Annotated in this window: 58 protein-coding genes and 2 pseudogenes; 13 read left to right on the forward strand and 47 right to left on the reverse strand. The window is 49.4% G+C overall.

The features are described 5' to 3' along the window. Nucleotides 1-195 precede the first annotated feature (195 nt). Nucleotides 196-1,251, reverse strand: a pseudogene (locus tag GLV97_RS17525) (penicillin acylase family protein); the annotation flags it as partial. 120 nt (nt 1,252-1,371) lie between these two features. On the opposite strand from GLV97_RS17525, the gene GLV97_RS17530 reads away from it, so the two are divergent. Beyond that, a complete protein-coding gene (locus GLV97_RS17530) occupies nt 1,372-2,379 on the forward strand; it encodes an aldo/keto reductase (RefSeq protein WP_160842018.1) in 1,008 nt (335 codons plus the stop codon). Nucleotides 2,380-2,915: 536 nt separating this feature from the next. Continuing rightward, on the forward strand, nt 2,916-3,392 hold the full coding sequence (locus tag GLV97_RS17535) for a DUF456 domain-containing protein (RefSeq protein ID WP_160890227.1): 477 nt from the start codon (nt 2,916-2,918) through the stop codon (nt 3,390-3,392). A 44-nt stretch (nt 3,393-3,436) separates the two neighbouring features. On the opposite strand, the gene GLV97_RS17540 is transcribed toward GLV97_RS17535, so the two are convergent. From GLV97_RS17540 to GLV97_RS17565, 6 genes are all read right to left on the reverse strand, one after another. Beyond that, on the reverse strand, nt 3,437-5,227 hold the full coding sequence (locus GLV97_RS17540) for an L-lactate permease (protein ID WP_160835355.1): 1,791 nt from the start codon (nt 5,225-5,227) through the stop codon (nt 3,437-3,439). Nucleotides 5,228-5,499: 272 nt separating this feature from the next. Beyond that, nucleotides 5,500-6,276: a fumarylacetoacetate hydrolase family protein gene (locus GLV97_RS17545; RefSeq protein ID WP_160890228.1), complete on the reverse strand. Its 777-nt coding sequence runs from the start codon at nt 6,274-6,276 to the stop codon at nt 5,500-5,502. Nucleotides 6,277-6,293: 17 nt separating this feature from the next. Beyond that, entirely contained in the window at nt 6,294-7,757 is a 1,464-nt protein-coding gene (locus GLV97_RS17550; RefSeq protein WP_160890229.1) for an FAD-linked oxidase C-terminal domain-containing protein, read from the reverse strand. 6 nt (nt 7,758-7,763) lie between these two features. Next, nucleotides 7,764-9,125, reverse strand: a complete 1,362-nt coding sequence (locus GLV97_RS17555; protein ID WP_423784979.1) for a (Fe-S)-binding protein — start codon at nt 9,123-9,125, stop codon at nt 7,764-7,766. Between the two features lie 4 nt (nt 9,126-9,129). After that, entirely contained in the window at nt 9,130-10,401 is a 1,272-nt protein-coding gene (locus GLV97_RS17560; RefSeq protein WP_160890230.1) for an FAD-binding oxidoreductase, read from the reverse strand. Nucleotides 10,402-10,476: 75 nt separating this feature from the next. Then, a complete protein-coding gene (locus tag GLV97_RS17565; RefSeq protein WP_160890231.1) occupies nt 10,477-12,651 on the reverse strand; it encodes a malate synthase G in 2,175 nt (724 codons plus the stop codon). A 200-nt stretch (nt 12,652-12,851) separates the two neighbouring features. Between GLV97_RS17565 and GLV97_RS17570 the strand changes: the two genes are divergently transcribed. Next, on the forward strand, nt 12,852-13,751 hold the full coding sequence (locus tag GLV97_RS17570; protein WP_160890232.1) for a LysR family transcriptional regulator: 900 nt from the start codon (nt 12,852-12,854) through the stop codon (nt 13,749-13,751). A 41-nt stretch (nt 13,752-13,792) separates the two neighbouring features. Here the strand turns inward: GLV97_RS17570 and GLV97_RS17575 are convergent. The 8 genes and pseudogenes from GLV97_RS17575 to trxA form a co-directional block, all read right to left on the reverse strand. Then, nucleotides 13,793-14,574 (reverse strand): annotated as a pseudogene (locus tag GLV97_RS17575) (SDR family oxidoreductase). Between the two features lie 116 nt (nt 14,575-14,690). Continuing rightward, complete coding sequence (locus tag GLV97_RS17580; RefSeq protein ID WP_160835348.1) at nt 14,691-15,158, reverse strand: DUF1641 domain-containing protein; 468 nt, start codon at nt 15,156-15,158, stop codon at nt 14,691-14,693. Continuing rightward, nucleotides 15,158-18,097 carry a formate dehydrogenase subunit alpha gene (gene fdhF / locus GLV97_RS17585; RefSeq protein WP_160835347.1) on the reverse strand — a complete coding sequence of 980 codons (2,940 nt, stop codon included), beginning with the start codon at nt 18,095-18,097 and terminating at the stop codon, nt 15,158-15,160. The genes GLV97_RS17580 and fdhF overlap by 1 nt, the downstream gene beginning before the upstream one ends. Further along, the gene (gene fdhD, locus GLV97_RS17590; protein ID WP_160890263.1) at nt 18,090-18,881 is read right to left on the reverse strand and encodes a formate dehydrogenase accessory sulfurtransferase FdhD; all 792 of its coding nucleotides are present in this window, start codon (nt 18,879-18,881) and stop codon (nt 18,090-18,092) included. Before fdhD ends, fdhF begins: the two co-directional genes overlap by 8 nt. A 130-nt stretch (nt 18,882-19,011) precedes the next feature. After that, on the reverse strand, nt 19,012-20,460 hold the full coding sequence (locus GLV97_RS17595; protein ID WP_160890233.1) for a HAMP domain-containing sensor histidine kinase: 1,449 nt from the start codon (nt 20,458-20,460) through the stop codon (nt 19,012-19,014). Continuing rightward, the gene (locus GLV97_RS17600) at nt 20,408-21,088 is read right to left on the reverse strand and encodes a response regulator transcription factor (protein WP_160842027.1); all 681 of its coding nucleotides are present in this window, start codon (nt 21,086-21,088) and stop codon (nt 20,408-20,410) included. Before GLV97_RS17600 ends, GLV97_RS17595 begins: the two co-directional genes overlap by 53 nt. A 110-nt stretch (nt 21,089-21,198) precedes the next feature. Continuing rightward, a complete protein-coding gene (locus GLV97_RS17605; protein ID WP_160890234.1) occupies nt 21,199-21,798 on the reverse strand; it encodes a hypothetical protein in 600 nt (199 codons plus the stop codon). Between the two features lie 292 nt (nt 21,799-22,090). Next, nucleotides 22,091-22,405: a thioredoxin gene (trxA, locus tag GLV97_RS17610; RefSeq protein ID WP_160835343.1), complete on the reverse strand. Its 315-nt coding sequence runs from the start codon at nt 22,403-22,405 to the stop codon at nt 22,091-22,093. 114 nt (nt 22,406-22,519) lie between these two features. On the opposite strand from trxA, the gene GLV97_RS20290 reads away from it, so the two are divergent. Further along, nucleotides 22,520-23,092, forward strand: a complete 573-nt coding sequence (locus GLV97_RS20290) for a CGNR zinc finger domain-containing protein (RefSeq protein WP_160890235.1) — start codon at nt 22,520-22,522, stop codon at nt 23,090-23,092. Between the two features lie 35 nt (nt 23,093-23,127). Here GLV97_RS20290 and GLV97_RS17620 read toward each other — a convergent pair whose 3' ends face one another. Continuing rightward, nucleotides 23,128-23,886: a DUF4397 domain-containing protein gene (locus GLV97_RS17620; protein WP_160890236.1), complete on the reverse strand. Its 759-nt coding sequence runs from the start codon at nt 23,884-23,886 to the stop codon at nt 23,128-23,130. A 136-nt stretch (nt 23,887-24,022) separates the two neighbouring features. Here GLV97_RS17620 and GLV97_RS17625 point away from each other — a divergent pair, with 136 nt between their 5' ends. Then, on the forward strand, nt 24,023-24,928 hold the full coding sequence (locus GLV97_RS17625) for an EamA family transporter (protein WP_160890237.1): 906 nt from the start codon (nt 24,023-24,025) through the stop codon (nt 24,926-24,928). Nucleotides 24,929-25,045: 117 nt separating this feature from the next. On the opposite strand, the gene GLV97_RS17630 is transcribed toward GLV97_RS17625, so the two are convergent. Together GLV97_RS17630 and GLV97_RS17635 are read right to left on the reverse strand one after the other, a co-directional pair. Then, complete coding sequence (locus GLV97_RS17630; protein ID WP_160835339.1) at nt 25,046-25,270, reverse strand: hypothetical protein; 225 nt, start codon at nt 25,268-25,270, stop codon at nt 25,046-25,048. After that, nucleotides 25,271-25,459: a hypothetical protein gene (locus GLV97_RS17635; protein ID WP_160890238.1), complete on the reverse strand. Its 189-nt coding sequence runs from the start codon at nt 25,457-25,459 to the stop codon at nt 25,271-25,273. A gap of 155 nt (nt 25,460-25,614) precedes the next feature. Here GLV97_RS17635 and GLV97_RS17640 point away from each other — a divergent pair, with 155 nt between their 5' ends. From GLV97_RS17640 to GLV97_RS17650, 3 genes are all read left to right on the forward strand, one after another. Continuing rightward, entirely contained in the window at nt 25,615-25,944 is a 330-nt protein-coding gene (locus GLV97_RS17640) for a hypothetical protein (RefSeq protein WP_160835338.1), read from the forward strand. Between the two features lie 49 nt (nt 25,945-25,993). Beyond that, nucleotides 25,994-26,173: a hypothetical protein gene (locus GLV97_RS17645; protein WP_160835337.1), complete on the forward strand. Its 180-nt coding sequence runs from the start codon at nt 25,994-25,996 to the stop codon at nt 26,171-26,173. A 67-nt stretch (nt 26,174-26,240) separates the two neighbouring features. After that, a complete protein-coding gene (locus GLV97_RS17650; protein ID WP_160835336.1) occupies nt 26,241-27,740 on the forward strand; it encodes a potassium/proton antiporter in 1,500 nt (499 codons plus the stop codon). 32 nt (nt 27,741-27,772) lie between these two features. Here GLV97_RS17650 and GLV97_RS17655 read toward each other — a convergent pair whose 3' ends face one another. The 10 genes from GLV97_RS17655 to GLV97_RS17700 form a co-directional block, all read right to left on the reverse strand. Next, nucleotides 27,773-28,102 carry a hypothetical protein gene (locus GLV97_RS17655; protein ID WP_160890239.1) on the reverse strand — a complete coding sequence of 110 codons (330 nt, stop codon included), beginning with the start codon at nt 28,100-28,102 and terminating at the stop codon, nt 27,773-27,775. Nucleotides 28,103-28,178: 76 nt separating this feature from the next. After that, nucleotides 28,179-29,177, reverse strand: a complete 999-nt coding sequence (locus GLV97_RS17660) for a potassium channel family protein (protein WP_160890240.1) — start codon at nt 29,175-29,177, stop codon at nt 28,179-28,181. 337 nt (nt 29,178-29,514) lie between these two features. Next, on the reverse strand, nt 29,515-30,444 hold the full coding sequence (rbsB, locus tag GLV97_RS17665) for a ribose ABC transporter substrate-binding protein RbsB (protein WP_160890241.1): 930 nt from the start codon (nt 30,442-30,444) through the stop codon (nt 29,515-29,517). Between the two features lie 11 nt (nt 30,445-30,455). Beyond that, the gene (rbsC, locus tag GLV97_RS17670) at nt 30,456-31,412 is read right to left on the reverse strand and encodes a ribose ABC transporter permease RbsC (protein WP_160835332.1); all 957 of its coding nucleotides are present in this window, start codon (nt 31,410-31,412) and stop codon (nt 30,456-30,458) included. Further along, complete coding sequence (locus tag GLV97_RS17675) at nt 31,396-32,895, reverse strand: sugar ABC transporter ATP-binding protein (RefSeq protein ID WP_160890242.1); 1,500 nt, start codon at nt 32,893-32,895, stop codon at nt 31,396-31,398. Before GLV97_RS17675 ends, rbsC begins: the two co-directional genes overlap by 17 nt. 14 nt (nt 32,896-32,909) lie before the next feature. Further along, complete coding sequence (gene rbsD / locus GLV97_RS17680) at nt 32,910-33,302, reverse strand: D-ribose pyranase (protein WP_160842041.1); 393 nt, start codon at nt 33,300-33,302, stop codon at nt 32,910-32,912. After that, nucleotides 33,299-34,189, reverse strand: coding sequence for a ribokinase (gene rbsK, locus GLV97_RS17685; protein ID WP_160890243.1), 891 nt, complete (start codon nt 34,187-34,189; stop codon nt 33,299-33,301). Before rbsK ends, rbsD begins: the two co-directional genes overlap by 4 nt. After that, the gene (locus tag GLV97_RS17690; RefSeq protein ID WP_160890244.1) at nt 34,186-35,172 is read right to left on the reverse strand and encodes a LacI family DNA-binding transcriptional regulator; all 987 of its coding nucleotides are present in this window, start codon (nt 35,170-35,172) and stop codon (nt 34,186-34,188) included. Before GLV97_RS17690 ends, rbsK begins: the two co-directional genes overlap by 4 nt. Nucleotides 35,173-35,423: 251 nt before the next feature. Further along, the gene (locus tag GLV97_RS17695; protein WP_160890245.1) at nt 35,424-35,576 is read right to left on the reverse strand and encodes a hypothetical protein; all 153 of its coding nucleotides are present in this window, start codon (nt 35,574-35,576) and stop codon (nt 35,424-35,426) included. Between the two features lie 73 nt (nt 35,577-35,649). After that, a complete protein-coding gene (locus GLV97_RS17700) occupies nt 35,650-36,627 on the reverse strand; it encodes a DMT family transporter (RefSeq protein ID WP_160890246.1) in 978 nt (325 codons plus the stop codon). Nucleotides 36,628-36,724: 97 nt separating this feature from the next. Between GLV97_RS17700 and GLV97_RS17705 the strand changes: the two genes are divergently transcribed. Beyond that, nucleotides 36,725-37,297: a helix-turn-helix domain-containing protein gene (locus tag GLV97_RS17705; RefSeq protein WP_160890247.1), complete on the forward strand. Its 573-nt coding sequence runs from the start codon at nt 36,725-36,727 to the stop codon at nt 37,295-37,297. A 203-nt stretch (nt 37,298-37,500) separates the two neighbouring features. On the opposite strand, the gene GLV97_RS17710 is transcribed toward GLV97_RS17705, so the two are convergent. From GLV97_RS17710 to GLV97_RS17725, 4 genes are all read right to left on the reverse strand, one after another. Beyond that, nucleotides 37,501-37,983: a monooxygenase family protein gene (locus GLV97_RS17710; protein ID WP_160835325.1), complete on the reverse strand. Its 483-nt coding sequence runs from the start codon at nt 37,981-37,983 to the stop codon at nt 37,501-37,503. A gap of 1 nt (nt 37,984) precedes the next feature. Then, entirely contained in the window at nt 37,985-38,539 is a 555-nt protein-coding gene (locus GLV97_RS17715; RefSeq protein WP_160890248.1) for a PadR family transcriptional regulator, read from the reverse strand. An 84-nt stretch (nt 38,540-38,623) separates the two neighbouring features. Continuing rightward, entirely contained in the window at nt 38,624-39,151 is a 528-nt protein-coding gene (locus tag GLV97_RS17720) for a DUF4269 domain-containing protein (protein ID WP_160835323.1), read from the reverse strand. 69 nt (nt 39,152-39,220) lie between these two features. Continuing rightward, nucleotides 39,221-39,712 (reverse strand): lactoylglutathione lyase family protein, encoded by a 492-nt coding sequence (locus GLV97_RS17725; RefSeq protein WP_160836448.1) that lies wholly within the window; start codon nt 39,710-39,712, stop codon nt 39,221-39,223. A gap of 121 nt (nt 39,713-39,833) precedes the next feature. On the opposite strand from GLV97_RS17725, the gene GLV97_RS17730 reads away from it, so the two are divergent. Then, the gene (locus tag GLV97_RS17730; protein WP_160890249.1) at nt 39,834-40,172 is read left to right on the forward strand and encodes a winged helix-turn-helix transcriptional regulator; all 339 of its coding nucleotides are present in this window, start codon (nt 39,834-39,836) and stop codon (nt 40,170-40,172) included. Between the two features lie 48 nt (nt 40,173-40,220). On the opposite strand, the gene GLV97_RS17735 is transcribed toward GLV97_RS17730, so the two are convergent. Next, nucleotides 40,221-40,868, reverse strand: a complete 648-nt coding sequence (locus tag GLV97_RS17735; protein WP_237418650.1) for a DsbA family protein — start codon at nt 40,866-40,868, stop codon at nt 40,221-40,223. Nucleotides 40,869-41,197: 329 nt separating this feature from the next. On the opposite strand from GLV97_RS17735, the gene brnQ reads away from it, so the two are divergent. After that, nucleotides 41,198-42,559 carry a branched-chain amino acid transport system II carrier protein gene (gene brnQ, locus GLV97_RS17740; RefSeq protein WP_160890250.1) on the forward strand — a complete coding sequence of 454 codons (1,362 nt, stop codon included), beginning with the start codon at nt 41,198-41,200 and terminating at the stop codon, nt 42,557-42,559. A 43-nt stretch (nt 42,560-42,602) separates the two neighbouring features. Here brnQ and GLV97_RS17745 read toward each other — a convergent pair whose 3' ends face one another. The 6 genes from GLV97_RS17745 to GLV97_RS17770 all read right to left on the reverse strand — a co-directional run bounded on the left by GLV97_RS17745 (nt 42,603) and on the right by GLV97_RS17770 (nt 48,386). After that, the gene (locus GLV97_RS17745) at nt 42,603-43,802 is read right to left on the reverse strand and encodes an alanyl-tRNA editing protein (RefSeq protein WP_160890251.1); all 1,200 of its coding nucleotides are present in this window, start codon (nt 43,800-43,802) and stop codon (nt 42,603-42,605) included. A 66-nt stretch (nt 43,803-43,868) separates the two neighbouring features. Continuing rightward, complete coding sequence (locus tag GLV97_RS17750; protein WP_160890252.1) at nt 43,869-44,414, reverse strand: GNAT family N-acetyltransferase; 546 nt, start codon at nt 44,412-44,414, stop codon at nt 43,869-43,871. A 217-nt stretch (nt 44,415-44,631) separates the two neighbouring features. Beyond that, a complete protein-coding gene (locus GLV97_RS17755; protein WP_160835318.1) occupies nt 44,632-45,225 on the reverse strand; it encodes a hypothetical protein in 594 nt (197 codons plus the stop codon). 322 nt (nt 45,226-45,547) lie between these two features. Then, entirely contained in the window at nt 45,548-45,766 is a 219-nt protein-coding gene (locus GLV97_RS17760; protein WP_160835317.1) for a hypothetical protein, read from the reverse strand. A gap of 113 nt (nt 45,767-45,879) precedes the next feature. Then, nucleotides 45,880-47,295 (reverse strand): YfcC family protein, encoded by a 1,416-nt coding sequence (locus GLV97_RS17765; RefSeq protein WP_237418651.1) that lies wholly within the window; start codon nt 47,293-47,295, stop codon nt 45,880-45,882. 278 nt (nt 47,296-47,573) lie between these two features. After that, a complete protein-coding gene (locus GLV97_RS17770) occupies nt 47,574-48,386 on the reverse strand; it encodes a hypothetical protein (protein ID WP_160890253.1) in 813 nt (270 codons plus the stop codon). Nucleotides 48,387-48,518: 132 nt separating this feature from the next. Here GLV97_RS17770 and GLV97_RS17775 point away from each other — a divergent pair, with 132 nt between their 5' ends. Further along, a complete protein-coding gene (locus GLV97_RS17775; protein WP_160890254.1) occupies nt 48,519-49,751 on the forward strand; it encodes a dicarboxylate/amino acid:cation symporter in 1,233 nt (410 codons plus the stop codon). Nucleotides 49,752-49,773: 22 nt separating this feature from the next. Here the strand turns inward: GLV97_RS17775 and GLV97_RS17780 are convergent, their stop codons facing one another. From GLV97_RS17780 to GLV97_RS17795, 4 genes are all read right to left on the reverse strand, one after another. Next, nucleotides 49,774-49,956, reverse strand: a complete 183-nt coding sequence (locus GLV97_RS17780) for a hypothetical protein (RefSeq protein WP_160835314.1) — start codon at nt 49,954-49,956, stop codon at nt 49,774-49,776. A 50-nt stretch (nt 49,957-50,006) separates the two neighbouring features. Continuing rightward, nucleotides 50,007-50,207, reverse strand: a complete 201-nt coding sequence (locus tag GLV97_RS17785; protein ID WP_160890255.1) for a hypothetical protein — start codon at nt 50,205-50,207, stop codon at nt 50,007-50,009. 136 nt (nt 50,208-50,343) lie between these two features. Continuing rightward, nucleotides 50,344-50,481 carry a hypothetical protein gene (locus GLV97_RS17790; RefSeq protein ID WP_160890256.1) on the reverse strand — a complete coding sequence of 46 codons (138 nt, stop codon included), beginning with the start codon at nt 50,479-50,481 and terminating at the stop codon, nt 50,344-50,346. 34 nt (nt 50,482-50,515) lie between these two features. Beyond that, on the reverse strand, nt 50,516-51,250 hold the full coding sequence (locus GLV97_RS17795; protein ID WP_160890257.1) for an alpha/beta fold hydrolase: 735 nt from the start codon (nt 51,248-51,250) through the stop codon (nt 50,516-50,518). Between the two features lie 273 nt (nt 51,251-51,523). Between GLV97_RS17795 and GLV97_RS17800 the strand changes: the two genes are divergently transcribed. Next, nucleotides 51,524-52,273, forward strand: a complete 750-nt coding sequence (locus GLV97_RS17800; protein WP_160890258.1) for an SDR family NAD(P)-dependent oxidoreductase — start codon at nt 51,524-51,526, stop codon at nt 52,271-52,273. A 75-nt stretch (nt 52,274-52,348) separates the two neighbouring features. On the opposite strand, the gene GLV97_RS17805 is transcribed toward GLV97_RS17800, so the two are convergent. The 4 genes from GLV97_RS17805 to GLV97_RS17820 all read right to left on the reverse strand — a co-directional run bounded on the left by GLV97_RS17805 (nt 52,349) and on the right by GLV97_RS17820 (nt 56,918). Then, nucleotides 52,349-52,633: a hypothetical protein gene (locus GLV97_RS17805; protein ID WP_160835309.1), complete on the reverse strand. Its 285-nt coding sequence runs from the start codon at nt 52,631-52,633 to the stop codon at nt 52,349-52,351. A gap of 415 nt (nt 52,634-53,048) precedes the next feature. Continuing rightward, the gene (locus tag GLV97_RS17810) at nt 53,049-54,245 is read right to left on the reverse strand and encodes a dicarboxylate/amino acid:cation symporter (RefSeq protein ID WP_160835308.1); all 1,197 of its coding nucleotides are present in this window, start codon (nt 54,243-54,245) and stop codon (nt 53,049-53,051) included. 321 nt (nt 54,246-54,566) lie between these two features. Beyond that, nucleotides 54,567-55,541 (reverse strand): Gfo/Idh/MocA family protein, encoded by a 975-nt coding sequence (locus GLV97_RS17815; RefSeq protein WP_160890259.1) that lies wholly within the window; start codon nt 55,539-55,541, stop codon nt 54,567-54,569. Nucleotides 55,542-55,883: 342 nt separating this feature from the next. Next, nucleotides 55,884-56,918, reverse strand: coding sequence for an NAD(P)/FAD-dependent oxidoreductase (locus GLV97_RS17820; RefSeq protein ID WP_160842056.1), 1,035 nt, complete (start codon nt 56,916-56,918; stop codon nt 55,884-55,886). Nucleotides 56,919-57,133 lie beyond the last annotated feature (215 nt).

Consider the following 57,133-nt stretch of genomic DNA (forward strand, 5'->3'; position numbering starts at 1 on the left):
TCTCGAAGGCATGCGCCTTCAAGGCGCCATGGCGATTTTCACAGCGAATGTGAAACGAATCGTGAAACTAATGAAGGAATAGAAAGGGTAAGCCTCATGAAAATAGAAGAAAAGCGGATTGCATGGACTATTTTATCCATACAATCCGCTTTTTTGAATTCTACCTTTCACAAATCCTCAGTTTTTCAGTGGCCTCGGATTATCCGGATTTCTTTTTTCCATATACAGCTGCTGCACATCCGGTCCGACGTTCGTTACGCCCCAGGCTATAGAGGGGTTATGACCAAGAATGATCCCTGGTATACCCGCGAAGATAACGCCGGAGACCTCATAATCCGGTGCCCTCAAATTCATCTGATACCAGATGGAGGGGGTGGCCATTCCAAGATGGGGATCATCGGCAAGCACCGGTGCACCTGAGGCTGTCCGGCTTCCGCTCACCACCCAGTTGTTGCTTCCATTGAGTTCATGGGGAATGACTGCATCAGCAAAGCTTTTTTCCATATCCAGTCCTTCAGCGTCCGCTAACACGGTCGGAGCCCCTTCCGGATAACCGGAGAACAATTCGTATGCCTCCTCCTCCGGGAAGTTTTCCAGTAAGTAATAATGAAACGCCTGCCGCTCCCAGTGACCCCCTAAGTCAAACGCCATATATTTTCCAATCGTTAATGAATCCAACGGTGTCCAAGGCGCCGGGTCAATGGCCATCATGGCGAATTCGGGCGGAAGCGGTTCTGATTCCATATAAGCGTTCACCCCGTCCGCGAAAGCTTCCAGAAGTTCGATCGTCTCCTCTGGATAAACAGCCAGCGATTTTTCTGCCGCCCTTCGGAGTCCGAGTGTCCGGAAATAGCGGTCCTGCTCCACCGTCGCTTCGCCGACGACTTCACTCAACCGCCCTGACGCCTGCCTCCGGGCAAGCTCCATCTGAAACAGCCGGTCCTGAGCCTGCACATACCCCTGGGCCATGAATAGATCATGCAGCGTATCCGCTTCAATATGAGGCACGCCATACTCGTCCCGAAGCACTTCCACCGAACTCGACAAACCTTTAAGAGAAACCTCCCCCTCTGTTTCAGGGAGGCTCCGTACAGTGTAAGCGTTTACAAAAATAAGTGCAGCCAGAAGCAGGGTGAAGACAATCCCCATGGTCCAGAATACAGGTTTTTTCCATCTTTTTTTAGGCTTTTGATTATCTGAATGAATCTTTCCCGCTGTTTCCAATCCCCCAGCCCCTTTCGTCGTTTCCATTAGTATAACCTACCACGGAAACGGTGGATAGGTTCCCTGGTAAAAGATACGGATGAGGGCGATTAACTTCCATAAAAATCGGGTACATCCCATTATGTGTTTGATTGTGGAGGTGAAATAATGGAAAAAGTAAGAATTAGTAATACATCAATGGAAGCCAGCCGCATCGGCCTCGGTACATGGGCGATCGGTGGCTGGATGTGGGGCGGAACGGACGAAAAGGAATCCATCAAAACGATTCATTCCGCTCTTGATCAAGGCATTAACTTAATTGATACAGCACCTGTATATGGATTTGGTAAATCAGAGGAAATTGTCGGAGAAGCTGTCCGCCAGTATGGACGACGTGAGGATCTTCTTTTAGCTACGAAGGTGGCCATGGACTGGAAAGACGAGGAAACAGTCTTCCGTAATGCCAGCAAGGAACGAATCCACCAGGAAGTCGAAGACTCTCTCCGCCGCCTGCAGACGGATTACATCGATATTTATCAGGTGCACTGGCCGGATCCGGTCACACCGATTCATGAGACCGCAGAAGCATTGTCCTACCTGTATAAACAAGGGAAAATCCGCGCCATCGGAGTCAGTAACTTCACGCCGGAGCAGATGGACATCTTCCGTGAGGCTGCACCGCTCCATACGCTGCAGCCGCCGTACAACTTGTTTGAACGGGAGATTGAATCCAAAACACTCCCATACGTACAGGATCACGAGATTACGACGATCTCCTACGGATCCCTGTGCCGCGGACTGCTGTCAGGGAAAATGTCCACCGATCGTGAATTTGAAGGCGACGACCTGAGGAACAACGATCCGAAATTCAATCAGCCCCGGTTCAAGCAGTATTTGAATGCTGTACAGGAACTGGAGCAGCTTGCAGAAAAACGCTTCGGAAAATCCGTTCTACAGCTCGCCGTACGCTGGGTGCTTGATCAGCCGGGCTCCGGTATTGCCCTTATGGGTGGACGCCGTCCGGACCAGCTGAACCCTGTAAACGGAATCAGTGATTTCCAGATTGATGAACAAACGATGCATGATATCGATGAGATTCTATTGAAGCATGTGAATGATCCAGTCGGTCCTGAATTCATGGCTCCCCCTGACCGTCAGGAACTCGGACTAAAATAAACCTTTAAAAACGGATGCTTTCACAGGTCTGTAAATTTCAGAAATAACCCATTCACATCGTTGGATCTGACCATATGTCCAGATGGTCACGTTCCGCTTATCGGTGGATGCGTGCCGCGGGCGTCACCACCGATAAGCTCCCCGTGACCTTACCAAATGACGAACGGGAAAAGAGGCGGCCTTCTATTATTTAGAAGGCCGTCTTTTGTTATAGCAAAATCTAAAAATTCATCTACGGAAAAAGTCTATCATACACACGACCTCGAGGTTTTTTTCAAAACCGTCCGTATACAGGCCTGTCCATTTGCAGAATATGAAGATGATAGAACCGCTGGAACGACTTTAGCGGGTTACCAAGACACCTTGGACGCCTGTACACACAAATTGATGTGACGGAATTTCCTTAGCTATGGTCCCTTAGGAGAGCTCCCTTTACTCTTTCAAACAAAACCTGAGCATTTAAGAAAGAAAAGTTTAGAAACCTTTTTTGTTGTGAATCGTAGTAGAAGCGTAGTGTAAATGAGGAGGATGGAAGAATGGACATTTTAATATGGGTATTGATCATCGCCAGCTTTGCGGCGAGCTTTGCCAGTGTAATTTTCCCGATTATACCAGGACCACTGGTGTTATGGATTGGATTCCTGATCTATTTCTTTTTTGTAGATGGGAACGAACTATCGATCTTTTTCTGGATCGGAGCAGTCGTCCTTACGATTCTACTGATCATATCAGATATCATAGCCAATAGTTATTTTGTAAAACGGTATGGAGGCAGCAAATGGGGTGAGCGGGCAGCGGCCGTCGGGGTCATCGTCGGCTCGTTCATTATCCCGCCTTTTGGAATCCTGGTCGTACCTTTTGTACTCGTCATCATCGTTGAACTTGTTCAAAAACGGGAAAGTCAGGATGCCTTTAAGGCGGCTGCAGGCTCCTTGTTCGGCTTCCTGAGCGGAACGGCGGCCAAAATTGTCATCACTCTGATCATGGTCATCTGGTTCTTCATTGATATTTAACAAAACACGCCCGAACGACGCGTCTCCGCGTCCCGGGCGTGTTTTCATTTGGCGGCACGAACATTTTTCTGATTTCGCAGCCCGCTCTCCGGAAGCCGTTTATGATTGGTGGCAATCACATAGACGGCAGCGGTCGTAATGATAGCAGCAAGCATGGAGCCGAGGTTGAATATTCCTTTTTCAGCCGTCCAGACGATGGAATATCCAAGCGCTCCTGCCGATGCTGCATAGTAAAGGAACGGGAAAATCGTTTTCCTGATAATGTCCCCTTCTTTCCCGACAAGGCCGACGACCGCACAGGCGGCAACCACGTTATGAACGCAGATCATATTCCCAGCCGCTCCCCCTACTGCCTGGAGAGCCACCATCCAGGAGGCATCCACACCAATCTGGGAACCGACATCATATTGGAAAAGCGAAAACATCATATTACTGATTGTATTACTTCCAGCAATAAACGCTCCCAGACCACCGACGAAGGAAGAAAACAGGGGCCAGAAATCACCGGCCAGACCGGCAACACCATTCGCCAGTTCAATCGGCATACTGCCAAATCCCGCAGCTCCTCCCCCTGAATTCAAGAAAACCTGCACCATCGGGACCGTAAATAACAGCGCGGCTGATGCCGGAATCATCGTTTTTCCAGAATGAGCCCAGGCTTCTTTATAGGCGCCTCCATTCATTTGATGGATGAAAAATGTAATCAAAGAGACGAGAACAAAAATCGTGCCGGGCAGGTACAGGGGTTGAAAACTCGATGAGATGCCGGTTCCGAATAAATTCGGGAACGCCACCGTCCATGACTGCACCCAATCCAGGACCGGCAGGGATTTCAAACGCGTCAATACAAGGAAGGCTCCGACGAGAACATACGGCATCCAGGCCCGGACCATGGAAATCCGTCCGCTTTGATGGGCGATATCCTTAATCTCAATACGGCCGGTCCACGATGGGTCCCATTTGGATGCATCAGGGAAATCCCAGTGTTTTTCGTCCTTTGGAATAAGAAACCCTTTTTTAGCAGCCGGAACGACGATGGCCAGTCCAACCAGACCGCCGATCATGGACGGGAATTCAGGTCCGAGAAGGTTCGCTACGATTGTATACGGAATGGTCATGGCAAAAGCCGCAAATAAAGCGAACTTCCAGACACGTATACCTTCACTGAAGGATTTGTTTTCTCCAAAGAACCGCGTCATTAAAGCGACAACAAATAGAGGAATCAATGTTCCGACAATGGCGTGGAGAATGGCAGCGCGCCCGCCAATCGTCGTGACCATAGCCAGGAAGTTGGATGAAATGGAAGCATCTGCCGACAAGCCCGTCTGAACCCCGACAAGAATCGGAGTTCCTACAGCACCGAAAGATACCGGGGTGCTCTGGATGACCATCCCCGCTGTGACAGCCGCCATCGCCGGAAACCCAAGACCTACCAGCAAAGGTACGGCAACAGCTGCCGGTGTCCCAAAGCCTGCCGATCCTTCAATAAACGCCCCGAACAGCCAGGCAATGATAATCACCTGGATCCGCCGGTCCGGGGAAATATCGATAAACCCCTGCCGGATCGTCTTCAGTCCTCCACTCTCCTGCAGGGTATTCAGCAGAAGAATAGCACCAAAAATGATGTAAAGCAGGGTCCCGGCAACGACGAGTCCATTGACAGAGGCTGCGGCTACGACAGCCCCTGGTACTTTCCACACAAATAAAGCAAGCAGCACAGCAACTATGTACGAGATCGGCATGGCCCGGCTGGCCGGCCATCGGAGACCAACGAGAAAAATTCCAACAGCAACAATCGGCAGCAGTGATAAGAGTGCTAACATTCCGGTGTTCATGGCTCACCCTCCATCTTATTTGTTCCCTGTTCCATTGTTGAATCTCCTTGATGTAAGCGTTTTCTTTTACATTATAAGGTCACCTGATGACAGTTTCAATGAAAATTAGAAAATTAAGTAAATATTACAAATAACGACAAAAGACATGCTGCCCCGAGCAAATAAAGGACGTGAAGAAGATCTCGAGAGATGGTAAGCCGCCTCTGAACCAACCCGTCCGATGATCATGACCTCTCCATCACCGGACGAGTAGAACCGATGAGTCTCAGACTCTACGACTCGATGGATACAGTGGACCGAACGGCTTTATTTCTCAGCACACCGATTTCGTCAATTTTACATTCAATGATATCCTGATCCTTTACAAAATGTGCGCCTAGTGGACTTCCTGTCAGGATGACATCCCCGGGCTGAAGCGTCATCACCTTGGATAAATAAGCGACCATCGGAGCAAGCGGAACGATCATCAAACGTGTCGGGCTGTTCTGTGTTTCCACTCCATTGATATCCGCTTTGACATACACTTCTTCCGGACGAAGGCTGGTTTCCACGACAGGACCAAGCGGCGTAAACGTATCAAAAGCTTTTCCCAGCGTCCAGTGGCCATCCTCGTGAAAAAACTGCGGGGCCGTCACATCATTTCCGATGGTATAGCCGAAAATGTGGTCATAGACGTCGGATTCTGCTATATTTTTTGCTTCCTTTCCAATGACGACAGCCAGTTCAGACTCAAATATTACTTCTCTGACCGGCTCGGGAATTTCTATGTCCTCTTCCGGACCAATGACAGAAGAGGATGGCTTCAAGAAGAACACAGGCAGATCTGGAAGGGTCTCCGGCAGCTCTTCTGCCTCCGCAGCATAGTTGGCTCCGATCCCGATCACCTTCTCTGGTTTTACCGGCGCGAGCAGACGGACTTGATCAAGCGGCCGCACCTCTCCCGTATACCGCCAGCGCCCATATTTATCTCCTTCAATAAAACTGACATCATCGCCATGGATGGTTGCTTCATAGATCTGGTTCTCATACGATACGCGGACAAATTTCAATTGGATCGACTCCTTTTTCAAGATTGGACAGCCACCGTGTCCCTGACGATTTTCTTCACGTCCATGCAGCGGCTCGGCTTTGGAAACAGCTTGCCCTGGTTTAATAGATCATAAGGATTGAATACATCACGAATATCGAGCTGCGCATCAATTTCTTCGTCTGTAAAAATGAAACGCATTTCTTCTTTTTTCTCAATCCCGACGCCATGCTCCCCGGTGATCGAACCTCCCACATCCGCGCAGGCTTTCAAGCAGGCGGTTCCTGCCTGAAGGGCTTTTTCGGTTTCTCCCGGGATTCGGGAATCAAACAGGATCAGCGGGTGCAGATTGCCGTCTCCAGCATGAAAAATGTTAGCGATCCGCAGACCTGACTCGCGGCTGATTTTCTCAATTTCCTTCAGCACCTCCGGAAGGCGGCTTCTGGGAATCACCCCGTCCTGGACGAGGTAGTCCGGGGAAATCGCCCCCATCGCTCCGAATCCGGTTTTGCGGTTGGCCCACCAGCGTGATCGTTCTTCCTCACTTTTTGCTACTTTCACTTCCCGTACATTCCAGCTTTGACAGACTTCCAGGATTTGATCGATCTGCTCTTCCAAACCGGCCATGATTCCGTCTACTTCGATCAAAAGGAAAGCTTCTATATCCGGGGGATGGCCGACAGGGAATGTCCCTGCCTCCACTCCTTCAATGGCCGTCTTGTCCATCATTTCAAGGGCGGCCGGTACGATGCCGGCAGCGATGATATCCGAAACCGCCCGGCTTCCATCTTCCACATCATCGAAATAAGCAAGGACCGTCTTTTTCCCCTGCGGACTCTTTAAGATCCGGACAGTAATCTTCGTGACAATGCCCAGGGTCCCTTCCGAACCGGTCAACAGCCCCATCACATCGTACCCGGGGATGTCGGGAGCCCCCTCGCGGCTGATTTCGATCACTTCCCCATGAGGCAGGACGACTTCCAGACCGAGAATATGGTTGGTCGTTACTCCGTATTTCAAACAATGGGCCCCGCCGGCGTTTTCCGCTACGTTCCCTCCGATGGTGCATACATACTGACTGGAAGGATCCGGCGCGTAATAGTACCCTTTATCTGAAATGGAATTGGTCAGCTTTAAATTGACGTACCCCGGCTGGACGACTGCCTGACGGTTTTCAAAGTCTACATGTAGCAGCTGCTTCATTTTTACGAGAGTGATAATGACTTCATTATTAAGAGGAATCGCTCCCCCGCTCAATCCCGTCCCGGCGCCGCGGGCGAGAAAGGGCAGATGATTCATATGGCAGTACCGCACGAGAGCCGCCACTTCTTCTGTATTTTTAGGAAATACAACCGCTTTTGGCAGAGCTTTATGGACTGTAAAACCGTCACAGTCGTAAGAAATTAAGTCTTCCGGCTTATAAAGGATTTCCTGCTCCCCGACAATTTTGATTAAGCTGCGGATATGAGGATCCACCTTGTTCTGCTTTTTTCTTTTCAACATCTGTCCTCATCCTTTCCTTCCGGCCGCCTGCTCATCCTTTTGATACGCCCAGTCCAGCAGCTGGATCGTATGGACGATTTCACTGCGCCGTCCGTATTTTTGAACACCCATCGCCATTTGCAGCATGCAGCCCGGATTTCCCATTGAAATCATCTCCACATCTTCTGGGACGTCGGTCATTTTCCGGTCGAGCACGGCACCCGCCATTTCCGGGTTGGTCAGGTTATAAATTCCGGCACTACCACAACAGGTGTCCGCATTTTTCATCTCTTTATACTCAACCCCTGGGATATCCTGGAGCATCTGCCTCGGTTCGTGGCGCACCCCCTGTCCGTGAGCCAGGTGGCAGGCATCATGATAGGTGATGCGTTTCTGGATTGGACTTTCCGGCTTCACATAACCTGTGTCATATAAGTACTTGGAAACGTCCTCCACTTTTGCCGCGAATTTTTCAGCCCGCTCGCGCCACTTCGGATCATCCTTAAACAGCTCCGGGTATTCTTTCAGGGCACAGCCGCACCCGGCAGCATTGACAATCACTTTGCCGGCATCCTCGAACGCTTCGATATTTTGTTTGGCAAGTTTCCGCCCCGTATCACGGTCGCCGGCGTGCACGTGGAGTGCCCCGCAGCACGTCTGCTGTTTCGGGAGGGTCACCTCATTGCCATTGTAAGTAAGGACATGGATGGTTGATTCATTGATATCCCCGAACATGACATCCATGATACATCCGGTCAGCATCGCCACTCTTGCCTTGGCTGCCCCTTTGGCGGGAATAACGTCTACGTTTTTATACGTTTTCTGAACAGAAGCTTTCATTTCCGGCATAATCGCTTCCATTCCTGCCAGGTGGTCCGGCATGACCTTCACCGCCCCGGATTTGCGCATCACCTTCTGCAGACCACTCTGCTGATACAGCTTTAACAACCCACTCACCGTCTGCATACGGTTCGGATGGGGAAACAGCCGTTTAAGGAAAAAGTTTCCTGCTGCTCCTTTCCAGCCACGAAGCGGCATGGCCTGACGCACCTGCCCCCGTGCTTCTTCAATCAGCCCCCCGACATCGACATCAGCCGGACAGGCGGTTGTACAGGCCCGGCAGTCCAAGCATTGAAAAACGGGGTCAGCGAAAGCCTCGTTCACATTCAATTTCCCTTCGGCCACAGACTTGATTAAGTGGACGCGCCCTCTCGGTGAATGCTGTTCCTGACCTGTTTCCAGATACGTCGGACAGGCTTCCAGACACATCCCGCAATGTACGCAGTCCGCCCACTTTGCTTCATCGGGGTGGTCTTTTGGAAAGTAATTGCTGAGCGTATTTTCTTCACAGGGAAGAGAGGCGCCTTTCTTCTTTACCAGTTCTTTCAGCAAGTTAAATCCCTCCTATGTAACGCTGGAGATTACACACACCATGAGGGTCGACCGCTTTTTTAATCCCTTCCATCAAGGAAAAGTGCCCGGGCTTTCTCCCCCATACATCCATCTTCTCCCTCACATGATAAGGTAGATGTTTGATGACGACGTATCCTCCTTTTTGTTCGGCTTCCGCTCTCAACCCTTTTATGACAGCGGTTACATTGCCTTCCTGACCTCGGAGGACACATTCGCTTACGCCATGCCCCAGACCTCCGTGGCCTTCGATATCAACAAGATGACTGGTTCCGAGATCACAGGCCGTTGTCATCATCGTGAACACATCCATATTCTTTGTCCCTGCCTTTACAACAGCACACAGATCTTTTTCTTCAGCATGGGCATTCGGCACGGTGACGGCAAATCGCTCCCAGAACTTCTCTGCATCTTCCTTATGAAGGATCTCCAGAACTGCATTCTCCGGTTTGTGATGGGTCATCCATCCCTCCTGCTCCTTCACGGAACGCTCCACATCCTCAAACCCGACAAGCAGGGTGCAGGCCCGGGTCCCTGTAAGCTTTTCTGACAGCTTCGGTGTTACCATTTCAAGTGTTACAGGTTCGATCATGGCATCCTGGATATCGACCGCCAATTTACGGAGCTTTTCTTCCTCTCCGTCAGGAAAAGATACAAGAACAAGGCTTTCATATTTTAGAGAAGGCCGCAGTTTCATCGTTATTTCACTGATCACACCCAGCGTCCCCATAGCACCGATAAACAATTTATTCATATCATAACCGGCCACATTTTTAACGACCTTCCCGCCTGTGCGGATAATCCGTCCATCAGGATAGACGACACGCAGTCCGATGACGTGATCACGGGCTGATCCGTAGGCTAACCGCTTTGGGCCACTTTCATTAGCAGAAATCACCCCGCCGATTGTTGCCTGCTCCGGCCAGTGCGGATCAAGCGACACCTGCTGCCCGTACTCCTGTAAAAAGCGCTGCAGTTCAGCTATGGTCGTCCCGGGCTTTACCGTTATCGTCATATCTCCTGCGTTATGTTCTACTATTCCTCGATACTTCTTCAGAGAGAGTGTCCAGTCATACCCCTCGTTTGCCCCACCATATCCCCGCTTCGTCCCTCCGGATTCAACAGCAACGTGCAGCCCTTCCCTACGAGCCTGCGTCAGCAGTTCACTGATTTCTTCCTCCGTTACGGGTTCATGAAGCCGCCTTCCTCTATTTCCATAAATATCCTTAAACTTTACATGTTCCTGAGTGTCCATCAGGATCCTCCCTTCTGGTTTCCCACCAGGCCCTGCCGGAAAGAGAACAGGAGCCGGAATTCCGGCTCCTTTCTCTTAATGGCTGGCATACTGTTTCTGTTTCGCTTCGCGGCGTCGTCTGTGAAGAATCGGTTCGGTATAGCCATTCGGCTGAGCTTTTCCTTTGAAGACGAGATCACAGGCCGCCTGGAAGGCTACGCTTTGTTCATAGTTATGGGACATCGCTTTGTAATCAGGATCGTCCGCATTCTGTTCGTCCACGACCTTCGCCATCCGCTTCAACGTTTCCATGACCTGCTCTTCCTGCACGATGCCATGATGAAGCCAGTTCGCCATATGCTGGCTGGAAATTCGGAGCGTTGCCCGGTCTTCCATCAATTCAACGTCGTCGATATTCGGGACTTTAGAACATCCGACGCCATGCTCGACCCATCGGACGACATAGCCGAGAATTCCCTGGGCATTGTTATCCAGTTCATGCTGGATGTCCTCTTCCCTCCAGTCTCCGTCCTTCGATACAGGAACCTTCAGAATGTCCTGCTGAAGAACGGCAGGGTCCCCGGAAATTTCTTTTTGGACATCAGCTGTATCCACTTCATGATAGTGAAGGGCATGAAGAGTTGCAGCCGTCGGGGAAGGCACCCAAGCGGTGTTCGCTCCCGCCTTCAACTGGCCGTCCTTTACAGCAATCATCTCTGCCATACGGTCCGGCATCGCCCACATTCCTTTTCCAATCTGGGCTCGTCCACGGAATCCAGCGTTGACGCCGACGAGGACGTTCGACTTTTCATACCCCTGCAGCCAGGCGGAATCTTTCATATCATTTTTACGGATGACAGGCCCTGCTTCCATGGACGTGTGGATTTCATCACCAGTCCTGTCAAGAAACCCGGTATTTATGAAAGCGATACGCTCCTTCACTTCTTTGATACACGCTTTCAAATTCAAGGTTGTGCGGCGTTCTTCATCCATCACACCGATTTTCAGTGTGTTCGTTTCATAACCGAGAAGCTGCTCGGTCCGTTCGAATAACTCGTTGGCAAACGCCACTTCCTTGGAGCCATGCATCTTCGGTTTTACAATATACACAGACCCCTTCGCAGAATTTTGATACGGGCCATTTTTTAACAAGTCATGCTTCGCCAGCAGTCCGGTGACAACAGTATCCAGAATTCCTTCCGGCACTTCCTCCCCGTTCTGGTCAAGGACCGCATCTGTTGTCATGAGATGCCCGACATTTCGCGCGAACATAAGAGAGCGCCCGGATAAGATCAGGGAACTTCCGTCCGGCGTCGTATACGTCCGGTCCGGGTTCAACTCCCTCTTGATCTCACGGTCCCCTTTTTGGAAAGTGACGGAAAGGTCGCCTTTCAGCAAACCGAGATAATTTTGATAGACTTCCACCTTATCGTCCGCATCAACAGCTGTGACGGAGTCCTCAAAATCCATAATCGTTGTCACAGCCGATTCGACAAGCACATCCTTCACACCAGCCGGGTCGGTCTGTCCGATTGGGTCATTGCGATTGATTTGAATTTCAACATGCAGGCCATTGTTGACCAGCAGCACACCCGCCGGTGCATCAGGTCCTCCAGTGAATCCAGCCAGCTGCTCGGTATGTTTAAGCTCTGTCGATCCTTCCGGCATTTTCACTTTCAAACGGCCATCAAAAATGCTGTAGCCTTCTACGTCTTCATGGGACCCTTCAGCAAGAGGGAACGTACGGTCAAGAAACGATTTAGCATAAGCGATGACTTTCTCTCCACGGACAGGGTTGTAATCCCCTTTGGGTTCTGCCCCGTTTTCCTCGCTGATCACATCTGTCCCATAAAGGGCATCATACAAACTCCCCCAGCGGGCGTTGGCGGCATTAATGGCATAACGGGCGTTGTTAACAGGAACGACCAGCTGCGGGCCTGCCTGACGGGAGATTTCCTCATCAATATTTTCTGTGGAAATGGAATAGTCCCTGACTTCCGGCTCGATGTACCCCAGCTCCTTTAAGAACGAGGTATAGGCATCTTTGTTGGACAGATCATGGCTGTGGTGCCAGTCATCGATTTTTTCCTGCATTTCATCACGCATTTGCAGCAGCTGTTTATTCTTTGGAGCGAGGTGGTGAAGAATGGCTTCAAGACCCGCCCAGAAGTCATCACTGGAGATGCCGCTGTCCGGCACCGCCTGTTTATTAATAAATTCATACAGCACAGGAGCGACCTGCAGATTCCCCACTTTGACATAATCCTGCATTGTTTATTCCTCCTTCATAAAATGAAAAGATCCCCGACAGAAAACGCTTCCAATAATTGTCGGAAATTTCTATCTATTGGTTGCTTTCTATCTTATAATAGAAGCAAGCATATCTAAAATACATATTTGGAATCACTCTTATTCTCTTTAGTTATACCAGGACATTCGAATTACCTAATTTTTTACAGGGAGGAATAGATATGGATATCCGCCATTTGCAATACTTTGCTGAAGTCGCTAAACAAATGAGCTTCACAAAAGCCGCTTCTACCCTGCATGTGTCCCAGCCTTCATTAAGTAAAACGGTCAAACAGCTGGAAACAGAGCTTGGTGTACCGCTGTTTTACCGATCCAAGGTACTACAGCTGACCGATGCCGGCGAGGCTGTCCTCGCCAACGCGATCCAAGTACTGGATGCCTTTCACAACTTGACGGCGGAACTGGATGATATTACGAACGTGAAAAAAGGAAAGATTCGTATCGGCATTCCACCGATTACAGGGGCAGCTTTTTTCTCAAAAATCATCCGTTATTACCGTGACAAATATCCCGAGGTGGACATTCTCTTAAGTGAAGTCGGATCGAAGATGATCAAACAGGGCGTCGAGGACGGTTCTCTGGATTTTGGACTCGTATGCAACCTGCCTGTGGAATCCTCGCAATTCCACACGTTAAAGGTTGTAGACGATCCTTTGATGCTTCTTGTCCATACAGATACATCCACAGCTGCTAAGGACATTGTCCATCTAGGTGAACTCCAGGATGAACCTTTCATTCTATACAGGGAGGATTTCACTCTTCATGACCGCATCATTGAAGAGTGCCGGGCAGCCGGCTTTCAACCGAATATCGTCTGCCACAGCTCCCACCGTGACTTCATGATGGAGATGGTGGAGGCAAAAATCGGTGTGGCCCTGCTTCCGAGTCAGATTGCCCGGGAAGCGGCTGACAAAAATATCGCTGTTCTCCCTCTGTCGCATCCCAACCTCCGCCTGGAGCTCGGACTGGTATGGAAGAAGAATAAGTACCTCGCCTTTTCAGCGCGGGAGTTCATTTCAATGTCGCGGGATTATGTAAAAGAAACGGTCCGGCTTTCATAAGTAAAGTCGTGACCGTACCTATCAGCTTTCCATGAAGGCTTTTATGACAAGAAGCCTCCATCGGAATGGATGATCTGCCCCGTCACCCATCCGGAGTCTTCTCCGGCTAGAAAACAGATCAGGCGGGCAGCGTCCTCAGGTTCTCCGATCCGTCCCATTGGAAATCTCGGCTTCAGTTCATCTTTCAGCGTCCCGGTCATCCACCCCGTGTTCGTCGGACCCGGGTCGACAGCATTGACCGTAATATTCAACGGCGCCAGTTCAATCGCTGCAGATTTTGTAAAGGCAGACACTGCCCTTTCGTCGATACGTAGGCAAGGTTTCCGGGTTCCGGCGATTGATCTTGTCCGGAAACCATATGGATTACCCTTCCTCCGTGCCTGCCTTCAATTCTCCGTGCAAAAGCCGTCGTTAATAAAAGGGTGCCTCTGACATTCACCTCATAATGGGCATCAAGAATAGCTGCATTCATAGATTTAAAGCCTGCGTCAATGGAATAAGTCGCATTGTTTATGAGAATGGCAGGACTTCCAAGGCGTTCTTCCACCACATCCAGCAATTTTTCCGGAGCATCTTTTTTCGATAAATCGAGTTCAAGTGACGCACAGCAGACCCCGTAATTTTGAACCTGTTCTTTCAGCTTTTCCGGCCACCCATCATCTGTATTTCTGTCATAGAAAGGCATCGACCGGTCATAAGCCGACCAATAAGTGAAGAAAATATCCACCCCCGCCGATGCCAATGCGCGACATACGGCTGTACCGATGCCTTTTTCCCTTCCTACTCCTGTAACAATAGCAATGCTTGAATTCAAAGGGCTCACTCCTTTCAACTTCTCTATTCTCCCCCTTCTATTTCCTCTTTGCGAAATCCTCCCGATGCCGGCTGTGCACAAAAAAAGCCTGAACCAGATTTTGGTTCAGGCTTCTGTTTGAATGGTTATTTCTGTCCCATGCCTTTCAGAAAGGACATCAGCATTGTCAGGCTCCGGTTGATTTCCGGATCTTTCAACACTTTGGCAAAATCAAGCATATTCATTTTTTTCGTCGTTCCTTCATCCTCCATACGCTCCAGCCCATTATTCAGCCGGCTGCTCAAGCTGCGGATGCCGCTGACGTTCAAATCACCAAGCAGGAAAACCAGCTCAGGAAGATTGTTCAATAGTGGTGTATACTGTTCCTTGTCAATTTCCCTGACAACATTGGCGAGGGTTTCATCCTTCGCCTTCACAAACGCCGAAAGCGTTTCGAGCGTTCCTTCTTTTTGAAGGGCGCTGAGCAGTTCGATGCCTTCCAGGATCGCATCCTTGTTATCTGCGACCGCTTCTTTGACCTCCTGGACATTCTCTTCAATGACTTCTTCCCGCGATTTCTCCAATCGTTTGATATCAGTGATCGCCCGTGCCATTAATGAGCCCCCCTGCCTGGGAATGTGTAATCTTCCCGCTGCCATTTTTTCTGGACCTTCACACTGATCTGCGGCACCGGGTTTCCGTTTCGGTGGTTATTCTTAGGAATCGGCGACTTCCCTTTCTTCTTCAGCACTTTCATTTTCACGGCAATTTCCTTATACGCCGGTGTGTCTGTGTCTTTATCCACCCGGTTATCAGTCAGGAAGTTGATGGCTGATTTACCATTGCTGTTCAGCGGCAGGAAGATTTCTTTCCCGCGGACACGGTCGGTGACCGTCACCTGTCCGGTCGCTTCACCGGATTCAGAAATCAGCTTCACTTCAGCTCCTTCTTCAATGCCCCGCTCTTTGGCGAGCTCCTCGGAAACTTCAATAAAGGCATTCGGCGTTTTTCTCTGGATGCCTGATGTTCGGTAGGTCATGTTGCCTTCGTGGAAATGCTCCAGCAGCCGTCCGTTATTTACATGCAGGTCATATTCTTCGTTCGTATCGTACATCAGCTCATATGTCAGCGGATAAAGCTTCGCCTTCTTATCCTCAAACGGGAAGCCTTCGGTGAAGAGAAGCGGTTCATCTGTACCGTCTTCGGCTACAGGCCACTGCAGGGAATTGTACCCTTCCAGACGCTCATAAGTAACGCCGGCAAATAACGGTGCCAGTCCGGCTGCTTCAGCCATAATTTCAGATGGATGCTCATAGCCCCAGTCCACACCAAAATGTTTGGCCATCAGCTGGATGATTTCCCAGTCCGGCTTTGTGCCTTCCAACGGGTCAAAGCTCTTATAAAGACGCTGGATCCGTCGTTCCGTATTCGTAAAGGTGCCGTCCTTTTCAAGACTTGGAGAAGCCGGCAGCACAACATCGGCATATTCAGCGGTCTTCGTCAGGAACAAGTCCTGTACGATGAACAGATCGAGCTTTTCAAAGGCAGCCGTTACATAGTTGATGTTGGCATCAACGATTCCTGTATCCTCACCCATGACATACATCATGGAAAGCTCCCCGTCATGAATGGCTTCAATCATCTCGTGATTATCCATGCCGGTTTCTTTAGGAAGTTCCGTCCCCCACGCTTTTTCGTACCGGCTGCGGACCTCGTCATCTTCGGTTGATTCATAGCCCGGGAAGAAGTTCGGCATACTTCCGAAGTCACTGCATCCCTGTACGTTGTTGTGGCCGCGGAGTGGATAAGCGCCTGTACCCGGCTTCCCGTAGTTTCCGGTAATAAGCAGGAGGTTACTGATGGCTGTACTTGTATCACTGCCAAGCATATGCTGTGTCACGCCCATCGCCCAGCAGATCGCTACCGTTTCCGATGTGGCCACTTCTTCCGCCACCTGCTTCAGTTCCTCCTGCGGGATACCGGTCAGGTCAGATGCATATTCCATCGTAAACGGCTCCAGGCTTTCCCGGTATTCATCAAAGCCGTTGACCCAGTCGTCCAGGAAGTTTTTATCTTCCCACCCTTGATCGAGAATGTATTTCGTAACAGCGGAAAGCCAGACAAGATCGGTGCCTGATTTCGGCTGATAAAAACGATCGGCACGCTTCGCCATTTCATGCTTTCTCAAGTCAAAGACGAACAGCTTATGTCCCAACAGCTTCTGCGAACGCTTGATGCGCGAAGCAAGAACAGGATGGGATTCCGCTGTGTTGGAACCGATGGTAATGACGAGTTTACTGTCTCCGAGATCATCAATGGAGCCGGAATCACCGCCATACCCCACCGTACGGAACAATCCTTTCGTTGCCGGTGCCTGGCAGTAGCGGGAACAGTTATCCACGTTGTTCGTTCCGATCACCTGACGGGCCAGCTTCTGCATCAGGTAGGATTCCTCGTTGGTCGCTTTGGAGGATGCGATGAAGGCGAGATGATCCGGGCCTTTCTCAGCTAGGATTTTCTTCATACGATCGACGACATACTGCATCGCCTCTTCCCACTCCACCTCTACAAAATGATCATCGCGGCGGACGAGCGGTTTCTGAAGGCGGTCCTCACTGTTAACGTAGTCCCAGCCGAATTTCCCTTTGATACATGTGGATATGCCGTTGGCCGGTGACTGGGCACTTGGCTCCACCTTGAGAATCTGGCGGTCCTTCGTCCATACATCAAAGGAACATCCAACACCGCAGTAAGTACAAACGGTTTTTTCCTTCTTGATCGTTTCCTCACGCATCGCTGCTTCAGAATCAGATACAGCAAACAACGGACCATAACCGGTTTCCACTTTTTTCGTTAAGTTGATCATCGATTTCAGGATTCCAGGCTCCGTATCTGTTAAGAATCCAGCTTCACCCTCCATGCCGACTTCCATCATTGCGTTACACGGACAGACCGTCGAGCACTGCCCGCAGTTGACACAGGAAGACTGATCAATGGGAACATCATTATCCCAGATAACCCGCGGCTCCTGACGCTCCCAGTCTATCGTAAGCGTCTCATTTACCTGAACGTCCTGACAAACCTCTACACAGCGCCCGCAAAGGATACACTGGTCGGGATCGTAACGGTAAAAAGTGCCTGAGTAGTCCTTTTCATAGCTTGTCGGCTGAAACGGACGTTCCTGGTGCTCAATACCGAATTCCGCCATGGTATTGTGGATTTCACACGATCCATTGTTATAATCACATACGGTACAGTACAGTTCATGCTTTTCAAGAACACGGTCAAGAGCTTCCTTCTGCGCCTTATGTACATGTGGAAGCTGTGTCTGCACTTTCATGCCTGCCTTGACTTTGGTCCCGCACGCCCGGACAAGCTCTCCGTCGACCTGAACGATACAGGAATCACAGGTCTGGATCGGTCCAAGGGATTCGTTGTAACAGATCTGGGGCACCTGTTCATTGACTTTATTCATTAATTGGATGAGTGTCTGGTCCGGATGATCAGCGAGGTATTCTGTGCCGTTTATTTTTACGACGGTATGTTCATTCAATCATGACTCCTCCTTTACTTTCTTCCTTTACACGGTCTGGATGGGTGTAGACGTTCATACGGTTTCCTCTTACGAATCCAGCCGCTGTAATATTCAGATCGCCGGCCAGCTGCAGCGCCAGATCTGTTGGTGCGGATTTTGATAAGAGAAGTCCGAAACGCATTTTGGATACCTTCAGAAGAACTTCAGAGGAAATCCGTCCACTGAAAATAATCATCTTCTCTTTTGAACTTACTTGATGACGGAGCATATATCCATATAATTTATCGAGCGCATTATGGCGGCCGATATCTGTATACGCCTTTAGAAGGCCTGATTTTCCGGCAATGGCTGCCTGATGGACGCCGCCGGTCTGCTTGAACATGCCGGCTTCCTTATGGAACGCTTCCATCAGCTGATAGCACAGCTCCGGTGAAAACGTCGTCGTATCCACGGCCGTTTTCGCCGTAGCGGCATCACTTTGAAAATAAAACGCGCGGCTTTTTCCGCAGCAGCTGCCAAGCCAGCGCTTCTGTCCTTCTATTACAAACGGAACAGTCCTGGATGTTTCCACGTAGGCAAACCCACGCTCCTCGTCGATGGTTAGATGCGTCAATTCCCTATACGTGAGAATCACACCCTCAGAAGCGAGAAAACCAATCACAAGGTCCTCCATATCCATAGGTGTGCAGACCATCGTAGCAAATTCCTCTCCATTAACGACGATCGTTAACGGATATTCAACAGCTACCACGTCTTCCTCCTCCTGCCCGTACTGTTCGTTGTAGCGCTGAATGGTCCACATACGGGTTTCCAAAATTATCCCCCCTCGAACGTTACCAGTCCATTCCCGTTCTTTCGACAAAACAAACCCCTGACAGCATCTGGATGTCAGGGGTTTGTTTTCCATTTATAGATGATAACGAACCGTGCTTTCACACCTCATGCAGAGGAAGTTTCAGCGTAAAAATCGTTCCATTTTCTGATGACCGGGTAAGCTCAAGCTTTCCTCCTTGAGCTTCCGCCAGCATACGGCTGAGAGGAAGACCAAGTCCCAGCCCCCGCTGTTTCAGCTTCTTATTTTTACCACGGTAAAAACGTTCAAAAATAAGCGGCTGCTCCTCTTCCGGAATGCCCGGGCCGTTATCGGATACGTTCATGATCAGATGGGATGCGTCCCGTGTGACATCGATCATGACCTTTCCTTCCTGTACAGCCTGATCGGCATTCTGAACAAGATTGAACAAAATCTGCTTCAGCCGGTGATCATCGACAGGAAGAACCATCTCTTCTTCGGGAAACTGGACGTCCAGTTGAATATGATCCGGATCCGACTGCCACTGTTTTTGAAAATGGGTCAAAATCGGACGAAGCGGCTGATGCTTTTTGTACATCGGCAGTGCACCAGCAGCATACGTATTAAAGCTCAATAAATCCTGGATCATGACCTGCAGGCGTTCCATTTCTTTTAAAGACAGGTCCAGGTACTCTTTCGCTTCACTGCCTTCGACAATATCATCCTTCACCGCCTGGATCAGACCACTCATCGATGTGACGGGGGTTTTCAAATCATGCGTCACTCCGGCCAGCAGTTCCGTACGCATCTCTTCCAGCTGCTTGAGCTTGGCAGCCATATCGGTAAAGGAATCCATCAATTCAGCCAGCTCTTTTTCCTTCGGAGGCGAAGACATCTGGATATCATAGCTGCCTTCACTGACCCTTCTGGCTGCACGTGCCGTTTCTTTCAGCGGCTTCGACAGCTGCCTCGTCAAATAATAAATAACTCCCCAGCCGAGCAGACCGACACCCCCGAGCAGCAGGGCCAGTAATCCATATTCCTGGTTCAGACGGCTGAGTGTCTCCTTATCATTGACTAAAACGACATACCCGAGCGTTTCCTCTCCGCTTTCAACCGGCTCGCTGATCACGTAAGCCCTTTGATTCCGGTCAAGGGACACCACGGACTCGGTCGTCTTATACAACGATTCATCGACATAATCGCCGGCATTCCTGATCTGCCCTCCGCGCTGGTTCGTAACGAGAATCTCCCCTTGGTCGGTGACAATCAGCGCGGCCGGAATTTCACTTACATCCAATTCTCCTGCGCGGTTTCTTAAAATCTCCTCAAACAACGGCCCCGAAAGGATCCGGCCGTTTGTCGTCACAATTCTATCAGCAATTTCCTGTCCCACAATGTGCATCAGATTCAGCCTGTGGTCGACCGTCGTCTTCTTGATCCACCAGACGGACCCTGCGGCTATGAGAATCAAGCCGATGAGAAGCGTAGCCAAGTACCTTCTGGACCAGTAATGAAAAATCGTTTTACGCTGCTCAGGTTTGTACACTCCACTGATACCCCAATCCCCGCAGTGTTTTGATGTCATACGGCTCTTCCTTTGAATCTCCAAGCGCCTTACGGATCCGCTTAATCGATAAATCCACCGCCCGGTCACTTCCGTCATAATCGATGCCCCATACGTGATCAAGCAGCTGCTCCCGGGTGAAGGTCTGATTTGGATGACGGGTGAGAAAAATGAACAGCTTGCCATCCTTCGGAGACAATTCGATTTCCTGCCCATGTTTATGAACGGTATGGGCGGCCGGGTCGACGACCAGTGATCCTATGCGGAGAAGCTGGTCCTCCACTCTTGCAACCGGCCGGCGCAGGACAGCTTTTACTCTTGCTACTACTTCTTCACCGATGAAAGGTTTGGCTATGTAATCGTCGGCGCCGCTTTCAAAGCCTTTCAGCTTATCATCAATTTCCCCAAGAGCTGTCAACATGATCACCGGACAGGCACTTTTTTCACGAATTTCCTTCAATACCGCCCAGCCATCCTTATCAGGAAGCATCACATCAAGCAGCACGAGGTCTGGACGATGCTCAGTGAATTTTTCAACTGCTTCATTTCCCGTCCACGCCTGTTCGGTCAGCATATCATTTTTGGATAAGTAGGCCTGGAGAACACGGGAAATGGTCGGTTCATCTTCTACAATCAATACTTTGTTCATCGTTACAGCGCTCCTTTGCTTCCATTATAAAGGGTAACCAGGGCCGTGGAGAATAAATCACATAAAAAAGAAGGCTTTTTGAGGAAGCCTTCTTTTCCCTTGCTGTTGTATTATACAGCGGAAGCCGCGGATTCTGCTTCTTCTGCACTTTCCTCTTTATCCGGTGCCTGTCCGCGAGGCTTTAGATCAATGCCAAGTTCCTCGAGCTGGGCCTGCGCTTCCTCCTCTGTCAGTTCACCGCTTTCGACCTGCTCACGTATCTCATCCAGCTGGGTACGCTGTTCCGCTGTCAGGTCTGCACCCATGGGATGACCTTTTCCTCCGTGATGGCGGGGCTGCTCAATCCCGAGCTCCTCCAGCTCTGCTTTTGCTTCTTCCTTCGTCCATTCGCCTGCTTCCACCTTGGACCTGATTTCCTCAAGCTTCTCTTTGGTTTCTTCATCTAAGTCCTCAAAATGGTGGCCGCCTTTTTGGAAGAAAAAGCGTTTCTGCTCCTGGAGTTTCTCAAGAACTTCATCTTCGCTCAGTTCTCCGTTCTTATACTGCTGCAGCAGGCTGCGGATTTCCGTTTCACTGCTTTCCACAGACTCCTGGGTCACTTCTATATCCGTTTCTGTTCCGGCATCTGTCGCCGCATAAGAGACGCCCGGGATGGCAATCGCCAATGCAAGAGCCCCTGCCAGTGCTTTTTTTGAAAATACGTTTTTCATGTCTTTACGTCCTCCTGTAGACTTCATGTATTTGGTACATGTTCATCATAAAAAAGAAATAAGTCAGGAAGATGTCAAAGCTGAAACTTTTTTGGACGGGTGGGTGCAGCGGATATCGGCCGTTCAGGTCGGTTTATCAGTCTTTTTCCAGATATATCGATTTCTTTTAGAATATATCAACGAAATTTGTGATATATCGATTTTTTCCAGTCTATATCAATTAATTTCGGGATATATCAATTAATCTCCATTTTCCCCATAAAAAAACGGAGGCCTGAGCCTCCGTTCCTCATTATTGATGCTGATTCAATGTTTCAGCAAGTTCTTCTCTTGATTTGAAGCCGACTTTCTTATCAACCAGCTCACCGTCTTTAAAGAAGAGCAGTGTCGGGATACTCATCACGCCATACTCCTGCGCCGTTTCAGGATTCTGGTCAACATCCAGTTTAACGATTTTCGCCTTTCCGCTCATTTCTGCATCCAGTTCCTCAAGAACAGGTGCGATCATTTTACAAGGGCCGCACCATGGGGCACCCAGATCCGCAAGGACGAGTCCTTCATTGGTTTCATTAGCAAAGTCTGCATCGGTTACGTTTGTAACTGCCATGATTGATTCCTCCATTTGAGGGTTATTTTATAACCACTAAATTATTTTATTACGGTTAGAATAATAAGATATGTTAAACTATAAGTCAATAGAAAGGATTCGGAGGTTTTTATTGTGCAGGATCAGATGACATTTTCCCACTTTTCTTCTTATGTATTTATTAACTTTTTTAATACGATAAACAGCCGCCGGGATCAGGCGAATGATTATTTGACGATGGAACAGGGGGGGGATGAATGGCTTGATCTCATGGGTAAGCATAGGCTGCTTACGGATCAGCAGGTGGAGGCTGTTAAGCGGGGCCCCTTCCATATTGAGAAGCTCCGCAGTTTCCGGGATCAAAGCCGTTCATACTTTTACAATCGAGAGAATGAAGAAGCATTAACCCATATGCTGAGTGAATGGACGAAAGGATCCCTGCAGTTTATATTCGACCAGGACGCCTTGGTGCCCGTCCCTTTGAAGGGCGGTTCAGATGGGTTGCTGGCGATCCTCGCCTACCAAATGCTCCATCATAAGGAAGCCGGCATCTGGGAGAAAGTTTCCGCCTGTCAGAATGATGACTGCCTGGCCTTATTCGTGAATCAAAAAGGGCGTCGCAAATGGTGTTCCATGGACGTGTGCGGCAACCGGATGAAAGCAAGGAAGCATTACAGTAAAAAGAAAGCCGGTCAGCCGGCCGAATAAAAAAAGGAAGCGTCCACCAGGAACGCTTCCTTTTTTTATGGCTGTAGAAAAATGGCTTCCAGCGGCGGCTGGCCGCCTGCTAATCCGACCGCAACAGCGGTATAGGCTTCGTTCGGACGCAAGGTTACTCCAGGAACCTCCAGAACGACCTGGTCGGTCCCTGCCACCCTCACCTCTAAATCTGCGGTCGTCGGTGGAACCGTGATATAACGGGTGGCTCTGCCGAACGGCACATTTCTGAACAGCACATCGCCGCCTTTAACGGCTACATCCACTGCTGGTGCATTTGGAGACAGGTGCCAGAAGCGGACTTTAGCATTCCCATTTGCTGTATGGTCATTATCGACGACGGGGACGAGCTGAAGCTGGTTCACTTTTCCAGCGGCGGCCACCGTATAGGATTGATCGGCTTCAACAGCTACCGTCTGGGTCAGAACAGGCTGCGAAGTGTCACCGGCCGCATAAATATCAATACGATACTGGCCTTGAGGTACTTCTAAATACTCACTCTGCTGTTTATATGGGACATTTCCCAGGATTTTCTGTCCATTCACATACACATCTACATTCGGTGCATCCGGCGACGCGTGAAGGACCCTTACTTTTGCCGTGCCGCCTCCACCCATCCCCATGCCTTCACCGCGCTCACACATGATCCACTGCTGCATGCACTGCAGGTGCTTATGATAATAGTGGATATGCTTATTCGGGTCGATATACTTGTAATAATTCGAAAGCATATCATATTTCACCGCCTGCCACGCCAGCTGCTCCGGATGTTCATTTGGATACATCGTGCCACTCCCCCTTCAAGAAATCCCCATTTTCATCTTATTCATCGATTTTTTGGACAGAACTACTTTATCCTTGATGCTGTCCATCTCCGTCCATGGTAAAGTGGAGGATGGATAAAGAAGGAAGGTGACAGATATGAAAAAGAAAGGGGCACTCTTGGTTTTCATCGGAGCGGCGAGCTTCGGTTTCACCCCCATCTTTGTGAAAAGTGGATTTGCTGCCGGGTACACGCTCGGTCATTTAAACATCGCTCAGATGACGGCCGCCTTGGTTCTGCTGTGGCTGTTGTCTTTCCCCCATTGGAAAGATATCCGTCACATGAAGCGCTCAGACCGCTTCAAAGTGATGGCCTCCGGTTCCACTGTAGGACTGACAAGTATTTTTTACTACGGAGCGATGCAGTACATTCCCGCATCCATGGCGATTGTCCTGCTTTTTCAATTTGTTTGGATCGGAATGCTGATTGAATGGATATTCTTAAACAAGTCACCGGAGAAAATCCATTTCGTTTCCCTTGCCATCACTTTGACAGGGGTCATCCTGGCATCTGAGGTGCTCTCAGGAGGGATGATGGAACTCCCTGCTGCCGGCGTGATCCTCGGTCTTTTATCAGGACTCTCCTATGCGGCATTCATTTACACGAGCGGACAGGCCGCGCCGGATACGAACCCGGTGCTCCGGAGTTCGTGGATGATTACAGGATCATTTCTCCTTGTTCTGCTCGTCTTTTCCAGGGACATTCCTACGTTCCCCGTCTTCGACGGAGAGCTGTGGCTGATCAGTATCGGCATTGCGATGGTCGGCGCCGTTATTCCACCGCTGTTTTTTGCTGGAGGGGCTCCGCACATCCCGGCAAGACTTGCCAACATCCTCAGCTCTGTAGAACTGCCGGTCGCCATTGTATCGGCTATGGTGGTGCTGAAGGAGCAGGTGACCCTCCTGCAGTGGGCCGGCATCTGCCTGATTCTCTTTTCCATTGTTGTCAATGAAACCGGAGACCGGTGGTTCCGACGCTCCCCAAAAAAGAAAGCCGCTTCTTAATCAGCGGCTTTCTCATCTCTTCTTTTTCTTCTTTTTAAAACCACCTACAGCCATAAACAGGGTGAACAACAATATAAACCAGGAAGCAAAACCCACGTCCGTCCACCTCCCATGCTCTTAAGAAACACGTGTGACCATCATCATAAACAGCAGCATAGACATCAGCATCTTACTCACTGCTTTTATGAATGAGCGATCCTTCCACGCTTTAACGGCGTCATACATTAGAAAGATTGAAACCACTCCAATAAATACGGTGTAACCGGCTGGAAATATATTCATAACCTTAATCAAAAGACCTATAGCTGCCATAACTAAAATCACCGGTAGTAAGTGACGCATTTAAGACGCTCCCTTTTTTACATCTGTCAGTTTTCCCCGCCGATGCAGGGCTTCGAATGTGCCTATGACGGCCCCCGCCCCTGTCACCATTACCCAAAAGGCAGTTCGATCCGTCCAAACGTCAAAAACCGCCAGCAGGAACGAGCCATTCATGATGATTACGAACAAATAAATCAGCCACCTCAGCATAGGAATCCCCCCGCACATTTTTTCCCTGCCTTTCTATACGATTGGATCGTGCGGAGGTTTCACGATTGTCTTCGTTTTCCTGTAACCTTCTTCCATGACTTTGACCTTGCTGATTGATATAATAAAGAGATCACCTGTATGGAAGGAGGGAAAGGATGCGCCTGTTCCCCGTCTTTTTTGTTGGCAGCATGCTTTTATTTTCAGCGCTTTTACATCCGCACGAAAAATTCCAGGAACTTGCCTACAGCTGGTCGGACGATTTGAATATTGCATCATCTGTCCAGCTGTCGCACAACGAGGGTGTGTTTTTCCAGCCTCTCTCCTTTCCTCCGGATCAGGATGAGACGGACCCTTCTGCCTTTATCCATGATCCTCCTGCCTCTCTTGTCCAGTCTTATGGACTACTTAAGCATCAGGTGGTTGGGGTTCTTGGGGAAAGCAAAGGGTTTCTCACAGTCAGGCATGCGAATTCAACCTATACATAAATGCTCCTTTTCATGGATGTACACGATTCCATATAAAGGAGACATGACGTTGAAAAATTTCAGAGACACAGGGCTTTATGCCGTGGTCGTCCTATCTATTTATTTATGCTTTTTCGGGTCTGTCTGGTTCTTCGGTTCTCTAAACGGAGCGGACTGGTCCTCATGGTGGACCGGTTTTTCGTGGGAGATGGTCAATACGGAAGAACTGAAGCAGATCATAGGTTTGTAAAATCGGGACCATGCTTGGAGCTCCAGGCATGGTCCTTGATCTACACATTGAATAAGGGAGTTATGGAATGTTTATTGAAGCTTTTGGAACGGATGCATTTGTACTTATTACCGCGTTTTTACTTTTCAGCGGCATCGTGGCCGCCAAGTTTTCCAGCCGCTGGGGTCTCCCGGCGCTGATTCTGTTTATGATTGTCGGGATGATTATCGGGAGTGACGGTCTTGGGATCATTTACTTTGACGATGCCGGAGTGGCCCAGTTGTTCGGGGTCTTCGCCCTCGTTCTGATTTTGTTTGAAGGCGGACTTCATACGAAATGGGCGACCGTCCGCTCGGTAGCCGTCCCTTCCCTGTCCCTCGCTACGATCGGAGTTGTCCTTACATCGACGTTGATCGGGGCGGCCGCTTTTCTTCTGCTTGACTTAAGCCTGATGGAAGGACTGCTGCTCGGGGCGATTGTCGGTTCGACCGATGCAGCCGCTGTTTTTTCCGTATTAAAAGAACGGAACATCAAAGCGAAAATGGGGGCGACCCTGGAAGCAGAATCCGGCACCAACGATCCTATGGCCGTCTTTTTGACGCTTTCTTTCATTGAATTGATTTCCAATGAAGGGAGCTCCATCTGGATGCTTATCCCCACCTTTTTCCTCCAGATGGGGCTTGGACTCGTGTTAGGTGTCCTGTTCGGCTGGACAGCCTCCTTCTCTATCAACCGGATCCGACTTGGATCGAGCGCCCTTTATCCGATCTTATCGATTGCGTTTGCGCTTTTGACCTACGGGATTACTGCGTTCGTCGGCGGAAGCGGCTTCCTGGCTGTTTACATCGCCGCCCTTGTTATCGGAAACCGGGAATTGACGTACCGGTATTCCATCTTCCAATTTAATGAAGGCTTCGCATGGATGGCACAGATTCTCATGTTCATCATCCTCGGTCTTCTTGTCTTTCCGGACCAGCTGTTTTCATCCGAAGTGATGTATGACGGCATCATCCTGTCCCTGCTGCTCATCTTTGTTGCGCGGCCGGCCGCTGTCTTCCTTTCCTTGATCCGACTCAACTATACGTTCAAGGAAAAACTGTTCATTTCTTGGGCCGGACTGCGGGGAGCCGTTCCAATCGTCCTCGCTACTTTTCCGGTCGTAGATGGATTGAACAACAGCCAGACCCTGTTCAACATCGTCTTCTTTATCGTGTTGACGTCGGCATTGATTCAAGGGTCGACGATCTCCTGGATGGCGGACCGCTTAAACCTTGTCGGCCCGAAAAAAGATACGCCGCACCATTCGATCGAGCTGATATCGATGGGGAAAGTGGCTGTGGAAATGATCCAGTATCAGACAAGTCAGGAATCAGCGGTGGTGGGAAGCAGGCTTCGGGATCTCTCTTTCCCCAACCATGCGAACATCAATGCCATCATTCGTGACAACCACGTGATTACCCCTTACGGTGAAACGGAAATCAAAGCCGGTGATTTCCTTTATATCCTGGTGGAATCCAAATATAAAGATCAGGTGACGAAGGAGCTGGAAAGAAAAGTCGCTCCGAAGAAAACGGGTTCGGAAGCATAAAAAAGGAGAGGGGCTGCCGCCCCTCTCCTTTTTCATTCCTCTGTGATTTCCATCTGGTTCAAACATTTATACACGAGAAGCTGCGCCAGGATAAAACCGATCCATAACACCACCAGACTCGTGCGGTACATGAAAACAGAAAGCGTATGGTCTCTATGTAGATCAAACAGGCTGTCTACAACAATCATCGTCCCCACCCAGCTGTAGATCAGACTGATGCCGAAGAACAGCCATTTATTTTTCCGATCAGTGATGATGGACTTTTCGTATGTATACGACACAGCGAATAGAAGGACTGCTGTCACCAGATGGAGAGCGACCATGAACGTCAGACCGGAATGGTTCAGTACAGGTGATAACATTCCATTCCCCCTTTCTTATGGCAAAACCCGGACCATTATCGCGTATCGATCCGGATTTTTCAACCATCCAAGGGCATCAGCAGAGCGTGTTATACGTCTGTTCATCGCAGACGACACGGATGTGCGCGCCATCAGGAAGCGGCTCATCCAAATGCTTATAGATGTCCATGTTCTCTCCAACGGCGATAACATTCCCCCCCTGTGATGTGACTTCCTCGACGACATCACGGTAGGTCTCCCATTCTTCTTTTCTTTCAATCTGGCGAAGATCATAGCCGGACTCCCGGCTGATCAGCTGATTGAATAATCCGGACACCCCTTTTTGGAATGAGGAGCGCACGAGCATGCGGGAAACGAATTCATCGGATAAAATGACCTCATCCACTTTGCTGTGCTTGAACATAGGGACGTGATCGCGGTCCAGCACTTCAACAGTCGTATGGATATGAGGGGCATTCTTTTCCAGAGCAGCAGCAATAAGCAGGGAGTTGCCATCGACCAGCCGTGTGTTGTCTGAGCAGTCTGTCGCAAATACGATTGCGCTTTTGCTGTCCGCGAGGTTCGCTTTGTCAAGGACATCCTTTTTCATCGGGCTGCCGTGTATGTAGTGGACGCGCTTCATATTCAGTGGTTCTTTCTCCACCTCATCAATCAGGACAATTTCTGTATCCTTATCGGCCAATAAAATCTCATCAATGGCCAGGGCTGCTTTTTTCGACCAACCGACGATGACGATGTGGCCTTTTCCGTGATAGCTCAATTTCCCTTCCTCCTTCCGCTTCTTGAAAATCCCCATCGCATTGGCAATCAGGCTGATGACCACACCAAGGACACCGATACCCACAAGGTAAAGCAGCATCGCAAAGTTCCGGCCGGCGGTTGTTTGAGGGGAAATGTCCCCATAACCGACCGTCGATATCGTCGTCATCACCCACCACAGGCTGTCATGGAAACTCGTAAAGGTTTCCGGCTCAATCCACATGATCGTGAACGTACTTCCGAAAATAATCAGGAAAGAGCCGATCAGCAGCGTCGTTTTATCAAGACGTATAAATTTAAGCAGGATGTTGCGCAAAGGACTCCCTCCTATCTCTTATATAAATACTTTCATAGAAAATTACCGAATAGACAGCCGCGAAATCAATGCCCAGCAGAAAACACAGCCTGATAGATCCATCGTTATATACCCGAAGACATCCATATACAGGCCGCTGCAAGGAGCTGACGTATCCGCGTGATTGGATCATATGTCCTTTTTCCTATTTCCAGTCAGTATTACAAACCCTATGGAAAAACACAAGGAAAAACAGAAAGAGACAGCTCCAAGGCTGTCTCTTCAGGTGATAAACGGAGACCGTTTGCGCGGGCAGCGGGAAGGTTTCCGTGCACGTCCGGATAAGACGGGTGATCCGTTATTCGTCAATGTTCTCTTTGGTTACGAGTTTCAAAGGGACCGGAATCGTTTCCTCGACTTCCTCTCCCTGCAGCACATCTGCTCCGGCCTGGACAGCCAGCGAGCCGATCTGTTCCGGCTGCTGAGCGACGGTTGCGGAAAGGCTGCCGTTCCGGATACTTGTCATTGCATCTTCATTTCCGTCGAATCCGACTACAAGGACATCACGGCCGGAGCTTTGAATGGCCTGGTAGGCACCAAGCGCCATTTCATCATTGTGGGCGAAGACCGCTTCCAAATCCGGGTTTCCCTGAAGAATGTTCTCCATCGTATTCAACCCTTCTGTCCGGTCGAAATTGGCGGTCTGCTTAGCCGTCACGTCCAACTGCTCGTCCGCCACCGTATGGAAGCCGCTTCCACGCTCCCTCGTCGCAGATGCACCGGGAACACCTTCAAGCTCTGCTACTTTGGCACCTTCTCCAAGCTGATCCACCATATATTCCGCGGCCATCTTCCCTCCTTTTGCGTTATCAGAACTTACGAGAGTGGCCACGTCCCCTTTTTCAGAGGAACGGTCCAGGGTGACGACAGGAATACCGAGACTGTTGGCAGACTGGACAGCCGTTGAAACTGCCGAAGAGTCTGTCGGGTTGATCAACAGGACATCGACCCCCTGCTGGATCAGGTCCTCTACGTCGCTGACCTGTTTAGCTGCATCATTCTGCGCATCCACAACGACAACGTCCATCCCTTGGGCTTCCGCTTCCTTCTCCACCCCGTCCTTCATGGAAACGAAAAACGGGTTGTTCAAAGTGGACACGGACAATCCTATTTTCATATCTTCCGGATTTTTATTGTTGTCCGGCTTGGCCCATTCCGGCGGCTGCAGGGAACAGGCGCTTAGAAACAGCAGGACTGCGCCGATCATCAGTAATAATCGTTTGTTCATGTTCATCCCTCCTAAGCTGATTTCTTACGGTCCATGAGGACAGCAATGATAATGACGACACCTTTAACGACCATTTGGAAAAAGGAGGAGACCCCGAGCAGGTTCAATCCGTTATTCAACGTTCCAATAATCAGGGCACCAATCAATGTTCCAACGATCAACCCACGGCCTCCGGATAAGCTCGTACCCCCAAGCACAACAGCAGCAATCGCATCCAGCTCGTAGGAGGTACCGGCAGTCGGCTGCGCTGAATTCAAACGTGACGTAAGGATCGCCCCTGCGAGCGCAGACAATAGACCGGCTAGTGAATAGACAAGAATTTTCACACGGGAAACGTTGATCCCTGAAATAAACGCCGCTTTTTCGTTACCACCAATCGCATACGTCCGGCGTCCGAACGGTGTCTTATGAAGAATCACCCATAGGACAGCAAAAGCGAGCAGCATGGTCACCGCTGGTACCGGAATACCAAGGAAATAGCCGCGGCCGAACAGCTGAAATGCATAGCTGTCGCCAAGTCCTGTAATCGGGTTTCCGTCCGTATACACAAGGGTCAGGCCCCGGAACATCGTCATCGTTGCCAATGTGGCAATAAACGGAGCCATTTTCCCTTTGGTAATCAACAGCCCGTTGACAGCTCCCATAAGCGCACCAAGCAGACAGCCGATCAGAATAGCTAAAATCGGATCAATGCCGGATACCATCATCCCGGCCATCAGGGCACTCGATAAAGCAAGAATCGATCCGACAGACAAATCGATGCCGCCGGTCAAAATGACGAAGGTCATTCCGTAGGCAATCAGGGCGTTAATTGCTACCTGACGAAGCAGGTTTAAAAGGTTCAAAGGTTCCAGGAAACTTGGGTTTATAATCGATACAACGGTAATAAGTACAAGCAGTCCGACCAGCGGCCCCAGCTTCTGCAGTGACTGGCCGATGGTGTTCGTTTTTTTAATGGCGTTCATCATGGACGTTCCCTCCTGTCGCAAATGTCATAATCTTTTCCTGTGTCGCTTCCGACCGGTCCAGTTCCCCGGCAATGGTTCCTTCGTGAACGACGAGAATTCGATCGCTCATGCCGAGCACTTCCGGCAGTTCAGAGGAGACCATAAGGATGGCTACCCCGCGATCAGTCAGCTCGTTCATCAGCTGGTAAATCTCTCTTTTTGCCCCGACGTCCACTCCGCGCGTCGGTTCATCAAGAATCAGTACTTTCGGCCCGATGCCGATCCATTTAGCAATAACCACTTTCTGCTGATTCCCGCCGGATAAGTTCTTCGCCTCGGTTTGAGCGGATTCGGTTTTGATTGTCAGACGCTTGATCAACAACTCCACGAATTCCAGCTCCCTGCCGTCCTGGATGAGAGATCGCTTCGTGAAGCTTTTCAAGCTGGGGAGAGCGATGTTATCTTTAATAGGAAAATCAAGCACCAGTCCTTCGTCTTTCCGGTCTTCCGTAATCAACCCGAGTCCGAGGTTGATCGCCTGGCCCGGATTCTTCATTACAGCCGTCTGACCGTTCACAAGGATGTCCCCCTCATACTTTCCATCCAGTCCGAAGATCGTGCGCATGATCTCTGTTCTTCCCGCCCCCATCAATCCAGCAACGCCAACAATTTCACCGGATTTCACTTGAAAATTGACGTTCTGGAATACGCCTGGACGTGTCAGGTTTTTCACCTCAAGGACGGTTTCTCCCGGATCAGCCTGCCTTTCAGGAAAACGATCGGTAAGTTCACGCCCCACCATTTTGCGGACCACTTCATCAAAGCTCGTGTCCGGAATCGGCGTCGTATCAATGGTACGGCCGTCCCGCATGACAGTGATCCGGTCACAGACGTCAAAAATCTCCTCCATCCGGTGGGAAATATAAACAATGGAAACCCCGGATGCTTTTAAGGAACGGATCACGCCGAACAGCTTTTCAATCTCTCTGTCAGTTAAGGCTGCTGTCGGTTCGTCCATAATAATCACCTTTGCATCGGTCATGAGCGCCTTGGCAATTTCAATCATCTGCTGCTCCCCGACCGAGCACTGTCCGGCATCCTTGTGCAGCGGAATGGAAATGGAGAGCTTTTCAAACTGTTCCTCCGCAACCGCTTTCATTTTTCTTGTATTGATAATCCCAAAGGATGTAACCGGTTCCCGATTAATGAACAGGTTCTCCAGTACGGTCAATTCCGGCCAGACATTCATCTCCTGATGAATAAAAGCGATGCCGTAGTTTTCCGCTTCTTTTGGATTGGAAAACGTTTTTTCCTGACCGTCAATCTGAATCATCCCCTGATCCTTCTTGTGAAGGCCGGTCAAGATATTCATGAGCGTTGATTTACCTGCTCCGTTCTCTCCCATGAGGGCGTGGACTTCCCCTTCCTTGATTTCGATATCCACGCCTTCCAGCACTTTGTTCGATCCAAACGCTTTATGAATCTGATTCATCGTAATATGCATCGTCTCACCCCTTTTTAGAAAATGACCCCGGCATGCAGGATACAGTTGGCATAAGGTGTCATTTCACCTGTACGGATGACCGCTTTGACATCTGTCAGCTCCTGCTTGAACGCTTCATGGGAAAGTTCGTCCATCTCGACTGCTGTGAACATGTCTCTCATTTCCTGCTGAACAGCCGGATTGGACTTCATCTCTTCCGCTGTGGTCACTTTTTCTACACACATCTCTTCCTGCACGACCTGTACGACTTCTATAAACCCGGGCACGCCCTCTTTTAAGGCAAGGTCGATCTTCACCGTTCCTGCCGGTATCGGCAGGCCCGCATCACCGATGGCGATCCGGTCGGTGTGACCGAGATCTGCGAGCACTTTACTAATGCTGCTGTTTAAGATGCCGTGTCTCTTCATGGCTTCAACCCCTCCTCAACAGCCTCACGGGACGGCATTCCACCCTGAGCCCCGAAACCGGTGACGGACAAGCTGGCCGCCCGGTTGGCAAAACGCAGGCTTTCTTCCATCCCTTTTCCTTCAGCCACTGCGACAGCAAAGGCGGCGTTAAACGTATCACCGGCTCCCGTCGTATCGACCGCCTGGACCGGGAACGATGGTACAAGAACTTCTTCCCTGCCATTATGCCAGCGGACGCCGGCGGCGCCTTCGGTAATGAATAATTTATTTTGATGGACTTTCAGCGCCTCTGATAAGGCCGGACCCCCGAACAAAACCTCCGCTTCGTGTTCATTCGGTGTTATGTAGCTGACTTGAGCCAGGACTTCTTCTGGTACAGGTCTTGCCGGAGCTGGATTTAACAATAAAGGCACACCATAACGGGAGCACAGCTCTGCAGCATGCACAACCGTCTCTTCCGGCACTTCCTGCTGAATCATGACAAGATCGCTGTTCTTCAGAAGTTCCTCTGCTTTTTCAATGTACTGTGGAGTGACGTGATCGTTGGCACCCTTGACGACGACGATGCTGTTGTCACCTTCGGCCAAAATGATATGAGCCGTTCCACTCCTTTCATGTGTAACCGGTTCCACATAATCGGTGTGAACACCGTTATTCTTAAGATTGGCTGTGATTTCTTCTCCGTAAGTATCTTCTCCTACACATCCGATCATATAGACGTCAGCCCCCAGACGGGCGGCTGCGACCGCCTGGTTCGCTCCCTTGCCTCCGGGCACAGTATCAAACGCTTTTCCTAATACCGTTTCTCCTGCCTGCGGCCGTTTGTCAGAGGAGACGACAAGATCCATGGAAGAGCTGCCAATGACAGCGATGGTCGGCTTTTTCATTCTTGATCATCCTTTCGTGTTGTATGTCGTTCGATCAGTTCCACCGGCATTTGAATGGACCGGTGTTCCTGTTGAGGTTGTCCGATTCTTTGTATTAACAGTTCAGCCGCTCTCCTTCCCATTTCATAAGCCGGCTGGCGGATGGTCGTAAGCGGCGGGTAGGACAGCCGGCTTTGTGGAATATCATCATATCCAATGATCTGCAGCTCCTCCGGGATGTTTTTCCCCCGTTTCAACGCTTCATGGATGATGGCAATTCCGACAATATCATTACTGGCAATGATGCCGTCCGTCTCTGGAAATTTCTTAAACAGCTCCTCGGCCCAGTTCAATGCCTCTTCAAAAGCATAGGAGGTCGTTGACATCACAGAAAAATCCACATCCGCTTCTCCGAGGACTTCCACAGCGCCCCGGTAACGGTCCACTGCCGGTTTCACATGGGCAGGGCCTTTGACGAGTGTCACCCGCTGCGCTCCTTTTTTAATGAGGGTCTCTGCAGCGAGCCTCCCTCCTTCCCGGCCGTCTGCGTAGACAGCGGGATAGCTGCTGGACGTCCGGTCAAGCAGGACCAGCGGAAGGTCGAGCGACTGGTACATATCATAATCAACATGATTGGTAGCGGTAATCATACCGACCACATTATTCTGAACAAAAGTTTGAATGTAGTCCATTTCCTTTTCGATATCCTCATCACTGTTCCCGAGCAGCACACGGAAGCCGTGGCGGCCTGCCTCGTCCTCCACCCCTCTGGCCAGCTGAGGAAAAAATGGGTTTGTAATATCCGGAAGAAGCAGGCCGATCAATCGGGAGCCCCGCTTATACAGCGAGCGTGCCACTTCATTCGGACTGTAATTCAGCTCTTCAATAGCCGTCATTACTTTCTTCCGTGTTTCTGCGCCTACATAGCCGTTATTATTCAACACGCGTGATACCGTAGCCACGGACACCCTCGCATGTTTCGCTACATCTTTAATCGTTACCATAGCTTCACTCCTGCATTGTGTAACCGGTTACATAGAACATAGCATAAAAGCAGCAGGAAAGGCAAGTACAAATTGAAAAAACCGGATCCTCTGATCCGGCAGCTTGGAGAGAAACCCTTTTTCTAGTGGCTCTAAAGGAGCGGACATCCATACTTGGTTATCAATAGGATCCCTCCCACGTAAGCGGCAGTAACGCAGCCTGTCCTGTTCTTTTGAAACGGCGAAGGAGCAATGCTCACCTTTCCCTTTTATCACAGCGTAAAGTTGTTTTCCACAGGCACCGGCACGAGGAGCGTTCGGTGGTGACGCCTGCGGGAACAGCGCGAGCCGAAGATCCCCTTGCTGAGGCTGTGTCCGCGGCAGGCATCCGCCGATAAGCGGAACGTGCCTACTCCACACGACATACGGACAACTCTAACTGGATAGGACGAACTTTTTCTACAAAACCCGGCTCCTCTGATCCGGGATTCTGGATCGTCAAGCCCTTTTCAACGTCACATCCCTGCGTACCGGGGCCTTCCCTTTTTTAACGGTGAGGCTGTGCAGAATGATGCCTGTGACTAATATTCCAATTCCGAAAAAGGCCGTCAAACCTGGAAGCGGGGCAGACAACAAAAGCACTTCCCCAAGAAGGACGAACAGAACCTGCGTGGACTGCGTAGCTTCGACAGCAGCCAGCTTCCCGCTTTGATGCCTGGACCGGTCTGTTGCTATGAAAAATAAGGTAGTGGCCATTACACCTGAGCAGACAGCGACAATAAAGGACTGGAGCACCTGCCCCTGCGCCGGCGGTCCTGCTGTGACCAGGGCGGTCGTGCTCAAAATCAGCCAGAAAGGAAGGCTGGCAAGCGTCATGCCGAGAATGCGCTGAAAGGTGTCCAGGCGGTCACTGCTGAAGGCCATCATTTTCCGGTTTCCGAGAGGATAACAGAACGCAGCGACAAGAACAGGAAAAACCCCGGCCGTTAGTTCCAACAGTGTGACTTTCTCCAAATGCGGAAGTTGGATCAGACAGACACCTGCTAAAATAAGGAAAGAAATGAGCAGTGAACGGATCGGAACCCGTTCTCTTCTTTTTTCAGGCCTGCTTCCGACATACACCGTCGTGTAAAAAAAAGGAGTGAGGAGAATACCGGCGGCAATCGTGATCTGCCACGTCCCGGCGATCAGCCATCCGGGTCCGTACGCAGCGGCATAGGTTAAAGGGGCGTAAAACAAAACGAATCCGACAAAGCTCCATCCGATCCAGATCAATGGATGCTCTTTCAATTCCAGAAACACTTGTTTCCCGTTCTTTCTTACAAGTACAATGAGAAGCAGGAACGGCACCATAAATAGAAAGCGCAGAGACGCACTCCACATCCAGCTGCCACCAGCAAGTTCCATCGACCGATTCAGAATGAAGGTGACAGCAAAAAACATCGAGGCCGCCACACCGATCAGAATCTCTCTCATCTCCACCACCCCTTTAGTATATTATAATTAACTTAACGTATATTATAGTATACATTAACGTATATAAATTGAAAACCATTTACAGGAGGAAAAAAGGATGAGTGACCACCAAAAGCACGAAGCAGAAAAATTGGCCAGACAGGCCGGAGTGACGCTCAGGCGCCTGCGAAAAGGGAAACAGCTCAGCCTGCAGGACCTGGCCGACCTCACGAGTGTCAGTAAACTGACGCTTGGCAAAATTGAGCGGGGAGAAGCCAATCCATCGCTCACCGTCATGTGGAAAATCGCCAACGGTCTGCAGATTCCCCTTTCCACGCTGCTTGCCGAGGAACAGGAAATTGTCATTTCCAGAAAACATGAAGGAAATAAAGTCCTGAGTGCGGATGAGTCCTTGACACTTGAGTCGGTGTTTTCCACCCGCGGTTTTGATGCAATCGAGACCCACCGCGCCTTTTTAAAGCCGGGAACTGAATATATCACCGATGCCCACCAATCCGGAGTAGTCGAATACATCACAGTAATGGAAGGACGTGCCCGCATCCAGATACAGGACGACTTCTATGACCTGGAGACGTATGATGCGATTAAATTCCGGGCGGATCAGCTCCACGGCTATCACAACCCCTGTGAAGAACCGGCTGTTCTGTATTTTGTGATGATGTATACGTGAGGAAGCCTATGCGGACAGCCGGGGACAAAGCATCACTCTCCTCATAGTCCTATAAGGATGAACTGCAAAAAGGAGGACCTTCGATGTAATAGAAGGTCCTCCTTAATCAAAGGGTAACACGCAGGGAAAACTGTGCTCCACCACGCACACGTAAACGCTGCCCCGCTTCTTTACAGACTGAAAAGCGGAAGGTATGAGGTTTTTCATCCATGTCTATTCAACCGCCGGCGCGCTGAAACCGTCTGCGGATTGATTTTCGTATGGCCGATGGCTTTCGCCAGCCCGAACTTCGGCATGTTTCCATAAATCGATTCATACTGCCCTGGTTTCTGCAGATACGTTTCATGGTAGATGCCGACCTCTTCTGTATCCCCGGCCAGTTGATAAAACTTCTTCCACGCCTTCCGGTGCTTTTCCCCTCGGGCATAGGCCAGCAGGGCTTCCTCTGATTTCCAATACTGCAGCAACAGCACCGTCCGGCCAGTAAAGAAATTTTCCATTTCCAGAAACCCCTTATCCTTGTAGGTATAAAGCTCCTTGATCATCGGCGGCATTGCACGAAGCACAGGCAGCCATTGATGTACGGCCCGCCATTTATTGATCCGCATCCCGATAAGAAAAACGACAAATCCTTCCTCTCCCGCCGCTTCTGTCGTGTAACGTCCTTGAAACACTTGTTTCCCCACGTTACTCCTCCTTCATTTCTTTGATACGGACTTTCGTTTTCTCACACCAAACGACAGCCGCCTCCGTCGTTGCAAGGCCGTAATCCAGTGTAATGATCCAAAACGGCGTGTCTTGTGATGGACACGCCTCCCGCAGCAGCATTTCCTTGATGCTCTGATAGGTGTGACGTTTCTCCTGCAGTATTTCCTCGTAGCTGTCCAATTGATGAAGAATGACGGATTTCTCCTGATTCCGGCTGAAAAACAGCTTCAGCAGCAGTTCATTTTTCTCTACCGGCAGATCCTCCACCGGTTTCAACAGCCACGAACGCAGCTGTTCTTCACCGGACGGGGTGATAACGTATTCCTTTTTATCCGGCCGGCCTTCCTGTGAGGTGACTTTAACGTCTGCACTCCCCTCCTCCACCAGTTTCTTAAGCGCAGGGTAGATCTGTCCGTAGCTGATCTTCCAAAAATGATTCAAACTGCCATCTATCATCTGCTTCATTTCATAGCCTGTGTGAAATCCAGCCGTCATCAAGCCAAGCAGGGCATAAGGGGTATGATTCTCCTTCATAGGCTGCTCCTTTTATATCAATTTAATATATATCTATTTGATATAATTATAGAACAGGAAGGCTGTGAAATAAACAGAAAATTTTCACATCCACCTCCGCATCCTCCCATAAGTAAGCAGCCCTTCATAAGGGTCTCCTTTTATGCCCAACTGGGTGCAAAAAGCGGCTTCCGTGGAAAAACCCTCTTTCTTTTGCTGACGTATGATGGTCTTCAATGACGGATCCTCCTGAAGAATACGGCATTCCAAGTACATGTGAAGCCAGGCATGCTGCTCGGTCACCGGCTGGTTCTGAGCAAACAACTCCCACTCCAGCCCCCCATAGGTGAAGTTGGCTTTTAAGACCTTCCGCCTTCTTATGTATTTCTCAATGACCTTGAACCCCGGAAAGCCTCCATACAGCCGCTCCCATTTTTCTGATAAAAGAGAGAGGTTTTCCGCCTGCATGATGACATCAACATCTGAATCCTCCAAATCAATGCCGAGGGGAATCGTTCCACAGATGACCGGGTGATTTTCCTTACATTCTGAAGCGATTTTCAGCTTGTGATACAGCTTCAGGACGTGCTGCTGCTTTTCAGAACCAGTGCGTAATATTTCCATCACGTTCATCCATCTCCCTCCTTCCTCCCTACCATAAAAAGAAACGCCCCTGTCTGCAAGGACAAGGGCGTTCGTTTATTAATAAGCTCCGTCAGAATAGGTGAGTTCATAGCTATGGGAGTAAATCTCAAAAATGTTGCCGAACGGATCTTCAACATAGACCATCCGGTACGGTTTATCTCCAGGATAGTATTCACGGATCGGCATGCGCTGCTTCCCGCCGTGGGCTTTGATTTTTTCCACCATGCCTTCTACATCCGGGTCCTGGATACAGAAGTGGAAGATGCCTGTCTTCCAGTATTCAAAGTTGTTTTCCGGAGTCTCATTCTCCGGGAATTCGAACATTTCGACTCCGATACGGTCACCGGTTGCGAGGTGGGCAATGCGGAACTGCTCCCAGTCATTCCCGAACACGTCGCGGCACATCTGGCCGATCGCTGAGTCATCATTTTTCACTTCCGACGGCTCCATAATGACGTACCAGCCAAATACCTCCGTATAGAATTGAACAGCTTCATCTAAATTCGGGACAGAAAGCCCGATATGGGAAAAAGATCTTGGAAAAGTCATCATCATTTATTCCTCCTTGTTTTATTTCCTTTACAAATTCCATTATAGTTAGATTTAGACGTTTGAGAAGAACGCACTTTTAAGTAAGACGCTTACCAAAAAGTTAGAAAGGAGCCCGTTTATGAAGGCACCGATGGACGATAATGGAAAGCTTAAATGCTCCATAGAATACACTTTGAAGAAGATCGGCGGCAAATGGAAAACCGTCATTCTCTGGCACTTGAGCGTAGACGGGACACTCCGCTACAACGCTTTGAGAAGCCTGCTTCCCGGCATTTCACATAAGGTGCTGAGCCAGCAGCTGAAGGAACTGGAGGAGGATGGCTTCATTATCCGCTTCCAATATGATACCGTTCCTCCGAAGGTCGAGTATTCCATTACAGAGATGGGGAAAACGCTGATTCCTATTCTTGAGCAGATGCATAAGTGGGGGACCACCTATGGAGATCTGGAACCATAAAAAAACCTGCAGCAAGGCCTGAACTTAGCCTGCTGCAGGTTTTTCTTTTTATTCCGTTTCTGCTTCCTCAACCATTTGAACGAGGTCATCGATGGAGCTGCCTTCGAACTTTTCACCATTCACAAATAGTGTCGGCGTTCCAGTGACATCCCAGTCACCAGCCCAGTCAAGGTCGCGATCCAGTGCCTCTTCACCGGCACCATCCTGATAGGCAGTAAGAACCGACTGCGCTTCTTCTTCACTGACGACTTCTGCCAGCGTGTCATATAAGTAATCTTCCGTGTAAACTTCCTGCTGCTCGGTTCCCGGCTCCTGCTTTTCATACATCAATTCATGAAATTCCCAGAAGGTGTCGTTTCCCAGTTCCTGATAAACGACTTCTGCAAATTCAGCAGAGCGGTCGGAATCCGCGTTGATGAACGGGTATTGAATAAAGTAAAATTTCACATCTCCGGTTTGAATCAACTGCTCATCAATCAATGGAAAGAATCCGGACTCAAAATCCTTGCAGTACGGACACTTGTAGTCCCCGAATTCTACAATCTTGACTTCCGCGCTCTCTTCACCTAAGTAAGGCTGGTTTTCATAACGATCCGCTGTATCTTCACTTGTCCCGCCGCCGCTTAATAAAGCAATAGCGGCAATCACAAGGACAACGGCTGCTGCAGCAGCTATCCAGATCCACGTCTTTTTCATTTTTGTTTCCTCCATGTGTACGATTTCAGGCTTCTGCCATTCAACCACGATGACAGGCCCGGACGATCCCCTTATTTTCCGTACAGCCGGAAAAATCTCCTACGGAAATATCATGCATGACCACTCTGTGAAAGTCAAAAATATTCTTCACGTTCGAGGGCAGAAACGGCGCTCTATCCAGAACATGCCAAAGAAAACGATGCCATTTTTGAAAAAGACAAATAATTTAAACGAATTGAAGAAAGGCTATTGTTCCTTCCTCCGATTCTTGGTAGGATAATCTTTATTCGTTTCACGAATGAAGACTCCACCACGAAAGGAACATGCATATGCAACAAAGAAAAGCCATCTCCACGTACATCATGATCGGGACCATGCTGTTTGGTTTATTTTTCGGGGCAGGCAACCTGATTTTCCCCATACAGCTCGGACAGCTCGCTGGAACATCCTTCTGGCCGGCTTTGATTGGTTTCCTCGTTACCGCGATCGGACTTCCGTTCATGGGCATCCTGGCTGTCGGCTTGTCCGGAAGCAGCGGACTACATGACCTGGCCAGCCGTGTCCACCCCTTATTCGGGACAGGCTTTGCCCTGCTTTTATATTTAACCATCGGCCCGTTTTTTGCTATCCCCCGGACGGCTACTGTTCCGTTCGTTGTCGGATTTGAGCCTTTCCTTGATCAAGGATCAGCGAACATCTGGCTCGGCGTTTTCACCTTTATCTTTTTCGCAGCGGCCTGGTACTTCTCTCTCAATTCGGCGAAAGTGATGGACATTGTCGGGAAATATCTCACACCGACCTTTTTACTGTTCTTATCCATTCTTATCGTTACAGCCATCATCAAGCCGATGGGAAGCTTCGGGGCACCGACCGGATCTTATGAAGCGATGCCGTTCATGACCGGATTCAAGGAAGGATACAACACGATGGACGCCCTCGGCGCCCTTGCCTTCGGGATCGTTGTCATTCATGCCATCCGCCGTCTCGGCATCACTGATACAAAAGCGATTGCGAGCACAACATGGAAATCCGGTTTGTTCGCCATGGGGTTAATGGCGCTGATTTACGGACTGATTACGTATATGGGGGCTTCCAGTACAGCGGCTGTCGGGCAGTTTGAAAACGGCGGACTGACCTTTGCTGCGGTTTCCCAGTATTATTTCGGACCATTCGGCTCCATCCTGCTTGCTTTGATCGTCATTCTGGCCTGCTTGAAAACGTGTATCGGCCTGATCATTGCCTGTAGTGAATTTTTCCATACGATTTATCCGAAAGTGAGCTATCAAACGTTTGTGCTTGTGTTGTCATTATTTTCCTTTATCGTGGCAAACTTCGGACTGACAAACATTATTGCGTATGCGATCCCCGTGCTGATGTTCCTTTATCCGCTGGCGATCGTCCTTATTCTGCTCGGCCTCAGCTCCAAGCTGTTCAATCATAAGCGCCCTGTCTATGCGGGAGCTATGGTGCTCACCTTTTTCGTCAGCCTCTTCGACGGATACAACGCCCTTGCAGGAACGGTCCCATCGATTACGACCCAGTGGCTGGAATCCGTGAACACGGTTTATGCGGCCTACCTGCCGTTTTATGACCTCGGCCTGGGCTGGATTGTACCAGCCGTTATCGGCGCATTAATCGGGTATTTCTGGAAAGGTACTCCCTCTCCAGCCATGCAGACAGAAACAGCCTAACTATAAAAAAGGAAGCGTCCCATTCAGGGATGCTTCCTTTTGTTTATTCAGCAGGCGTAAGGAGCTGCTCCTTCACTTTTTCAGCAAATGCTTCACCGGCCATCAGCCTGCGTCCGCCTCCCTGGACAAAATGAGGGCGGCCGCCCCCCTTGCCTTCAATCAGCGGCATGACCTGTTTGGCAGCCTCATTCATATTGCCTTCCAGTGCCTCTCCTCTGGCAAGGACGAATTGAAGCTGTTCTTCCTGCTCGCTCACAAAGACAACCCGATGATCGGAGGTCTTCGTAAGCACGGCCTGTGCCAGAGCCTGCAGGTCCTTAATGGAACGATCCTGGAACACTTTTACAATCACCTCATCACCGCTGTGAGCATCTGCCAGTTCAGCTGCTTCAAAGGACAACAGCTGTTCTTCCAGTGCAGCGATTTTTTTCTCTTTTTCCTTATCGCTTTGGATGAGAGACGTCAATTCTTCCACGAGCTTACCTTCCGGGCGTGAAATCAGCTGTTTTACCCCCTGGATGATCTGATGCTTGCTCGCGAGCTGCTCCAGAACACGGTCACCGCAGACAAACTCCAGACGGACCTGTCCTTTATTCTTCGTCCAGCCGAGGAATTTCACTGCAGCTACTTCCGCTGTAGAGGCAGGGTGGGTGCCGCCGCAGCCGCTGTAATCAATTTCCGGGATGATCACGAGCCGTACGTCACCTTCCACACTTAACGATTTGCGCAGCGGATAGGTATTGGCTTCTTCCACCGTCATCCATTTCGTGTCAATCGGATAATCAGCACGGATGACCTTGTTGATCTTCGCCTCTGCCTCTTTCAGGACCGCCTCGCTGAGTTGAGGGGTATCCAGATCGATCGTTACCGTATCCGCTCCTAAATGAAAGCTCGTCGTTGGAATTTGATAGTCATCGTGGAAAATGGCGGATACGATATGCTGACCGCTGTGCTGCTGCCTGTGATCATGACGACGCTGTTCATCCACGACGCCGTGGACAGCTGTCTGTTCTGAAGACAAGGCTGCAGCCAGGTAGTGACGGATCTCGCCATCTATATCCTCAACATCGACGACAGCAGTCCCGTTCAAGGTGCCGGTATCGTGAGGCTGGCCGCCTCCTGTCGGGTAAAAGGCCGTTGCCTCAAGGACGGCGTATGGTCCTCGGTGATCCTCTTCTATTTCTTTTACATAGGTATGAAAACTCGTAAGGTACGCATCTTTGTAATACAATTTCTCTGTCATCGTTCTTCCTCCTGTCTACCTCCTATCGTACCATGAGCAACGGCGTTTCTGCAGAAATACCAGCATTCATTCAATTCCGGACTCTGATGGCAGCAATCCATACACATCATGATCCACGTACGTCTTCCCGAGCATCTCTGCCGCCCGGATCCGTCCTTCATATGTAAAACCGAGCCGCCGGGGAATGGCCGCACTGCTCTCATTTCCAGCAGCCACCCGGATTTCAATCCGGTTCAATTCCAGCGTGCGGAAGCAGTGATGGACGACCTGCCGGCAGGCCTTCGTCATCAACCCTTTCCCACAAAAAGGCCCGCCCATCCAATAACCGATGGACGTGGATTTGTGATCCCAGTCAACGCCATGCAGCCCAATGATCCCTGCCAGTTCTCCCTTATAGACGATTACTGCCTGAAAACCATCATCATCCGCATACTGTTGGAGCGAGTTCCTGATAAAAGTCAGCGATTGCTCCGGTGCTTCCACTGCATCCACCCAGGGCAGCCAACGCCGCAAGTGCTCCCTTGAGCTATCCATGAGCCGAAATAACTCATGTTGATCTGAGGGGTTGAGCCGTCTGAGTTTTGTGTGTTCGTCCACTTGTATGGAAAACATTTCTTTCCCTCCCTGAAAGCCAAACCAATCAACTTTCGTTCCGCTGATGACAAACTGTTCCAATCCTTCTAATCTCTATCCAGCCACCATTTCACTATAAGAAAGAAAAGAATGAAGACAACGATGGCACTCCAATAATACCATTGAGGCACATGCTCAAACCCGTACATATATACACCACCCTGACAGATTTATAGATTCGGACTCCACGTACCTTTTAAGCATTATGTAACTGATCAAACACGATGACCGGGATCATCAGGATCAACAACTGCTGAAATTCTGACAGAGCACTGTCGTTGGCAATCTCATAATGATCCATCGACGTTAAAGCTTCCTTTGTTGTCGGATAAGGGATGGAGCGCTTTTTGATGGTCGAAAGCTTAAAGGCAGGGTCCCCTTCTGCATATACCACAAAGACCAGTGATCCATTCCTTCCCTCCGCCGTAAGGAGCAGCCTGCCCGCTGTATCCCGGACGCTCAACCGCTGAGAACTGAATTTCAATTTCTGCTCAAGGACGGCCATCCAATTCCCGTGCTGATCAAAAAGGTCGACCTTTTGGTTGAGTCCCCTTTTTTTACGAAAGGCAGCCAGTGGCTCTGCTTTAGCGTTGGTGACACAGAAGTTCTTACTGGATAGAAAATGCAAGCTGACCAACTGAAGCAGCTGATCCTTCCAGCTGGACGCTGATTCAACGGTTTCCTCAACCATACCGATCAATGTCTCTCCTGATCGAATGGTAAACTGCTGCTTCTGACTTTTGTAAAGAGATTGCGGCTTAACTTCCAGTCTGCTGTGGACGGTAAACACGAAAACGTTCCCTTCTTTCCTTCTGTTTTAATAATTCTCTGATGTATTCTTTCGATCCTTCATAAAATCATCGATGACCCACCTGGAGAAGGCAGCAGCAACAGCTGTCCCTGCAATCTCCTTCTACCCGCCATCAAACCATGAAAAGACAACCTGAAAGAACGTCAGACCAACAATCATCCATATGAAAAATCGGAGATAATTCTTTACGATCCCACCTCCTGAATCGGACCTATCCATTATTTCAAAAAAATACCACACCCTCAATGCGGGAATCGAAAAACAGTATAAAACCCCCGGCAGCTGATGCCGGAGGTCTGAGTTAAGACGCATGGGTTTCAAATCCATATAAGTAATTCACGAGCTTGTCATAATCTTCATCCGAAGAACACTCAATCTGCAGGTCAATGAAGGCCATTACAATGTCTTCCTGTTCAAATGGAAAGTGACTGTTATCGACGTTTGAGAGAATATCCCGATTGGACAGCCCCTTATTTCTTAATACATCAACCGTCTGTTCCATAGAAAATGCGCCGGACATGATGCATTCCTCCTCCATCATACTTGAGTTTCTATAAGTGGCAGGACAATCCTGTCCTGCTCCTCTATTTATTCGACATGGAGAAGGAGAATTCCTCTTCTAAACGCCCGTCATCACACAGGACCCCAGTTGATGACAACACCGATGGAGAGCATCACGACAGCAATGACCACCCAGATCAGCATCAAGGGAAGCATCCACTTCGCCCACTTGATCCAAGGAACTCCCGCAACAGCCAGACTTGCCATTAACGGACCAGACGTCGGGAAGATGCTGTTCGTAAACCCGTCCCCGAATTGATAGGCCTGCACGGCAACCTGGCGGGTAATTCCAACCATATCTGCGAGCGGGGACAGAATCGGCATGGCAATCATCGCCTGCCCGCTTCCTGACGGGACGAGGAAATTGAGAACACCGTTCGCCGCAAACATGCCGAGAGCAGCCGTGACGGGGGTGAGTTCCTGCAGGGGAACCGACAGGGCGTGGACAGCTGTATCGAGAATCTTTGCGTTCTCCATGACAATGAGAACGGCCCGGGCGACCCCGATGATCAAGGCTCCGTATACGAGCTTCTGACATCCATCGAGAAACGTCAGCGCCAGTTTATTGTAATCCATACCAGCAATGATGCCTGCTCCAAGGCCGATCACAATAAAGAAGGCGGACATATGGTTGATCGTCCAGGAAAACTGGATGGTAGCGTAAATGAAAAAGGCAAGACAGGCGCCGACAAAACCAAGCAGCCATTTATGCCGGGTGGTGAAAGGGGCCTGCAGCCCCCCTTTTTCCTCCCCTTCATCCAGGACACCCATTAAGCTTTTGGAGGGATCATGCAGCAGCTTCTTCGCATATCTCCACGTATAAGCAATCGTTGCACCGACGATGACGACGAAAGCCGTCATTCTTAACGCCATGCCGGAAAACAACGGAATGTCGGCAATCGACTGGGCAATACCGACGGTGTAAGGGTTCAGGAAGCCTACGTTAAACCCGGCAAACGTCGCACCGAACGTAATCGATACCGCGACAATCGCATCCAGCTTCAATGCCCGGGCAATGATGACTCCGATCGCAACAAACGGAATGACCGCGTTCGCTATAACACCGACGGCTCCGCCGATAGCAAACAATGTGGAGACAACAGCAATAAGCCAGAACTCTTTTCCACGGGTCAGGTGGACCGCTCTCAGAATACCTCCCTTAACCGCGCCTGAGCGTTCGACGACTTCAAAGGCTCCACCGGCAAACAAGACTAAAAAGATCATTCCGGCGGACTGGATCATCCCTTCCTGAAGCGCCATAAAAATGTCCATAAATCCGGCCGGTGACCCGTCAGCGGCACCAAAAGTGCCTGGAACGACGCGTTCCACCCCATCCACCGTTTCCCGCTCAAACGTTCCGGCGGGGACGAAATAGGTTGCAATGGCTGCTGCAAGGAGAACGGCAAATAAAATGACGTACGTATCCGGCATTTCCCACCGGCGCTTTTTCTCATGCTGCATCTCTGTCTTCTCTGCTGGTACACTCATATACGATACAATCCTCCTGAATATGTATTCATAGCTTTTCTTTCATCCTATGAAATGTAAAGATTTCCTGAAATGGATGGTGTATAGTATATAAGTTCTATTGAATATTTGCAAAATTGAAAAGAAACAAAAACTTGATCCCTGCTGCGTTCCTGCTCTTTTTCCAGGACTTTCGTGCGAAAAAAACCGCCGATTCATAAAGATCAGCGGGTCCTTTGCAGGAGGAACCAACAGAGGACCTCCCTCCTATTTTCTTAAATTACAGTACGAAAGCGTTTTTATTTGCGCAGACTGCGCTCGATGAATAAAAAGCACACCGTTCCAACCAACAGTGTCTTGTTTTCTGCGGGGAGCGAGTCGGACAACTCCACGATATCATTGTCGATATCACGAAAAACACGGGTATATTCTACAGGAAAGCGTCCGTTATAAAAATGAGCCCATGTGTGTCCCGTTTCATCCTTTAGTGTGAAATCCCCTGAAAACCCGGAAGCGTGAACGCTTAAAATCTCCTGCCCATGTGATTTCTTCATCATGCCCTTCATATGAATAAGGCTTTTGAATTCCTTTTGTATGTACGAGCCCACCTTTTCTTCCCTGTCGTTATTAATCGTTACCACCGTTTCCTTAAACCCCTGCCTGTGCAGGGAAAATAACGGCCTGCCTTCATTGGAGTAAAAACGAAACGTGCAGGGGACAAAGGAAAGAAAAGAAGATCGGAAGGCGACTAGCGGACGGCTCCACCACGTCAGATGATCCACTTTCAACATGCCGATATAAGCCCCGTTTTTCTCAAAAACAAGGAGCCTCGGATACAGGCCTGCATCCGGCTGAATGACGAGATGATCCAGTTCAGTTAAAGAGCGGCGCGAATCGGATATCTCCATATCTTTCACTTTGTTGTACTTCCTTCGACTGGAAAGCGCAATGACCATCAGCAGGAGGATCGGAAAAAGAAAAGCTGCCGTTTCCATCCACTCCTCTGTTCCTTCCGGCGCCATGAAAACAATCGATACGGCCGTTACTAGAAGCACGAGGCCTAAAAGGACGCTGGCTGTCCGCTCCCTTCTTTTATACATATCCGCAATCATACAAGCACCCCTTTCCATTCCCTGTACGTGTTGGAAAAAGCATGGGTTTCAATCTTTTAAGGATGAATGAGTACCTGAATGGATCTGTTGCTGTTATAATGTACTTTTGCACAGGAAAGAAAGGGGTAACCTATGAAAAAAATCTGGCAGTTATACAAACATTCTTCTTTTCTATTAAAAATGACCATTGGATTCATCCTTGGTATTGCCGCAGGTATTATTGTCGGACCGGAGATGGAAGTGGTCAAACCGCTGGGGACCATTCTCATCAACCTCCTCAACCTGATTGCCGTTCCCGTCATTTTTCTGACGGTCGTACTGGCCATTAATGAAATCAGTCCGAAACACCTCGGGCGGCTTGGTGGTAAGCTGCTCGGGTACTACGGGATAACGACAGCGGCCGCCGTGTTGATCGGGGTCGGGCTTGCGCTGTGGATCAACCCGGGGACAGGACTCTCGCTTCCCGACGCTGACGTGGAAAAGCCGGAGACTCCGGGATTCTCTGATGTCCTGTTGAATATTGTTCCGAACAACTTGTTTCAGGCGTTTTCCTCCGGCGAACTGATGGGCATCCTTTTTCTCGCAGTCATCATTGGTTTGACGCTGTCGATCATGCGTTTCCGCGGAACGGAGGAGCACAAGGAATACGGCGCTCTACTGTACCGGTTCTTCCGTGCTGCAAATGAAATGTTCTTCCTGCTGTTGAAAGGGATTCTCCTTTACGCACCTATTGGAATCTTCGCTATTGGGGCTTCCACATTTGCAACACAGGGATGGGAAACCTTCCAATCGCTGTTTGCATTCACCGGTGTTTTCTACTTAGGCGTCGCACTCCTCTGGATTTTCGTCTATACCGGTTTTCTCATGTACGCCAAAGTGAACATCAAACAATTTTTCAGCCGGACAAAAGATGCTTACGTGACCGCCTTTTTCACCTCCAGCAGTATTGCATCCCTGCCGGTAGCGGTTGAAGCGGCTAAAAAAGCCGGGATATCCGAGCGAACGGCCCACTTTTCCCTTCCTATCGGAGCGGTGTTCAATTCCGATGGCGGAGCTCTCCGTATGGGTGTTTCGATCGTCTTTGCCGCAAACATCACAGGGCTGGATCTCTCAGCGGTTGATTTTATTACGATTGTCGCTGTCGGCACGCTGCTTTCCATAGGAACAGCGGGCATTCCGGCAGCAGGACTCGTCACCTTGTCGGCGGTGTTGACAATGTTCAACCTGCCCCTTGAAATTGTCGCCCTCATCGCCGGCGTTGACGTACTGATCGGCATGGCCGGGACAGCCTCCAACGTGCTTGGTGATATCGTCGGATCCGCCGTCGTTGATAAAAAAGAAAAGAATTCCAATCAGGCAGCATGAAAAAACCGGACTTGATTTTCCATCAAGTCCGGTTTTTTTCGACTTCTCTGCGGCCCCACTTCCATTTGACCACAGTCCACCATACAGCCAGTCCAATAGTCATAAAGAAAGCCATTTCATAAATAAAGGTGTTCTCATATCCGGTCAGATAAAGAACAAGACAGATGATTAATCCTACAAGTGCTGCTGCCTGCAGCCTTCTCATTATTCATCATCCTTTTTGTGAATAAGTTTCACCCGAAGCCCGGCTGCGAGTTACTTTAAGTTCTCTGGTTCATCGGCATACCATTCCACAAAGCCGCAGTCTGTGCAGACCACGGGGTTGATGCGTGCATGCTTTTTGTTTGAAAACAACTTCTTTCCTTTTTCGTTTTTCACCATCAGGCCCCCAAGCCCTTGATCCACATAACAGACTTCCTTCTGTCCACCACAATGAATACAATCGTTTGTTCTCATCGTACGCCCCCTTTGTTCACCCTGCTCATCTCTACGAATGGACAGAGGCAGATGTTTCATAAACGGACGCAGGGATGAAGCTGTACCCGCATAAGATTTCCTCTTCCTTATATAAGAAGGGAAGAGAAGGAAATCCCTATGATTCATCCTTTAGGTTTGTGTTCCCTTCCTGAATGTGTTTCAAAATCTGTTCATTGGTTTTGTTCAATTTCCGCAGCTGTAATTCAATGGATAGAATCGTGATGACAATGACTGCAATAAGCAGTAGACCCATAAAAAAACGTCCTCTCAAGTGAATGACACGTCTGTCACTGTACTTTTTGGAAACTCCCTATCGGATAACTCTCTAAAAACTGTTTTAAAAACGTGTTGTACTCCTCCGGCTTCTGCTGATGGACTAAATGGGAGGCAAACGGGAGGACCGCTCCATGAACCGGCTTATGAATGCTTTTGTATTTCATAACAGCGGCTGTCTCCAGCTCATTTTCTTCCCCTGCTATACAAAGAACCGGAGCACTCACCCCGTCCAAGTCCTTTGTATAGGAAAAAGGATACCAACTCTCATCCTGGGCCAGGTCCAACAGCTTCCCCCAGTCCGGTCCGTGCCGTTCTGTAAAATACTGTGTTACGTCTTCATCATGGCGCAGCTGCCTTTGAAAAGCCGCTTCTTCCTTATGAATGTCAGACCAATCCTCCGGCTTGTCCGCCATGATCCCGGACACCGTCAACGTAGCTGCATACTCAGGAAACTTTTTTACAAAGACGACGGCAGCGAGCGCCCCCATCGAAGCCCCTGCGAGGTGTACCTGTTTTAAATGTAAATGGTCCAGGGTATCTTTTATATCCCCGGCGCATGCTTCAAAATAATTACGAAGATCATCACTCATGGATTTTCCATGGCCTCTTAAATCCAGAGCGATGACACACATGTTGGATTTCAGTGCTTCCCGCTGTTCCACAAAATCCTGTTCTCCGGTCTCAAGCCCCGCATGAAGAAAAACAACAGGATCTCCCTTTCCTTCTATAATTGAATGCAGAATCATAACATGCCCCCTTCCCTGAGGATCGTCCATCCTTCATGAACAACCTCCATTTCATTCTCCTCATAAAAATAATAACATAGTTTTCCAAATAAGGAGATTTGCACAAGATCAGCCGGACATATGAAGGGGTATCCCCCCATATTTTTACATAGGTAAATTTAACCACACATCAGATGAGCAGTTTCCTTCTCTTTTCTCACTAAGGGCTTCTATAATAAGAAATGAAACACCGGAAACACATCATTTCTACTATTGACATAGGAGGTTATCATGATGAGTAAAGTGGCAATTGTTACAGGAGGCAGCATGGGTCTCGGCCGTTCCGCTGCACTGAGACTGGCAGAAGAAGGTGTCAACATTTCCGTCGTTGATGTCAACGAGGAAGCTGGAGAGGAAACCGTCAAACTGGTCAAAGAAATCGGTCCCGACGCGATTTTTGTACAGGCAGACGTTTCCAAAGCGGCAGAAGTGAAGAAGTATGTCGATGAAACCGTCGAGAAGTTCGGTACGATTGATTACTTTTTCAACAACGCCGGGATCTCCGGAAGCGGCAAGTATTACTTAGATACAGATATCGAAGAGATTGAAAAGATCATCAACATTAACTTAATGGGCAGCATGTACGGCATCCGCTATGTTGCGGAAGTAATGATGAAAAATGGCGGCGGCGCCATCGTAAACACCGCATCCAGTGCAGGGGTCATCGGACAGACGACAGTTGTGACGTATTCCGCTACGAAACACGCCCTTGTAGGCATTACGAAGAGTATGGCGGCTGAGTATGCGAAGGACGGTCTCCGTATCAATGCGGTAGCTCCCGGTCCGACCGAAACCCAAATGGTCGCCTCCTACTTTGAAGCGAACCCGGAAATGAAGAAAAGTGCAGAATCAGGGATTCCACAGCAGCGACTCGGAACTCCGGAAGAAGTGGCCGAGCTCGTCAACTTCCTGCTGACATCGAAAGCCCAGTATATCAACGGCGAAGTGATCCGCATCGACGGCGGCTTCACGAACGCAAAATAAGATCAAAGAAGGTAGTTATGAACAACTCTTCAACTATACAATGCTCGTATATGATAGTGAAAAGACAGCAGCTGATTATTTCTTATCTTTCAGTTCTAATAGTATAGGTGCTGTATTTAGCAGGATAGACATGAATGTCAAAACCCATAATGCTCCTTCCATACCAGGAACGACATCCATTAAAGCAGCCCAGTCTTCCACCTCTACCCAACGGGAGACAAGGCTGTATTCTGCACAAAGGGTTAATGCTGTAAATGATAACCCTGTCGCCATAGCAAGCTTGTAATCCTTTCCCGCTTTATACATATAGAGGTTTGTAAAAGTTGCGGCTATAGCTATAAACCCTAATATGATCCACATAATGGTCTCTCCCCTCTTGTTCATTTTTGTTGTGAAAAGTAAACCACCTGGAAATCAACCCATTTAATGACAATCCACTCAGTACATTCCCCATTATTTCACCTCCTCCCCCCGCCATCAACCTTTCCATGGTCCATGTAACCGGAGTGATGTACATGAGAGAAAGTAAAAATTCTATACAGGAGGAAAGCTCCCTCCCCACGTATTCGTGTAACCTCCCATGGTGACAGACGCCCGCCTTCACCTAAAAGCATAGAATAGAGACATCGTTTGTGAGTGGCGTCGATCGTAAGAGTGAACAAAGTCAAAAAACCTCCTCCTCCCTCATAGTGGAAGAAGAAGAGAAGGCACGTCCCGTCATACACAAAAAAAGCCCGCTGCCTGCGCAGCGGACTTCTTCTATAAGCGGACGTCCTTATCCGACGTTCTGATCAGATACGGGAACATCCTTTGATTTCCCTTTTTTCATAAGCTTATCAGCAATCGCAGTAATGGCTCCATCACCAGTAACGTTCGCTGCTGTCCCAAAGCTGTCTTGAGCCAAGTAGAGAGCAATGATTAAGGAAACCATCGTGGAATTGAATCCTAACATAGATTCGAGAAGGCCGATCGCTGCCATAACAGCTCCGCCGGGTACACCCGGGGCTGCAATCATCGTAATCCCCACCATTAGGATGAAGGGAAATACATCGGCGAATGTGGTTGCTTGTCCCTGCATATACATAACCGCCATAGCACAGCTGGTAATCGTAATCGTACTTCCTGCTAAATGGACATTCGCTAGTAACGGTACAGCAAAGTCTGCAATACGTTCCCGCACCCCGATTTTCTTCACGTGCTTCAATGTTACTGGAATCGTAGCCGCAGAAGACTGCGTTCCCAGTGCTGTAAAGTAGGCAGGGGTCATGATCTTCAATAAGCTGAATGGATTCCTTCTGTGCATACTGCCTGCCATACCATACACTACGACAAGATAAAGCAAGTGCAGCGCTATGATCATCAAGAATACTTTGGCGAATACACTCAGAATTGTACCGACTTGTCCTGCATAGGTCATATTCGCAAAGATTCCGAATATATGAAACGGTAATAGAGGGATAATGATATTTTCTATGACCTTTTGGATAATCGAACGGAATTCATTCATTACATTTAATAAAGAATCCCCTTTGACAGCTGTCATGCCGACTCCTAAAAGAAAGGATAATATAAGTGCAGCCATTACACCCATAATGGGAGTCATTTCAACAGAAAAAGAGGCTTCCACCAGGGATTCCTCCGGATTAGCAAAAGATCCTCCGCTCTGCCCTTGCAGCATGGATGGGTACAGGTTATTAGCAAATAAGAAAGCCGCTGTACCTGCCAGTACGGTAGAGGCATAAGCCAGTCCAGTCGTCAGCCCCAGCATCTTCCCTGCCCCTTTTCCCATGGACGCAATGCCCGGTGCAATAAAGCCGAGGATGATTAATGGGATCACAAAGCTCAGGAAATTACCGAATAAACCGGTGAATGTGGCGGCGAGTTCAATCACGATTTCCGGTGCAAACTGCCCGATAACGATACCCAGCGCAATCGCTAGAACAATCCTTAATAATAATGGTATTCTTTTCATCTCCCTCTCCCTTTCTCCAGATGTAAAATTTTAACGAGTTAATGTGATATAGAATCAATCATGGTTTATACCATACCTTTTTTTTGATGGTTTGTGAAGGATAAAAAAACGATAAAAACGGGGGAGATTGATAAATGACAGATAATATCTTGTAGTCTTGTTTCTCCATTACATTCTCACCATTTACTGGAATGCAGAAAGCGGGGTTACAGACAAGATCATCGTATCCGGCTCATAAAAATATCCCGGGACGAAGTCTTCACGAATCCTGCCCATAACGTGAAGACTCATCCCCGGGATCATGAGGGAAACCCCTGTAGGTTAATAGTAATCCTTTAATAATTCATCCATCACACGGTTGGTGCGCAGGGCCGTTTTCCCTGTACTTGGACATGTCCCATGACCCGTCAGCTCCTGAACGATCGACTGGATGTGTGGTTGTTGGATATGCCTCGGGTGTTCAATAGAGAACTCCTCTTCTCCATGATCAGTAAGGAGCTTTACCGGTTGGTCATCAAATGTGGAAAATTGGATTTCCCCTTTTGACCCGACGATCCGGTTGTTATCTTCATGGGTGTAGGAGGAGAAATTCCACACCCCTGTCCCAACGGCTCCAGTTTCAAACCGCCACGTCCCGCTGACGGTATCCTCTGCCGGGTAAACGTCAGCGAGGTTACAAGCGGTGCCTTTCACGTCCGTCAGTGGGCCGAGGAGATAGTCGAAAAGATCGAGGGTATGGGCCCCCACATCATAAATCAAGCCGGCGCCGCTCGTTTCCGGCATTACCCGCCACGGCCAGTTGCCCTGCTCGTCTCTTTCAACCAGACGCTGTGTCTGTTGGATGGATACAAATCGGACATCTCCGACGGCTCCCTCCTCCAGCAGCTCTTTTACTTTTAAAAACCTCGGCAGCGACCGACGGTAATAAGCGACAAACAGAGGCACGCCATGCTTTTCACAAATCTCCACCATGTCGGCACAGGCGTCGGTACGGTCTGCCATCGGTTTTTCCACGTATACGGGTTTACCTGCTTCTGCTGCCATATGCGTATATTCCTTATGGGAGGAAGGCGGGGTGGCTATGTAAACAGCATCCACTTCTTGATCCTGAATCAGATCTGCTGCATTGTCATACCACTTCGGAACACCGTGACGCCGGGCGTAGTCCTCGGCTTTCTTCCCGTCTCTCCTCATGACAGCTGTAAGCGTGCTGTTTTCGATCCGTTGAAAAGCCGGACCACTTTTTACTTCTGTCACATTGCCGCATCCGATGATGCCCCAACGAATTGTCTTCATTTATAATTCCTCCTGTCTCGTTTCCGTGATGTAAAATACGACGCCCTTTTCTTCCTTCCATATCGAAGAACCGATTTCCTGTTCCTATCAAGAAAAAAACCGCCGAAAGCGAGGCCACTGAAATACTGAGGATTTGTGAAAGGTAACGTTCTAAAAAGCGGATGGCACGGAATATTTTATCCATGCCATCCGCTTTTTTTCTTTTTCCTGACCAAGTCAGCTGAGGCCGTGCCCGCGGCAGGCATCCATCGACAAGCATTTCGTGAGCAACAACAACCTTTAACCGCTTCTCTTAATAGGAAGGAGTTTTTCAGCGCCCTCCTGAAAGCAGAGGCCTTTGAATCAGGAAGAAACCAGCTGTTCTTCCTTCCATTTCTTATTGTACTCCTCCATACGCTCATTGTGGGAGGAGACCATTGCACGGGCGCTTGCCTCTGGATCAATAAACTGCTTCGCCATGTTCACAGCATTGGCGGCATCCTGGAACGCACCTGCAATCAGATGGAGCTTTCCTTCGTGATGAAGAATATCTCCAGCCGCAAACAAGCCTGGTACAGAGGATGCACTTTGGGCAGAGCCTTTAATAAAGAAGTCATCCACCCGTTCCAGAGGAATTGGACTCTGGTCAAGAAGGGACGCGTCCCGGTTAAAGCCATGGCTGATGATGACTTCATCGACATCCAGGTTTCTCACCCCATGCTCCGGGTGTTCCAGTGTCACCCGGCGGATGGCCGTACCTGCATCATCAGCGGTCAACGACTGGATCGCCGACTGCTCATTCAATTCAACGCCCTGCTCTATGAGAAGATCAATACTCGCTTCATGACCTTTCAGCTCTTCCCGGCGGTAGACGAGGTGGACACTTTCAGCAATAGGAGCCAGTTCATTTGCCCAGTCGATGGCTGAGTGGCTTCCGCCGGAGATGACGACACGTTTGCCTGCAAAGCGTTGGAACGATGGCACCGTGTAATGCAGGTTACTCACCTCGAATTTCTCTGCTCCCTGAATATCCAGTTTCTTCGGTTCGATGATGCCGCCTCCGACAGCAACAATCACGGATTTGGACCAGTGCACCTGTCCGTTAGAGGTGCTCAGTTTAAAGGCATCGTCGATTTTTTCAATGGACGTGACCTTTTCCCCCAGCACGATGTCCGGATCAAACGTCGTTCCCTGCTTCACAAGGTGGTCAATGAGCTGCTGACCGGTGACAGCCGGAAGACCGCCGACATCCCAGACGATTTTCTCAGGATAGACGTGCACCTTGCCGCCGAGGAATGGATGGCTTTCAATGATTTTCGTTTTCATGTTGCGTAATCCGCTGTAAAAAGCCGAAAAAAGCCCGGCCGGACCTCCGCCGATAATCGTCACGTCATGCATATGTATCCGCTCCCTTTTTGATCTGTTAAACTCATTATAGTGAAAGTGAGAATCATTTTCAATAAGAATCCTCAAAAAGAAAACCGTTCCGGCTTGTCAGCAGAAACGGTCCACCTGTGCTGTTCCCTTCTATAAAAAGCCCGGCGGAGCTCAAACACGCCGGACACACGGCAGCAAACAAGGAAAGCACCACAAGTACCGCGGCACTTTTCATT

This window comes from Halobacillus litoralis (assembly GCF_009856355.1).
Classification (GTDB): Bacteria; Bacillota; Bacilli; order Bacillales; family Halobacillaceae; genus Halobacillus; species Halobacillus litoralis_B.

What these genes read in the sequence shown, in the direction of transcription:
- GLV97_RS17530 (WP_160842018.1), top strand. Translation starts at nt 1,372, where the DNA reads ATGGAAAAAGTAAGAATTAGTAATACATCAATGGAAGCCAGCCGCATC.
- GLV97_RS17535 (WP_160890227.1), top strand. Translation starts at nt 2,916, where the DNA reads ATGGACATTTTAATATGGGTATTGATCATCGCCAGCTTTGCGGCGAGC.
- GLV97_RS17540 (WP_160835355.1), bottom strand. Translation starts at nt 5,227, where the DNA reads ATGAACACCGGAATGTTAGCACTCTTATCACTGCTGCCGATTGTTGCT.
- GLV97_RS17550 (WP_160890229.1), bottom strand. Translation starts at nt 7,757, where the DNA reads ATGTTGAAAAGAAAAAAGCAGAACAAGGTGGATCCTCATATCCGCAGC.
- GLV97_RS17560 (WP_160890230.1), bottom strand. Translation starts at nt 10,401, where the DNA reads ATGGACACTCAGGAACATGTAAAGTTTAAGGATATTTATGGAAATAGA.
- GLV97_RS17565 (WP_160890231.1), bottom strand. Translation starts at nt 12,651, where the DNA reads ATGCAGGATTATGTCAAAGTGGGGAATCTGCAGGTCGCTCCTGTGCTG.
- GLV97_RS17570 (WP_160890232.1), top strand. Translation starts at nt 12,852, where the DNA reads ATGGATATCCGCCATTTGCAATACTTTGCTGAAGTCGCTAAACAAATG.
- GLV97_RS17580 (WP_160835348.1), bottom strand. Translation starts at nt 15,158, where the DNA reads ATGGCACGGGCGATCACTGATATCAAACGATTGGAGAAATCGCGGGAA.
- fdhD (WP_160890263.1), bottom strand. Translation starts at nt 18,881, where the DNA reads ATGTGGACCATTCAGCGCTACAACGAACAGTACGGGCAGGAGGAGGAA.
- GLV97_RS17595 (WP_160890233.1), bottom strand. Translation starts at nt 20,460, where the DNA reads ATGACATCAAAACACTGCGGGGATTGGGGTATCAGTGGAGTGTACAAA.
- GLV97_RS17600 (WP_160842027.1), bottom strand. Translation starts at nt 21,088, where the DNA reads ATGAACAAAGTATTGATTGTAGAAGATGAACCGACCATTTCCCGTGTT.
- GLV97_RS17605 (WP_160890234.1), bottom strand. Translation starts at nt 21,798, where the DNA reads ATGAAAAACGTATTTTCAAAAAAAGCACTGGCAGGGGCTCTTGCATTG.
- trxA (WP_160835343.1), bottom strand. Translation starts at nt 22,405, where the DNA reads ATGGCAGTTACAAACGTAACCGATGCAGACTTTGCTAATGAAACCAAT.
- GLV97_RS17620 (WP_160890236.1), bottom strand. Translation starts at nt 23,886, where the DNA reads ATGTATCCAAATGAACATCCGGAGCAGCTGGCGTGGCAGGCGGTGAAA.
- GLV97_RS17625 (WP_160890237.1), top strand. Translation starts at nt 24,023, where the DNA reads ATGAAAAAGAAAGGGGCACTCTTGGTTTTCATCGGAGCGGCGAGCTTC.
- GLV97_RS17630 (WP_160835339.1), bottom strand. Translation starts at nt 25,270, where the DNA reads ATGCGTCACTTACTACCGGTGATTTTAGTTATGGCAGCTATAGGTCTT.
- GLV97_RS17635 (WP_160890238.1), bottom strand. Translation starts at nt 25,459, where the DNA reads ATGCTGAGGTGGCTGATTTATTTGTTCGTAATCATCATGAATGGCTCG.
- GLV97_RS17640 (WP_160835338.1), top strand. Translation starts at nt 25,615, where the DNA reads ATGCGCCTGTTCCCCGTCTTTTTTGTTGGCAGCATGCTTTTATTTTCA.
- GLV97_RS17650 (WP_160835336.1), top strand. Translation starts at nt 26,241, where the DNA reads ATGTTTATTGAAGCTTTTGGAACGGATGCATTTGTACTTATTACCGCG.
- GLV97_RS17655 (WP_160890239.1), bottom strand. Translation starts at nt 28,102, where the DNA reads ATGTTATCACCTGTACTGAACCATTCCGGTCTGACGTTCATGGTCGCT.
- rbsB (WP_160890241.1), bottom strand. Translation starts at nt 30,444, where the DNA reads ATGAACAAACGATTATTACTGATGATCGGCGCAGTCCTGCTGTTTCTA.
- rbsC (WP_160835332.1), bottom strand. Translation starts at nt 31,412, where the DNA reads ATGATGAACGCCATTAAAAAAACGAACACCATCGGCCAGTCACTGCAG.
- GLV97_RS17675 (WP_160890242.1), bottom strand. Translation starts at nt 32,895, where the DNA reads ATGCATATTACGATGAATCAGATTCATAAAGCGTTTGGATCGAACAAA.
- rbsD (WP_160842041.1), bottom strand. Translation starts at nt 33,302, where the DNA reads ATGAAGAGACACGGCATCTTAAACAGCAGCATTAGTAAAGTGCTCGCA.
- rbsK (WP_160890243.1), bottom strand. Translation starts at nt 34,189, where the DNA reads ATGAAAAAGCCGACCATCGCTGTCATTGGCAGCTCTTCCATGGATCTT.
- GLV97_RS17690 (WP_160890244.1), bottom strand. Translation starts at nt 35,172, where the DNA reads ATGGTAACGATTAAAGATGTAGCGAAACATGCGAGGGTGTCCGTGGCT.
- GLV97_RS17695 (WP_160890245.1), bottom strand. Translation starts at nt 35,576, where the DNA reads ATGTCGTGTGGAGTAGGCACGTTCCGCTTATCGGCGGATGCCTGCCGC.
- GLV97_RS17700 (WP_160890246.1), bottom strand. Translation starts at nt 36,627, where the DNA reads ATGAGAGAGATTCTGATCGGTGTGGCGGCCTCGATGTTTTTTGCTGTC.
- GLV97_RS17705 (WP_160890247.1), top strand. Translation starts at nt 36,725, where the DNA reads ATGAGTGACCACCAAAAGCACGAAGCAGAAAAATTGGCCAGACAGGCC.
- GLV97_RS17715 (WP_160890248.1), bottom strand. Translation starts at nt 38,539, where the DNA reads ATGAAGGAGAATCATACCCCTTATGCCCTGCTTGGCTTGATGACGGCT.
- GLV97_RS17720 (WP_160835323.1), bottom strand. Translation starts at nt 39,151, where the DNA reads ATGAACGTGATGGAAATATTACGCACTGGTTCTGAAAAGCAGCAGCAC.
- GLV97_RS17725 (WP_160836448.1), bottom strand. Translation starts at nt 39,712, where the DNA reads ATGACTTTTCCAAGATCTTTTTCCCATATCGGGCTTTCTGTCCCGAAT.
- GLV97_RS17730 (WP_160890249.1), top strand. Translation starts at nt 39,834, where the DNA reads ATGAAGGCACCGATGGACGATAATGGAAAGCTTAAATGCTCCATAGAA.
- GLV97_RS17735 (WP_237418650.1), bottom strand. Translation starts at nt 40,868, where the DNA reads ATGAAAAAGACGTGGATCTGGATAGCTGCTGCAGCAGCCGTTGTCCTT.
- brnQ (WP_160890250.1), top strand. Translation starts at nt 41,198, where the DNA reads ATGCAACAAAGAAAAGCCATCTCCACGTACATCATGATCGGGACCATG.
- GLV97_RS17745 (WP_160890251.1), bottom strand. Translation starts at nt 43,802, where the DNA reads ATGACAGAGAAATTGTATTACAAAGATGCGTACCTTACGAGTTTTCAT.
- GLV97_RS17750 (WP_160890252.1), bottom strand. Translation starts at nt 44,414, where the DNA reads ATGTTTTCCATACAAGTGGACGAACACACAAAACTCAGACGGCTCAAC.
- GLV97_RS17760 (WP_160835317.1), bottom strand. Translation starts at nt 45,766, where the DNA reads ATGTCCGGCGCATTTTCTATGGAACAGACGGTTGATGTATTAAGAAAT.
- GLV97_RS17765 (WP_237418651.1), bottom strand. Translation starts at nt 47,295, where the DNA reads ATGAGTGTACCAGCAGAGAAGACAGAGATGCAGCATGAGAAAAAGCGC.
- GLV97_RS17770 (WP_160890253.1), bottom strand. Translation starts at nt 48,386, where the DNA reads ATGATTGCGGATATGTATAAAAGAAGGGAGCGGACAGCCAGCGTCCTT.
- GLV97_RS17775 (WP_160890254.1), top strand. Translation starts at nt 48,519, where the DNA reads ATGAAAAAAATCTGGCAGTTATACAAACATTCTTCTTTTCTATTAAAA.
- GLV97_RS17780 (WP_160835314.1), bottom strand. Translation starts at nt 49,956, where the DNA reads ATGAGAAGGCTGCAGGCAGCAGCACTTGTAGGATTAATCATCTGTCTT.
- GLV97_RS17785 (WP_160890255.1), bottom strand. Translation starts at nt 50,207, where the DNA reads ATGAGAACAAACGATTGTATTCATTGTGGTGGACAGAAGGAAGTCTGT.
- GLV97_RS17790 (WP_160890256.1), bottom strand. Translation starts at nt 50,481, where the DNA reads ATGGGTCTACTGCTTATTGCAGTCATTGTCATCACGATTCTATCCATT.
- GLV97_RS17795 (WP_160890257.1), bottom strand. Translation starts at nt 51,250, where the DNA reads ATGATTCTGCATTCAATTATAGAAGGAAAGGGAGATCCTGTTGTTTTT.
- GLV97_RS17800 (WP_160890258.1), top strand. Translation starts at nt 51,524, where the DNA reads ATGAGTAAAGTGGCAATTGTTACAGGAGGCAGCATGGGTCTCGGCCGT.
- GLV97_RS17805 (WP_160835309.1), bottom strand. Translation starts at nt 52,633, where the DNA reads ATGTGGATCATATTAGGGTTTATAGCTATAGCCGCAACTTTTACAAAC.
- GLV97_RS17810 (WP_160835308.1), bottom strand. Translation starts at nt 54,245, where the DNA reads ATGAAAAGAATACCATTATTATTAAGGATTGTTCTAGCGATTGCGCTG.
- GLV97_RS17815 (WP_160890259.1), bottom strand. Translation starts at nt 55,541, where the DNA reads ATGAAGACAATTCGTTGGGGCATCATCGGATGCGGCAATGTGACAGAA.
- GLV97_RS17820 (WP_160842056.1), bottom strand. Translation starts at nt 56,918, where the DNA reads ATGCATGACGTGACGATTATCGGCGGAGGTCCGGCCGGGCTTTTTTCG.